Source organism: Staphylococcus sp. HMSC065D05 (assembly GCF_001813195.1).
GTDB lineage: Bacteria > Bacillota > Bacilli > Staphylococcales > Staphylococcaceae > Staphylococcus > Staphylococcus epidermidis.
Window position 1 is genome coordinate 1 of the sequence record NZ_KV811773.1, and the last position, 57,671, is coordinate 57,671.

The following is a 57,671-nucleotide window of genomic DNA, read 5'->3' on the forward strand; positions in this document are numbered from 1 at the left end:
CATGCATAACCAAAAGTACGATTTACTTCGTAAATCTACTTTTGGTAAAGAAAAAAGTCTTTACAAAAATTTGTGTAACTGTTATTATTTATTCTTGTAGAAAATAAAATCATAAACACATAAAGGAGAGTAATTTAAATGGCAGTTAAAATTCGTTTAACTCGTTTAGGTTCTAAAAGAAACCCATTCTATCGTATCGTAGTTGCAGATGCACGTTCACCACGTGATGGTCGTATCATTGAGCAATTAGGTACTTACAATCCAGCACACGTTAATGCACCAGAAGTTAAAATCGACGAAGAATTAGCTTTAAAATGGTTACACGACGGTGCTAAACCAACTGATACAGTTCACAATATCTTATCTAGAGAAGGTATTTTGAAAAAATTTGATGAACAAAAGAATGCTAAATAATTAGCTCATATTTTTGTGGGACGCCAATATGGCGTCCTTTTTTAATCATATTTATTTGTTACATACATACGTGTTAATATATATTTGATTCAGTTTAATAAACTTTATTTAGAAGGAGGGTCATATATGGAAGTAGAGGTTGGACAAATAGTCAATACTCATGGTATTAAAGGGGAAGTAAAGGTGAAATCCAACTCTGATTTTACTGAAACACGATTTCAACCTGGTGAACAATTACTTGTAAAACATAATAATACTGAAATTGTTTATACGGTCGATTCTTATCGTATACATAAAGGGTTTCACATGTTAAGGTTTGAAGGAATCAACAACATAAATGATATTGAACATTTGAAAGGTGATTATATTTATCAAGAACGTGATCACCAAGATATAGAATTAGGAGAGCATGAATATTATTATTCGGATATTATTGGTTGTACAGTATTTAAAGATGATGATACGCCAATTGGCCGGGTGATTAATATTTTTGAAACAGGTGCTAATGACGTTTGGGTTGTGAAAGGTGAAAAAGAGTATCTCATTCCTTATATTGAAGATGTTGTGAAAGATATTGATATAGAAAATAAAACGATTAAAATTACACCGATGGAAGGATTGTTAGATTAATGAAGATAGATTATTTAACGCTATTTCCTGAAATGTTTGAAGGTGTTTTAAATCACTCAATACTAAAACGTGCGCAAGATAAGGGAATCATCAATGTTAATACTATCAATTTCCGAGATTATTCTGTTAATAAGCATAATCAAGTTGATGATTACCCATTTGGTGGTGGCCAAGGTATGGTATTAAAGCCTGAACCTGTTTTTAATGCTATGGAAGACATAAATCGTAATGAACATACTCGAGTGATACTTATGTGTCCACAAGGCCGTCCCTTTACTCAAGAGATTGCACAAGAATTAAGTGAAGCAAAACATATTGTCTTTATTTGCGGACACTATGAAGGATATGATGAGCGCATACGTAAGCATCTTGTAACTGACGAAATATCAATGGGTGATTATGTCCTAACTGGTGGAGAGTTACCAGCAATGACGATGACGGATGCAATAGTGAGGCTTATTCCAGGCGTCTTAGGTAATCAAGCATCACATCAAGATGATTCATTTTCAGATGGATTGTTAGAATTTCCTCAATACACACGTCCACGTGAATATAAAAATATGAGCGTACCTGAAGTATTATTATCTGGCAATCATGCGCACATTGATCAGTGGAGACATGAGCAAAAGCTCATTCGTACTTATGAAAAGCGACCAGATTTATTAGAACAATATCCATTAACTGAAAAAGATAGAGAAATTTTAGAAACCTATAAAAAGAAATTGAAAAATGATTAACGTTATGCTATTATAATTCAAGTGTGAAAAAACACTAATAATCACTATGATCCGCTGCTATACTTTTGTCTAGGCAAGAACATAGGTTGAAGGAGAGAATTTATAATGAGTAATCATAAGTTAATCGAAGCAGTAACTAAATCACAATTACGTACTGATTTACCCACTTTCCGTTCAGGAGACACTTTACGTGTACACGTAAGAATCGTTGAAGGTTCTCGCGAACGTATCCAAGTTTTCGAAGGTGTTGTAATTAAACGCCGTGGTGGAGGAATTTCAGAAACTTTCACAGTTCGTAAAATTTCTTCTGGTGTAGGTGTGGAAAGAACTTTCCCATTACACACGCCTAAAATCGAAAAAATTGAAGTTAAACGTCGTGGTAAAGTACGTCGTGCTAAATTATATTACCTACGTAGTTTACGTGGTAAAGCTGCTAGAATTCAAGAAATTCGCTAATCAGTATATTCGACAATTTATAAAAGGCCAGTCTATAAGCACTATAGTTGCCAATTTCAACATATTGCTTAAGATGTGCCACAATGAAAATAAAGCTTTCAAACTTCTGTTTTATCAGAGTTTGAAAGCTTTTTTATTTTATTAAAACTATTTAGTTATGAAAATCATTAATAATTAATTTATTTTCTTTTTACGTAATGAGTGAAAAGAATGCTCAAAATGATTCCAATACAACTGACAGTGATTAATAAATAAAAATAAGGAGGGGTATAACTTAATTTTATCTTTGTTTGTCCCTCTTTTACAGGAATAGTAGTCATAATACCGTTTCCTTGTTGAACCTTTAGAGGCTTTCCATTTGCCATTGCATGCATTCCTTTAGCATATACCATTGGCAAGACGAGATAACCGTGTTCCTTTTTCTTTTTAATAATTGTGAAACCATTTCTTTCTTTTTTTACTTTAACTGGCTGGAGCTGTTGAGAAGCTTTTTTTAATGTTTGATAGTTTTCACCATAAATTCCTTTTACTTTAAAACGATAAACTCCTTTTGACATCTTGATGTTAAGTTGATTTGAAGCTTTAGCACGCATCGTCACTGGCGAAACAAAACGACGATATTTGTATGATAAACGGTTTCTTTCTTGTGAATATTCATTAACTCCTACTTTATGTTCTTTGTCAGGAGATAGTAATTCAACATCCATTTCAATATACATATCTTTATAATTTTTAACTATATTGCGTGGTAAATTGAGAGTGACGCCACCATTATTCTGTTTAACTTTTAAATGTTTACTATCAATCCAATTCGCATGATTTAAGTTTTGTTTTGCATTAGAAAGTAAATTAGTATTAGGTTTAAAATCAGTATTGGCTTGGGATTTATGATTCAATACGACACCTTTAAGCATAGCTTGCTCTCTATCAAGGGGAGATTTTAGTGTTTTTGGATCATAAATTTTATTAGTAACGTGTGCACTAGGATAATTTATTGTATTAACAGAATGAATCCATTGATCTTTTTTATCAGTTATAAGTTCTTTCTTTTTAAAACCATAAGGCATATTTAAATCATCAGGATGTCGTAATCGATCTTGAACATCCCAAAGAGACATTAAGTTTGCACGATTATTTAAATATCGATAAGTACTATTTTTATCTACAGGCATATTAATTTGTAACGTCTTGTCATAGTATTTCAATATATCTCCATCGAAAATACTAGAATACAATGATGTTCCGTTGTAGTGATATATCATAGGTGAGTTTAATGCATAGTATGAAAAATAATCTAATCTTTTCAATGGATTTGTAGAGCTTTGATGCATATACTTAATTTTTTTATTTAGGACAGGACTTCTATAGCTTGAATCATTAATTGTTTTGATAGTCGTTTGATAAGGTTCGATAGTAATTTTTCTAGAATCATTAGTCATTAAGACTTGTTGAGCTAAAAATAAGACAACGAGTAATACCATCATTGAAGTACGGGTTAACAACGATTTATATTTAATAAATATAAACAACACTATGATTAAAATCAATGCAACAAACATCCACTTTACTGATCTTTCAGACAGTGTGATAAATACGAAACCGTATATGAATACTGGTATAGCAACAAAGGTATATTCTTTAATTGATATTTCACTTAAATGTTGTATAAACAATGCAATTAATACACTTGTTGATAATGCTAAGAAGTAAACCCAACGTCTTTGGGGCAATGAAAAGCCGTTAAATGCACTATCAAACCATTGAAAAAAAGAACCGATGAGTAAGATCCAAGTTGCAATTGCGAACAATTTATAATAATAGTGTTGATATAATTTAAAACAAAATAATGCAATGATAGCAATAAAAGAAATTGTAATGTAAAAGCCATTAGCAAAAATATTATAATTGGTTTCAAATAAATTTGTGAAAAAAGTAATTTTGAAATTAGGATTTTGCGCTCGGTCATTATCTAAAAAAGAAGATACACCAGTATATAGTCCGTAAATACTTACTAATACACTTAACAAAGTGGCACATACGAGTATGTAAAATTTCTGCCAACGATTCACGATATCTGTCTCATGAGGAATAACGACTCGATAAATAAAATAGAAACCAATGACAATTGCTTCATAGTAACTAAAATAAAAGTTTGAGAATAACGTATAAGCAATCGCGAAAATAAACCATCCTATTTTACGTTCTTTAAAGAATCTTTCTATAGCCCAAATTGACATAGGTAACATAATTAAAAGATTGCCGTAAAATGACCAAGTAAAATTATAATATGTAACAACAGTAGACATACCATATAATATAGTTGCTATAAACAATGGTGCAGGTTTAAGTCGCAAATAATTAAATAAATAAAATGAAAAAATAAATGTGATTACAGTGCGCACATATGCCATGATTAATTGGTTTATTGGCCAAAAGCTGATGTCATGAGGATTCACATTGATAGTTTGTTCCAATATCCATATCATGGAGAAGTTAATCCACATCAATGGAGAGAGTGAATAATAATATGCCAGTGATTTTACATAGTCGCCTCCCAACCCAAATGAAGCATCATAAAACCCTTTTAATGATGTAAAGTGTTCATAAAGATACATTTGAAAAGGCATCATTTGTCTGAAGCCATCTCCACTACCACTAAATACAATACCTTTAGTTATAAATTGATAGAGAAAAGGGCCATATAGAATAAATGACAATATGCAACTAAGTAAAACGATTAGTGTAAAACGTTTCATAGGTTTATTCCATATATTTTTAATCATGGCGAGTCCTCATCTTTCTTTTCCTTATATTCTTTAATCTAATGAATACAATACTCAACACTATACTAAATATTGAGATAGAAAACATCGTTTTTAGAAAAGGTGGTCGATATTGAATCACAATTGTTTTATCATTTTTATTAACTGGGACACCTGTCATCATATAATTTACCTTTTTGATATTGACTTGTCGGTCATCCACGTATGCACGCATACCTTTACGATACGGAATATTAATAACTGCAAGTCCCTTAGAATGATGATCTAAGTTAACTTTTACCCCGTTTTTTATATCTTTATAACACATATTAAAGTTAGCATGATGGTGTGCTTGTTTTAGCGTATCATAATTTTCACCGTTTAATTCTAACAGTTCCAAATTGAACTTACCATTTGGTGATAATTGAATCGTAATGTCACCATTTTTGTCTGGTAAACATCGATAAAGCACCTTGCTTATTCCCGTGCGATATATAGAATCGTTGTATAGACGATGATTATGATATTGATTGATGCTCACTGTGTAATTACTGTCAGGTTCACCTCGTTCAATATTCATAGTGAGATAAAAATCTTTGTATTTGTCTCTTATATTTTTAGGTAAATGTAATTTGATTATTCCGCTCTCTTTATTAACGGTTAGTTCATTGTTTGAATATCGTGTTATATTTTGTGTTGACACACGTGTTTGGTCTAATAAATTTTTAACTTTTGAGTGGTATGATTCACCTTTGGATGTCACAATAGCACCATTAATCATTGCATGCTCCCTATCTATAGGCTTTTTTAAACTTTTATGATTATAAATGTTTTGTGTTACTTTTACACTTGGTAGTAGAAGTTGATTTTTATAAATAATATATTGTCCGCGTGACTTAACTTTTTTAAAATAAGATGGAATAAAATTTTGATAGTCTTTCATCATTAAATATTTTACTGAAAACAGACTCTCGATATTTTGGCGAGCATTCGTAGACTGGTATCGACTGACAGATTCTTCAGCTAAATTAATTTTTAACGCATCGTAATAGAAATCGAGAATATTGTGATGAAATATACTAGAGTAAATACTAAGTCCTTTAAAATTTTGATACATAGGGGTATTATCTTGTTCATCGACACGCCAATTTATTCGTTGATCGTCATTCTTAGTTTGATTCATTTCTTTTACTAAAGATCTTTGCATAGCCGAGCTATATAAACTTGAATTAATGTATCGCTTGTTCGCACGATTAATATGATCTTGAAAGAAAATTTGATTTTTTATGAATACGAAAGTAATCATAAGGCTGAGAGCAGCGATCGAAATACTATAAATGTAAGTAAGATAATAACGTACTTTTTTCTCTTTTATTAATAAAATTAATAGCCCAATCACTGACACAACTGGAACTAAAGAGATCCAAGGTAAAAAAGTATGGTAGCTAATTGAACTTATGTAGATGACACTTTGAGCTATCAGATTAGTATAAATATAGGTCTTTGGACGAATTGTTTTAAAATACTTTACAAATAACCCAATTAAAATTGAACTATTAAAGGCTAAGATAAAATGCCATCGTTTTTGAGGTGCTGAAAACCCATTAAATAGTTGGTCAACAAATGGGAGAAATGCAAAAATAATTGTTGCCAATAATAACAATGCAAATAATTTATAATAAAAATGTTTATATAATTTGATTGTCAAAAGAGCTTGAATAGATAAAAATAACACAACAATCAAGTAATTATCGAAAAATATATTAGTGTCTTTACTTAAATGTTCAATCCAATTTACTTGTCCTGTAAATGATTGTCGACGATTATTAAGAAAACTTTGAACACCATGAAAGAACACAAACATACTATTTCCTAAAGCGAGTAGCGCACTACATATAATTGTAAGAGAAGCTTGCCAACGAGTTAAACTATCTTTAGGATGTCTGTAAATAATTCTAATCAAGGTATAACCTATACCAATAATGAGGAAATAATATGCAAAATAAAAGTTATTAATTAGAATTAGACTTACAGTTAGTATAAATAAACCTACTTTAAAATCCCTTAATAAACGTTCAATCCCTAATAATAAGAGTGGTAACCAAATGAAAGTATCACTAAAGAATGGCCAGTAAATTGTAAATCTAAAGTACAAAGGTGACATAACAAAAATAAATGAAATCAATAAACTGATTATTTTATTTTTAGAAATATAATAACTAAATAAATAAGTGCAAAACAGAGCAATAGTTGCCTTAATAATTGAAACAATTAGCGCATTGTACATCCAAAGAAGAATTTGATTAGTGTTCAATGAAAAGAATATTTCACATAATTTGATGATAGGGACATTTAAAATAAATATTAAATTTGTTGAAAAATAATAACTTAAGTCAGTGAAAAAATCTCCACCAAGACCCAAATGTGTTGAATAAAATAAGTTTCCTTGAGTCCATTGATGATAAAGATACATTTGAATAGGAATCATCTGTTCCATACCATCATTTGGGCCAGTTGAAAGAATACCATCATGATGAAAACGAAAAATAATATAACTATGACCAATTAATGATAATGTAATTAATAATATAATGAAACATGCTTTTCTTCTCATTTATTTCTCCTAAAACGCATCATATTGAGCTGAAAATTTTTTAGTTTAGTCAAATTGTAGGTTATTGTGGCAATGAATGAAAGTATTAGTGGCATTATTTAAATCTATTTACATTAAATTTAATGTAATTTAATAAAGTTAATTGATTTTAATAGTTTTGAATAAGTTTACAAATGGTCATCGTAGATTTGTTATGAATTGAAGAATGGTTTTTATCCTAAATGATGCACATGTTAAACTTAAAGTGGTTGGGTTAGCTATTATAAAGTATAATTATGAAGTTATAGATAAAAGTTTAAGAAAATAATAAGAATAGGATGATGACGCATGGCGATACAATGGTATCCAGGTCATATGGCTAAAGCCAAAAGACAAGTTAGTGAACAACTGAAAAAGGTAGATGTAGTTTTTGAACTCGTCGATGCACGTATTCCATACAGTTCGAGAAACCCTATGATTGATGATGTCATTAAACAAAAACCTCGAGTAGTAATTTTAAATAAAAAAGATATGACGAATTTAAAAGAATTAGAAAAGTGGGAAACTTATTTTAAAGATGAAGGTTTTTATCCGATAGCTGTAGATGCAAAACATGGCAAGAATCTTAAAAATGTTGAAGTTGAAGCTATAAAAGCAACTCAAGAAAAATTTGATCGTGAAAAAGCTAAAGGTTTAAAACCTAGAGCGATAAGAGCTATGATTGTAGGCATTCCTAATGTTGGAAAATCAACACTAATAAATAAGTTAGCAAAACGTAGTATCGCCGAAACTGGAAATAAACCAGGAGTAACAAAACAGCAACAATGGATTAAAGTTGGGAAGTCTCTTCAATTACTTGATACACCAGGTATTTTATGGCCTAAATTCGAAGATGAAGAGGTCGGTAAAAAATTAAGTTTAACTGGTGCAATTAAGGATAGTATTGTGCATTTAGATGAGGTAGCTATTTATGGTTTGAATTTTATGATTAAGCATGATATTTCCGCTTTAAAGAAACATTATAATATTGATACACATGAAGACGCTGAGATACTCGATTGGTTTGATGCGATTGGAAGAAGAAGGGGATTGTTACAAAAAGGAAATGAAGTAGATTATGAATCTGTCATTGAGTTGATTATCAATGATATGAGAAATGCCAAAATTGGAACTTATTGTTTTGATATTTTAAAAGAAATGAAGAGTGAATGATAGTATGTCTCTAACAATTAAAGAAATTAAAGAAAAACTATCTCAAATTGAAACGTTGGAAGAGTTACATAAACATGAAGCAAATAATGATTCACGTAAAGGTGTTATAAATGCGATTAAGTCTAGGGAAAAAAATATTCTTAAGCAACAAGCATTAGAAGAGCACTATTTATCCATGAATCAATACGAAAACAATATTATGTCATCTAATAGGGATGCATTAATTTGTGGAATTGATGAGGTAGGGCGTGGGCCCTTGGCTGGACCAGTTGTGGCTTGTGCAGTCATCTTAGAGAAGAATCATCATTATATTGGTTTAGATGACTCTAAAAAAGTATCTCCCAAAAATAGAGCACGACTTAATCAAAATTTAAAAGAAAATGTCTATCAATATGCATATGGCATAGCGTCCTCAGTTGAAATAGATGAATTGAACATTTATCGGGCAACTCAATTAGCAATGCTACGTGCTATAAATCACTTAGATGTTACACCTACGCATTTATTAATAGACGCAATGACACTAGATATTGATATCCCACAAACTTCAATTATTAAAGGTGATGCTAAAAGTGTATCTATCGCAGCAGCAAGTATCATGGCTAAAGAATATCGTGATCAATATATGAGACAACTATCTAAACAGTTTCCAGACTATGGTTTTGATAAAAATGCTGGCTATGGAACTAAGCAACATTTAGAGGCTATTGATCGAGTGGGCTTTATCAATGAACATCGTCAATCATTTGAACCGATTAAATCAATGATGAAATAATTTGAATTTTGCTTAAATTGCAATAAATACTGTCAATCAGTTTACAATAGCGCTTACATTTTTTATAATTAAAGGGCAACTTAACCTAAGAAACAGGAGGATGGAAGATGAATATCCACGAGTATCAAGGGAAAGAAATATTTCGTTCAATGGGCGTTGCAGTTCCAGAGGGACGAGTAGCATTTACTGCTGAAGAAGCAGTGGAAAAAGCGAAAGAATTAAATTCAGACGTATATGTGGTTAAAGCGCAAATTCACGCTGGGGGTAGAGGTAAAGCAGGCGGCGTGAAAATTGCTAAATCATTATCTGAAGTCGAAACATACGCAAATGAACTGCTAGGTAAACAATTGGTCACACATCAAACTGGGCCAGAGGGCAAAGAGGTTAAACGTTTATATATTGAAGAAGGATGCGATATCCAAAAAGAATATTATGTTGGTTTTGTTATTGATCGTGCTACTGATAAAGTGACTTTGATGGCATCAGAAGAAGGTGGAACTGAAATTGAAGAGGTTGCAGCTCAAACACCTGAAAAGATTTTCAAAGAAACAATTGATCCAGTAGTAGGATTATCACCTTACCAAGCGCGACGTATCGCTTTTAATATTAACATTCCAAAAGAATCAGTTGGAAAAGCAACTAAATTTTTACTCGCACTATATAATGTCTTTATCGAAAAAGATTGTTCTATTGTTGAAATCAACCCACTTGTTACAACTGGAGACGGTCAAGTATTGGCTTTAGATGCTAAATTAAATTTTGATGATAATGCATTATTTAGACATAAAGATATTTTAGAATTACGAGATTTAGAAGAAGAAGATCCTAAGGAAATAGAAGCTTCTAAATATGATTTATCATACATCGCTTTAGATGGAGATATTGGTTGTATGGTTAATGGCGCAGGTTTAGCCATGGCAACAATGGATACAATTAATCATTTTGGTGGAAATCCAGCCAACTTCTTAGATGTAGGTGGCGGTGCTACAAAAGAAAAGGTAACTGAAGCATTTAAAATTATTTTAGGTGATGACAATGTTAAAGGTATCTTTGTAAATATTTTTGGTGGAATTATGAAATGTGATGTTATTGCCGAAGGTATTGTAGCAGCGGTTAAAGAAGTTGAACTAACATTACCATTAGTTGTTCGTTTAGAAGGAACTAATGTAGAACGTGGTAAAGCAATATTAAACGAATCAGGTTTAGCTATTGAGCCAGCGGCAACTATGGCTGAAGGTGCTCAAAAAATTGTTAAACTTGTTAAAGAAGCATAAGGAAAGGATGGGAGCACTAAGATGAGTGTATTTATTGATAAAAATACGAAAGTAATGGTACAAGGTATCACAGGGTCTACTGCCCTTTTCCATACAAAACAAATGCTTGATTATGGGACACAAATTGTCGCAGGGGTAACGCCTGGTAAAGGTGGACAAGTTGTAGAAGGTGTTCCAGTATATAACACTGTTGAAGAAGCTAAAAATGAAACAGGAGCTAATGTATCTGTTGTATACGTACCAGCACCATTCGCTGCTGATTCAATTATTGAAGCAGCTGATGCCGATTTAGACATGGTTATTTGTATTACTGAACATATACCTGTTGTTGATATGGTTAAAGTAAAAAGATATTTACAAGGTCGTAAAACACGTTTAGTCGGACCAAACTGTCCTGGTGTGATAACTGCCGATGAGTGTAAAATTGGTATTATGCCGGGATATATCCATAAAAAAGGTCATGTTGGTGTCGTGTCTCGTTCTGGTACATTAACGTATGAGGCAGTGCATCAATTAACTGAAGAAGGTATCGGTCAAACAACTGCTGTAGGTATCGGCGGTGATCCAGTAAATGGGACTAACTTTATTGATGTTTTAAAGGCATTCAATGAAGATTCTGAAACTAAAGCCGTAGTAATGATTGGAGAAATTGGTGGTACTGCAGAAGAAGAAGCGGCACAATGGATTAAAGAAAATATGAACAAACCTGTAGTAGGTTTTATCGGCGGTCAGACAGCGCCTCCAGGTAAACGTATGGGTCATGCTGGAGCTATTATTTCAGGAGGTAAGGGTACAGCATCTGAAAAGATTAAAACATTAAACGATTGTGGTGTTGAAACTGCAGATACACCTTCTGAAATAGGAACAACCCTTATTGATGCAGCTAAAAAAGCAGGCATTTATGAAGAGTTATTAACTATTAAAAAATAATATATATTAGTATTGATTTCAACGAACCTTGAACATTAAACCTTGTTCAGGTTCGTTGTTTTTTTGTATAAAGAACACCATACGTTATGCGTATGATTCACAAAAGTTTTACCTTTATCTAAAAAAGCATCTCTACATGCTAGAATATACATCGGTCAGCCAACCAAAATATTCAACACGAAGAGATGCTTTTTAATGTCATCCGACACAAACAGTTTAGCACATACATAATGAAATTGTAAGTAGCACATTGTTTTTGAGCCCAGATATAGTAGGCTAGTGATATATGGAAAAGAAATAAGGGATAGGAAACCCCTTGTGTCAATGATGTGAGTGGAAAATTGTAAAATAATTGAAGCAAAGATATATACATATGTTGGTAAGTATTCCATCCCATATAGGTGTATCATCATTTGTTGAATACTTAAATAGAAGAATAGTTTAATTTTTGATAGATATTTCAATTGAAAATATAAATATGGGAACAGAAAATTCTAGTGCAGAGAATTTGGTGAGGAACCAGGTAGGTTGATTTAAATAAAAATCAAAATAACGGATTAAGTATCAGTATGGTTTTATTTTAAAAATTAGTTATCTTTTTTGATACATTGATATATATAATAGTAGAAACATGAAATTCGACAATTTTACATTATACTATGACACGTTAAACCCTTATCATTAAATTACTCCTTACAAATACATGATATTTAAAAATTAAATGTCTTTAAACAGTAAACTAAAAAATTTGGATTTGAAGGTATAATATAAACAAAGGAGTAATGATAATTGATACAACATACGATGTTAAAACTATATTGGGCAAATTTCACTACAGCACAACTTCATCATCTTACACGTAAATATCCCGGCTTTCTATCAGAAAACGTATTTCATCAACATGACATGATAAAAAGGTGGCTTACAGAGCGTAATTCTGAAAGACTATGGAACAAATATGAACGTTTCAAAAAATTAAAGCTGATGGACATTATTAAAGAAATGAAAAAAGCAAATGTTAGTTTTACGACATACTTCGATGATAACTACCCTTCTCTTTGCAAAGAAATGTATGATTATCCTTATGTGATATTCTACAAAGGAAATCCACAGTTCTTTAATCATTCTCACTCTCTAGCTGTAATTGGCTCACGTAATGCCACACAATATACAAGTCAATCTTTAAACTATCTTTTTCCTTCATTTAGACAATTAAATATGGCGATTGTTTCTGGATTAGCGCGTGGCGCAGATAGTGTAGCACATCAAACCGCACTTAAATACTTTTTACCAACTATTGGCGTACTTGGATTTGGACATTGTTATCATTATCCTAAAGCAACCTTAAATTTAAGAACTAAAGTTGAAAGAAATGGCTTAGTGATAAGTGAATATCCACCATTTTCTCCCATAAATAAGTATAAATTTCCTGAAAGAAACAGACTTATAAGTGGTCTGTCTAGAGGGGTTCTTATAACTGAGGCTGAAGAAAGAAGTGGTAGTCAAATTACTATTGATTGTGCTTTAGAGCAAAATAGAAATGTTTATGTTCTACCTGGTTCAATGTTCAACAAAATGACTAAAGGCAATTTACGAAGGATAAATGAAGGTGCTCAAGTTGTTATAGATGAAAGTAGTATCTTAATTGATTATCTATTTATGTAAATGATAGATTTACTTTCTGAATTAATTATTTATATCCTTTAATTTAGTTAAAGTTTAATGAATCAAAAATAATAACAATTCTTACAAAATTGGAAATTAAAAATTAAAACGTTGACAAATACAAAAATAACCGTTTATCATTTATCTTTAGTAATTCAATTTGCAAGGGGGAATAAACTTTGGCAGATAATTTAGTCATTGTTGAATCGCCTGCAAAAGCTAAAACCATTGAAAAATATTTAGGCAAAAGATATAAAGTTATTGCTTCAATGGGACATGTTCGTGACTTACCAAGAAGTCAAATGGGTGTCGACACTGAAGATAACTATGAACCAAAATATATTACAATTCGTGGCAAAGGTCCTGTAGTTAAAGATTTAAAAAAACATGCGAAAAAAGCCAAAAAGATATTTTTAGCTAGTGACCCTGACCGTGAAGGTGAAGCGATTGCTTGGCATTTATCAAAAATTTTAGAATTAGAAGATAGCAAAGAAAATAGAGTAGTATTTAATGAAATTACAAAAGATGCTGTTAAAGATAGTTTTAAGCATCCTCGTGGTATTGAAATGGATTTAGTTGACGCGCAACAAGCACGTCGTATTTTAGATAGACTCGTTGGTTATAATATTTCTCCAGTATTATGGAAGAAAGTTAAAAAAGGGCTGTCTGCTGGGAGAGTTCAGTCAGTTGCTTTACGTTTAGTCATTGACCGTGAAAATGAAATTCGTAATTTTAAACCTGAAGAGTATTGGTCTATTGAAGGTGAATTTAGATACAAGAAATCTAAGTTTACAGCTAAATTTCTACACTATAAAAATAAACCTTATAAGCTAAATAACAAAGACGATGTTCAAAAGATTACTGAAGCATTAAATGGTGATCAATTTGAAATCACCAATGTGAATCGTAAAGAAAAAACGCGTTATCCTGCTCATCCATTTACTACATCAACCTTACAACAAGAAGCTGCACGTAAATTAAATTTTAAAGCACGTAAGACAATGATGCTAGCGCAACAATTATATGAAGGTATTGACTTAAAGCGTCAAGGTACAGTAGGTTTAATCACGTATATGCGTACTGATTCTACTCGTATCTCAACTTCTGCAAAATCAGAAGCGCAGCAATATATTACTGATAAATATGGTGAACAGTACGTGTCTCAGCGTAAATCATCGGGTAAACAAGGTGATCAAGATGCTCACGAAGCTATTAGACCTACTAGTACAATGCGAACGCCTGATGATATGAAAGCTTTTCTTACTAGAGATCAACACCGTCTATACAAATTAATTTGGGAGAGATTTGTAGCAAGTCAGATGGCTCCAGCTATTTTGGATACGGTAGCTTTAGATGTAACTCAAAACGACATTAAATTTAGAGCTAATGGTCAAACTATTAAATTTAAAGGTTTTATGACACTATATGTAGAGGCAAAAGATGATAAAGAGAATGATAAAGAAAATAAGCTTCCTCAACTTGATAAAGGAGATAAGGTGACTGCGACAAAGATTGAACCGGCACAACACTTTACACAACCTCCTCCTCGTTATACCGAGGCACGTTTAGTTAAAACACTCGAGGAACTTAAAATTGGAAGACCTTCAACATATGCTCCTACTATTGATACGATTCAAAAGCGGAACTACGTCAAGTTAGAAAGTAAACGCTTCATTCCAACTGAATTAGGAGAAATTGTTTATGAGCAAGTTAAAGAATACTTCCCAGAAATTATTGATGTAGAATTCACTGTAAACATGGAAACATTACTTGATAAAATTGCTGAAGGTGACATGAATTGGCGTAAAGTAATAGGAGATTTCTACAACAGTTTTAAACAAGATGTTGAGCGCGCCGAATCTGAAATGGAAAAGATTGAGATTAAAGACGAGCCAGCAGGTGAAGATTGTGAAGTCTGTGGTTCTCCAATGGTAATTAAAATGGGAAGATATGGTAAGTTTATGGCATGTTCAAACTTTCCAGACTGTCGTAACACAAAAGCAATTGTCAAAACGATTGGTGTCACGTGTCCAAAATGTAATGAAGGAGATGTCGTAGAACGTAAATCAAAGAAAAATAGAATTTTCTATGGTTGTTCTAGATATCCGGAATGTGATTTTATTTCTTGGGATAAGCCTGTTGGAAGAGATTGTCCTAAGTGTCATCATTACCTTGTGAATAAGAAAAAAGGTAAAAGTAGTCAAGTTGTGTGCTCCAACTGTGATTATGAAGAAGAAGTTCAAAAATAGATGAGTAATTTTAGGAGGGGCAAAATGACTCAAAAAGTAAATGTTGTAGGAGCTGGTTTAGCTGGCTCTGAAGCTGCATATCAATTAGCTCAACGTGGAATTAAAGTGAATTTAATTGAGATGCGTCCAGTTAAACAGACTCCAGCGCACCATACAGATAAATTTGCTGAATTGGTTTGTTCAAATTCATTGAGAGGTAATGCACTTACAAATGCTGTCGGTGTACTTAAAGAGGAAATGAGACATTTAGACTCGTTAATTATCACATCAGCAGATAAAGCACGTGTGCCAGCTGGTGGTGCTTTAGCAGTGGACAGACATGATTTTGCTGGCTATATTACAGATACCTTAAGAAACCACCCAAACATCACTGTGTTAAATGAAGAAGTTAATCATATACCAGAAGGTTATACGATTATTGCAACTGGTCCTCTAACTACTGAGCATTTAGCTCAAGAAATTGTTGATATTACTGGTAAAGATCAATTGTATTTTTACGATGCTGCCGCACCAATAATAGAAAAAGATTCAATTAATATGGATAAAGTATATTTAAAATCACGTTATGACAAAGGTGAAGCAGCGTATCTTAATTGCCCTATGACTGAAGAAGAATTTAATCGTTTTTATGATGCAGTATTAGAAGCTGAAGTTGCACCAGTCAATGAATTTGAAAAAGAAAAATATTTTGAAGGTTGTATGCCTTTTGAAGTCATGGCTGAAAGAGGACGAAAAACTTTGTTATTTGGTCCGATGAAACCTGTTGGACTTGAAGATCCTAAGACTGGGAAACACCCTTATGCAGTTGTTCAATTAAGACAAGATGATGCAGCTGGAACATTATATAATATTGTTGGCTTTCAAACACATTTAAAATGGGGTGCGCAAAAAGAAGTCATTCGTTTAATACCAGGATTAGAAAATGTTGATATTGTAAGATATGGTGTGATGCACCGAAATACCTTTATTAATTCACCTGATGTTTTAAACGAAAAATATGAATTAAAAGGACATGATAATTTATATTTTGCTGGACAAATGACTGGCGTTGAAGGTTATGTTGAAAGTGCTGCTAGTGGATTAGTTGCAGGTATTAATCTTGCGCATAAAATTTTAGGTAAAGGGGAAGTTATTTTCCCTAGGGAGACAATGATAGGTAGTATGGCTTACTACATATCGCATGCAAAAAATGAGAAGAACTTTCAACCTATGAATGCCAATTTTGGTCTTTTACCATCTCTTGAAAAACGTATTAAAGATAAAAAAGAAAGATATGAAACACAAGCCAAAAGAGCGTTAGAGTATTTAGATAATTACAAACAAACGCTGTAATTTACAAATAGGTTAACTAGGTAGTTGATAACTACCTGGTTTTTTTGTGATGAATATTGTTTAAAACTAACGTAAATTAAGTAAAACAAGTGAGTTAGAGAAAATTATGACTAATTTATATAAAGTATGGAATTAATTCTCTAAAGATTTTGAATTGATTATCAAATTACTGTATGCGTTTTTACACATATGCTACAATGCAATATGATGGAGGGGATTGATTTTGGATAAAATCCAAGAAACATTTTTATACATGTTAAAGGTTGAAAGAAACTTTTCAGCGTATACGTTAAAATCTTATCATGATGACTTAGTTCAATTTAACAACTTTTTAGAAAGAGAACATTTACAACTTGAGACTTTTGAATATAAAGATGCTAGAAACTATTTGGCTTTTTTATATTCTAATCAACTAAAAAGAACTACGGTATCAAGAAAGATATCAACGTTACGTACCTTCTATGAATTTTGGATGACTCAAAATAATTCAATTATTAATCCCTTTGTTCAACTAGTGCATCCTAAAAAAGAGAAGTATTTACCTCAATTCTTTTATGAAGAAGAAATGGAAGCACTTTTTCAAACTGTAGAGCATGATAATAAAAAGGGCATACGGGACAAAGTTATTATTGAATTGTTATATGCAACAGGAATACGTGTGTCTGAATTAATAAATATTAAATTAAAAGATATAGATATGAACTTACCTGGTGTAAAAGTCTTAGGTAAAGGAAATAAGGAAAGGTTTATACCTTTTGGAGAGTTCTGTAGACAGAGTATAGAAAGATACTTAGAAGAATTTCAACCTAAACAATTAGCTAATCATGATTATTTAATTGTAAATATGAAAGGTGATCCTATCACCGAAAGAGGAGTAAGGTATGTACTTAATGATGTCGTTAAAAGAACCGCTGGGGTCAATGACATACATCCTCATAAATTAAGACATACTTTTGCTACACATTTATTAAATCAAGGTGCTGATTTAAGGACTGTACAGTCTTTACTTGGTCACGTCAATTTATCGACCACTGGACGTTATACACATGTTTCGAATCAACAATTGAGAAAGGTGTATTTAAACGCACATCCTCGAGCAAAAAAAGGAGAGTAATTTATGGATAATTCTTTACACGCTACAACAATTTACGCTGTACGCCATAATGGTGAAGCAGCTATGGCTGGTGATGGTCAAGTCACATTAGGCCAACAAGTTATTATGAAACAAACTGCGAGAAAAGTGAGACGTTTATACGAAGGAAAAGTATTGGCTGGTTTTGCTGGTAGTGTTGCTGATGCCTTCACACTTTTCGAAAAATTTGAAACAAAACTTCAGCAATTTAGTGGTAATTTAGAGCGCGCAGCTGTTGAACTAGCACAAGAATGGCGTGGAGATAAACAATTACGACAACTAGAGGCGATGCTTATCGTAATGGATAAAGATGCCATACTTATTGTTAGTGGTACAGGTGAAGTTATTGCACCTGATGATGATTTAATTGCCATTGGGTCAGGTGGTAACTACGCACTTAGCGCAGGTCGAGCTTTAAAAAGACATGCAACACAACTTTCTGCTAGTGAAATGGCATACGAAAGTTTAAAAGTTGCAGCTGATATTTGTGTGTTTACAAATGACAATATAATTGTAGAAACGCTTTAAAAACAGCATTGCTCAAATTAAGGAAATGAATCTCATAAAACAAAGTAGCAATATGGAGGAATGTTAAATATGGATACAAATGGAATTAAATTAACCCCAAAAGACATCGTATCTAAATTGAATGAGTATATTGTAGGACAAAATGATGCAAAACGTAAGGTGGCTATTGCATTAAGAAATCGTTATCGTAGAAGTCTTTTAAAAGAAGAAGAGAAACAAGAGATTGCGCCTAAAAATATTTTAATGATTGGTCCAACGGGAGTTGGTAAAACTGAAATAGCTCGACGCATGGCAAAAATTGTTGGAGCACCGTTTATTAAAGTCGAGGCAACTAAATTTACAGAAGTCGGTTACGTTGGTAGAGATGTTGAAAGCATGGTTAGAGATTTAGTTGATGTTGCTGTACGTTTAGTAAAAGACGAGAAAAAGTCATTAGTTAAAGATGAGGCAACTAAGAAAGCAAACGACAAATTAGTTAAATTACTTGTTCCGAGTTTAAAAAAGAAGGCAGCACAAGGTAACAATCCTTTGGAAAATTTATTCGGTGGAGCAATTCCAAACTTCGGTCAAAATCAAGATGAAGAGGAAGAACCGCCAACTGAGGAAATTAAAACGAAACGTTCTGAAATAAAAAAACAACTTGAACAGGGCAAACTTGAAAATGAAAAAGTAAGAATAAAAGTAGAACAAGATCCTGCATCAATGGGAATGTTAGGGACTAATCAAAATCAACAGATTCAAGATATGATGAATCAATTGATGCCCAAGAAAAAAGTCGAAAGAGAAGTTTCGGTTGAGACAGCTAGAAAAATCTTAGCTGATGATTTTGCTGACGAATTAATCGACCAAGAAACTGCGAATCAACAAGCCTTAGAGCTTGCAGAACAAATGGGTATCATATTTATTGATGAAATAGACAAGGTTGCTACTAACAATCAAAATAGCGGTCAAGATGTGTCAAGACAAGGCGTACAACGAGATATTCTTCCTATACTTGAAGGTAGCATGATTCAGACAAAATATGGTACTGTAAATACTGAACATATGCTATTTATAGGTGCTGGTGCATTCCACGTATCAAAACCTAGTGATTTAATTCCTGAATTACAAGGTCGATTTCCAATTAGAGTGGAATTAGAAAGCCTTTCAGTAGAAGATTTCGTGAGAATTCTGACAGAACCAAAATTATCGCTTGTCAAACAATATGAAGCATTGCTTCAAACTGAAGAAGTTACAGTTAACTTCTCAGAAGATGCCATTCAAAGATTAGCTGAAATTGCATATCAAGTTAATCAAGATACTGATAATATTGGTGCTCGTAGATTACACACTATTCTAGAAAAAATGCTTGAAGATTTATCATTTGAAGCACCAAGCATGCCGAATGCTGTTGTGGATATTACCCCACAATATGTAGATGACAAATTAAAATCAATCTCAACAAATAAAGATTTAAGTGCATTTATTTTATAAATATATATAGAAGGAGAAAAAATATGAGCTTATTATCTAAAACAAGAGAATTAAACACTTTATTACAAAAACATAAAGGCATTGCAGTAGATTTTAAAGATGTTGCTCAAACAATTAGTAATGTTACAGTTACTAATGTATTTATTGTGTCGAGAAGAGGTAAAATCTTAGGATCTTGTTTGAATGAATTATTAAAAAGTGAACGTATTAAAGATATGTTAGAAGATCGACATATACCGCGCGAATATACTGAAGAGTTGATGAATGTTAAACAAACAGAATCAAATATCGATATTGATAATGAATTAACTGTATTTCCACCAGAGAATAGAGAGGTATTTTTAAATAGTAGAACAACTATTTTTCCAATTTTAGGTGGTGGCGAAAGACTTGGTACGCTAGTCTTAGGTCGAGTTCAAGACGACTTCAATGAAAATGACTTAGTATTAGGAGAATATGCAGCCACTGTAATAGGAATGGAAATATTACGAGAAAAACATAATGAAGTCGAAAAAGAAGCTAGAGATAAAGCTGCTATAACAATGGCAATCAACTCACTTTCATACTCAGAAAAAGAAGCAATCGAACATATATTTGAAGAACTTGGTGGTACAGAAGGTTTACTTATAGCTTCAAAAGTAGCTGACAGAGTGGGCATTACACGATCAGTCATAGTGAATGCTTTACGCAAACTTGAAAGTGCTGGTGTCATAGAATCACGTTCTCTTGGAATGAAAGGGACATTTATTAAAGTGAAAAAAGATAAATTCCTTGATGAGCTTGAAAAAAATAAGTAAAAGTTGAATATGAAATGTTTTTTTTGAAATATTAGTAAATTAAGATTAATCTGTGAATAATGAATGGACTGATTTTTACTTTTTCAGAAACCTATTATTTTATATGTTAATTATCGACTATAAAATGTTTAGAGAAATTAAGAATGTTATTAAATAATCTCCATCTTTATTGTTATTAAAACAGAAATTCAATAATACAAATCATGTTATTGCTTTTATGTATTAAATATGATATATTAATTGACGGCTATAAAGCCAATACGCACATAATCAATTTAAATATAAAGGGTGCAAATTAAATATTTGTCTTTATATCAGTTGATTATGGAGGTAAATAACCACTAGGAGGAATTTAAAATGGCAGTAATTTCTATGAAACAATTACTTGAAGCCGGTGTTCACTTCGGTCACCAAACACGCCGTTGGAACCCAAAAATGAAAAAATATATCTTCACTGAAAGAAATGGTATTTATATCATTGATTTACAAAAAACAGTGAAAAAAGTTGAAGAAGCATACAACTTTGTTAAACAAATCTCTGAAGAAGGCGGAAAAGTCTTATTCGTAGGTACAAAAAAACAAGCGCAAGAATCAGTTAAAGCTGAGGCAGAGCGTGCTGGTCAATTCTACGTTAACCAAAGATGGTTAGGTGGGATTTTAACTAACTACAAAACAATCTCAAAACGAATTAAACGTATTTCTGAAATTGAAAAAATGGAAGAAGACGGATTATTTGAAGTATTACCTAAAAAAGAAGTTGTTGAACTTAAAAAAGAATACGACCGTTTAATTAAGTTCTTAGGCGGTATTCGCGATATGAAATCAATGCCTCAAGCATTATTCGTTGTTGATCCTCGTAAAGAGCGCAACGCTATTGCTGAAGCTCGCAAACTAAATATTCCTATCGTAGGTATTGTTGACACTAACTGTGATCCTGATGAAATTGATTACGTTATCCCAGCAAACGATGATGCTATTCGTGCCGTTAAATTATTAACTGGTAAAATGGCAGACGCTATCTTAGAAGGTCAACAAGGTGTATCTAATGAAGAAGTAGCTGCAGAACAAAACATCAATTTAGATGAAAAAGAAGAATCTGAACAAGCAGAAACAACTGAAGAAAACACTTCTGTTGAATCAAACTAAGAGATAGTTTAAATGGGTGATAAGATACTAATGCTTATCACCTTTTTTTAAAAATAAAATTAAATCATAATACTGTAATGGAAATATAACCTAAAATAATGCTAAAATTTAGGTATATCAATAATTACTATTTATATTGGAGGAATAATGAATGGCAATTTCAGCAAAACTTGTTAAAGAATTACGTGAAAAAACTGGCGCAGGAATGATGGATTGTAAAAAAGCGCTAACTGAAACTGATGGTGACATCGATAAAGCGATTGACTACTTACGTGAAAAAGGTATTGCAAAAGCAGCTAAAAAAGCTGACCGTATCGCAGCAGAAGGTCTTGTACACGTTGAATTAAAAGGTAATGAAGCTGCAATCGTTGAAATTAATTCAGAAACAGACTTCGTAGCACGTAACGAAGGTTTCCAAGAATTAGTTAAAGAAATTGCTAACCATATTTTAGATAGCAAGGTAGAAACAGTAGACGCTTTGATGGAATCTAAATTATCTAGCGGTAAAACTGTTGATGAAAGAATGAAAGAAGCTATCTCAACAATTGGTGAAAAATTAAGCATCCGTCGTTTCTCTATCAGAACAAAAACTGATAATGATGCATTTGGTGCATATTTACACATGGGTGGACGTATTGGTGTGTTAACTGTAGTTGAAGGTACTACTGATGAAGAAGCTGCTAAAGACGTAGCAATGCACATTGCGGCAATCAACCCTAAATATGTTTCTTCTGAACAAGTAAGCGAAGAAGAAATCAATCATGAAAGAGAAGTATTAAAACAACAAGCATTAAACGAAGGTAAACCAGAAAAAATCGTTGAAAAAATGGTTGAAGGTCGTTTACGTAAATATTTACAAGAAATTTGTGCTGTAGATCAAAACTTCGTTAAAAATCCAGACGAAACTGTTGAAGCTTTCTTAAAAGCTAAAGGTGGTAAACTTACTGATTTCGTTCGTTATGAAGTTGGAGAAGGTATGGAAAAACGTGAAGAAAACTTTGCTGAAGAAGTTAAAGGACAAATGAAATAATCTGTCATAAAGTTTAACAAGGAAGAAGACACCTCACACGTTTCCTTTTTATAAGCCTATTGTTAAGATAGCTAAAAGGAGACATTCGTGTCTTCTTTACTTATATATTTACATATTTTTACGATAGAGAGGATAAGAAAATGGCACAAACTTCTAAATATAAACGTGTAGTATTAAAATTGAGTGGTGAAGCTTTAGCAGGTGATAAAGGATTCGGCATAAATCCTATCATTATCAAAAGCGTTGCACAGCAAGTTGCTGAAGTTGCCAAAATGGATTGTGAAATTGCTGTCATTGTCGGCGGTGGAAATATTTGGAGAGGCAAAACTGGTAGCGACCTAGGCATGGATCGTGGTACGGCTGATTACATGGGGATGCTTGCTACTGTAATGAATGCTTTAGCATTACAAGACAGTTTAGAACAATTAGATTGTGATACACGTGTTTTAACTTCTATTGAAATGAAACAAGTTGCTGAACCATATATTCGTCGACGTGCAATTAGACATTTGGAGAAAAAACGTGTTGTTATATTTGCCGCTGGAATTGGTAATCCTTACTTCTCAACTGACACAACTGCTGCTTTACGTGCGGCTGAAGTAGAAGCAGATGTAATTTTAATGGGTAAAAATAATGTAGATGGTGTTTATTCAGCTGATCCAAAAGTTGATGCAAATGCAATTAAATATGAACATTTGACACATATTCAAATGCTTCAAGAAGGTTTACAAGTGATGGATTCAACAGCTTCATCGTTCTGCATGGATAATAACATTCCATTAAATGTTTTCTCTATTATGGAAGAAGGTAATATTAAGCGTGCTGTAATGGGTGAAAAAATCGGAACATTAATTACAAAATAATTTTGAGGTGTAAAAAATGAGTGACATAATCAAAGATACAAAGTCTAGAATGCAAAAATCAATTGATAACTTATCTCGTGAACTTGCTAACATTAGTGCTGGTAGAGCAAACTCCAATTTACTTAATGGTGTTACAGTTGACTACTATGGTGCACCTACACCAGTGCAACAATTAGCAAGTGTCAATGTGCCTGAAGCACGTCTATTAGTTATTTCACCATATGATAAGACATCAGTTGCTGATATTGAAAAAGCAATTATCGCGGCTAATCTTGGGGTTAATCCAACGAGTGATGGTGAGGTTATTCGTATCTCTGTACCAGCTTTAACTGAAGAAAGACGAAAAGAATTAGTTAAAGAAGTTAAAAAAATTGGTGAAGATGCTAAAGTCTCAATTAGAAATATTCGTCGTGATATTAATGATCAGCTTAAAAAAGACGAAAAAAATGGTGACATTACCGAAGACGACTTAAGAAGTCAAACTGATGATGTACAAAAAGCTACAGATAATTCGATTAAAGATATAGATCAATTGGTTGCCGACAAAGAAAAAGATATTATGTCAGTATAGGTATTTTATTATCGCAAACACATTCATATTAGTATATTATCTAAAATGAAACATCTGTCAGACATTGAATATCTTCATAGTCTAAACTGTACCAACTAAGACTTTGGTACAGTTTTTTTATTTGCTTATTCAATGGAATAAATGAGTATGATAAAATGATAGATGATTGTTTAATTAACTAATATTATAAACAGAGACGATCAGGCTCGGAGGAAAGACCATGTTTAAAAAGCTGAAAAATAAAAACAAAACTGAGACAAACCATAATAATGATTTAGACATACATAATATACCTGAACATGTGGCTATTATCATGGATGGAAATGGACGTTGGGCAAAAAAACGTAAAATGCCTAGAATTAAAGGACATTATGAAGGTATGCAAACAATCAAAAAAATTACTCGCGAAGCGAGTGATTTAGGTATTAAGTACTTAACACTATACGCATTTTCAACAGAGAATTGGTCTAGACCTGAAAGTGAAGTTAATTATATTATGAATCTTCCTGTGAATTTCCTTAAAACATTTCTACCAGAATTAATTGAAAAGAATGTTAAAATTGAAACAATAGGGTTTTATGAAGGTTTACCACAATCGACAATTAATGCTATTGATTTTGCTAAAGCTAAAACTCAGAACAATACTGGGTTAACTCTTGTGTTTGCTATAAATTATGGTGGACGAGCTGAGATTATTCAGAGTATGAAAACAATATATAACGAATTACAATTAAACGGACAAGGATCTGATGTGATTGATGAGGCGTTAATAAAACGTCATTTAATGACGCATAGTTATCCAGATCCAGACTTATTAATACGCACTTCAGGAGAACAAAGGATAAGCAATTTCTTAATATGGCAAGCTTCATATAGTGAATTTATTTTTAATGAAAAGCTATGGCCAGATTTTGATGAAAAAGAGTTAAGAGAGTGTTTGAAAATATATCAATCACGCCAAAGACGTTTTGGAGGATTAAGTGAGGAGTAAAAAATGAAAGTAAGAACATTAACCGCGATTATAGCTTTATTAATATTCTTGCCTATCTTGCTCAAGGGTGGCTTAATATTAATGCTTTTCGCATTTTTACTAGCTTTGATAGCCTTAAAAGAATTACTTAATATGAATATGATTAAATTTTTATCTATACCTGGTCTGATTAGTGCTTTAGCCCTAATTATTATCATGTTACCTCAAGATGCAGGTGAATGGGTTCAAGTTATCCAACTTAAAGGTTTAATTGCTATGAGTTTCATAGTTTTAAGTTATACAGTGCTATCTAAAAACAGATTTAGTTTTATGGATGCTGCATTTTGTTTGATGTCTGTAGCTTATGTAGGAATTGGTTTCATGTATTTTTATGAGACACGTTCTGAGGGCTTGAGATATATTTTATTTGCATTTTTAATCGTTTGGCTAACAGATACGGGTGCTTATATTTTTGGTCGCCTTATGGGTAAACATAAGTTATGGCCAGTTATTAGCCCTAATAAAACAATTGAAGGTTTCTTTGGTGGTATTTTATGTAGCATTTTAGTACCATTAGTGATGCAAATGTTTGTAGATTTACATATGAATATTTGGCTTTTATTATTAGTCACAATTGTGTTAAGTATGTTTGGTCAATTAGGTGATTTAGTAGAATCTGGGTTTAAACGTCATTTTGGTGTTAAAGATTCGGGACGTATACTACCAGGGCATGGCGGTATATTAGATAGATTTGATAGCTTCATGTTTGTATTACCGCTATTAAATATTTTACTGATACAAACTTAAATTTATGAATTGTAAAATGGAATAGATGTTATAATGAAGGAGTTATTGAGATGTTGATGAGTGATGAATATCTCTTAACTCCTTTTCAGCACTTATTGATAAATTGTTAAGATACAATAACACAAAATAATATGATATTAAGTATTAACATATTATAATATTTAATATTATCTTCGATTTAATTACTTAGATGATTTTTTAATTAAACATAAATTCATTAGAGGTGTAGAACATGAGCATTTTAATTACGATTATTTCATTTATCATCGTATTTGGTGTCCTCGTAACTGTTCACGAATATGGACACATGTTTTTTGCTAAGCGAGCAGGAATTATGTGTCCTGAATTTGCGATTGGTATGGGCCCTAAAATTTTTAGTTTTCGTAAAGATGAAACATTATATACAATTCGTCTATTACCGGTGGGTGGTTATGTAAGAATGGCTGGTGATGGTCTTGAAGAACCCCCAGTTCAACCAGGTATGAACGTAAAAATAAAGTTAAATAACCAAGATGAAATCACACATATAATTCTAGATGATCAACATAAATTTCAACAAATTGAAGCTATAGAAGTTAAGAAATGTGATTTTAAAGATGACCTATATATTGAAGGTATTACTTCTTATGATGACGAAAGGCATCACTTCACTATAGCGAAAAAGGCATTTTTTGTCGAAAATGGAAGCCTTGTACAAATTGCTCCAAGAGATAGACAGTTTGCACATAAGAAACCATTGCCTAAGTTTTTAACATTGTTTGCAGGTCCATTATTTAATTTTATTTTAGCTTTAGTACTATTTATTGGATTAGCATACTACCAAGGTACGCCAACCAATGTCATAGGAGAAGTTGTGAAGAAGTCTCCGGCTGATGAAGCTGGATTGCACAAAGGTGATAAAATAGTTCAGGTAGGTAATCATAAAATTAAAAATTTTGATGATATCAAACATGTTCTTGACCAAAATAGAACGGCTAAAACAACTGTAAAAATTAAAAGGGATGGCCAAACCAAGTCTGTAGATCTCCAACCTAAAAAAGTAGAAAGAAAGATAACTAAAACTAAAACTCAAACAACTTATCAAATTGGTTTTGCTCCTACTACAGAACACAGCGTTTTTAAACCAATAAGCTACGGTATTTATAACTTTTTCGACAAAGGTAAGCTTATTTTTACAGCTGTTGTTGGTATGTTAGCCAGTATATTTACAGGAGAATTTTCATTTGATATGTTAAATGGCCCTGTTGGTATTTATCACAGTGTTGATTCTGTTGTTAAATCTGGAATTATTAATTTAGTAGGATACACCGCTTTATTAAGTGTTAACTTAGGAATAATGAATTTGTTACCTATTCCAGCGCTTGATGGTGGTCGCATATTATTTGTACTATATGAGGCTATTTTTAGAAAACCAGTGAATAAAAAAGCGGAAACAGGAATTATTGCTGTAGGCGCACTTTTTGTGGTTATTATTATGATTTTAGTCACTTGGAATGATATACAACGGTATTTCTTATAAATAGGGAGGAAAAAGAGAATGAAACAATCTAAAGTATTTATACCAACGATGAGAGAAGTCCCTGCAGAGGCGGAAGCATTAAGCCATCGTTTATTATTAAAAGCAGGGTTAATTAAACAGAGTACAAGTGGTATATATAGTTACTTACCACTAGCTACACGTGTCCTAAATAATATATCTAAAATCATACGTGAAGAAATGGAAAGTATAGATGCTGTAGAAATTCTTATGCCAGCTTTACAACAAGCAGAATTATGGGAAGAATCAGGTCGTTGGAGTGCATATGGTCCAGAACTAATGCGTTTAAAAGACAGAAACGGACGTGAATTTGCATTAGGACCTACTCATGAGGAAGTAGTCACTTCTTTAGTAAGAGATGAATTAAAATCATATAAACAGTTACCCCTTACTTTATTTCAAATTCAATCCAAATATAGAGATGAGAAAAGGCCACGCTTTGGATTATTAAGAGGACGCGAATTTCTTATGAAAGATGCATATTCTTTCCATTCAGATGAAGCTTCATTAGATGCAACTTATCAAGATATGTATCAAGCATATAGTCGCATATTCAAACGTGTAGGCATCAATGCAAGACCGGTTGTGGCAGATTCAGGTGCAATAGGGGGAAGTCATACACACGAGTTTATGGCATTGAGTGAAATTGGGGAAGATACAATAGTTTATAGTAATGAGAGTGACTACGCAGCTAATATTGAAAAGGCCGAAGTTGTTTATCATCCTTCTCATAAACATTCTGAACTTGCAGAATTGACTAAAGTTGAGACGCCAAATGTTAAAACAGCTCAAGAAGTTGCAGACTATTTAGAGAGACCATTAGATGAAATTGTAAAAACGATGATTTTTAAAATAGATGGCGAATTTATTATGTTACTAGTTCGTGGACATCATGAATTAAATGAAGTGAAATTAAAAGCATATTTCGGCACGGAACATGTTGAAATGGCTACACAGGATGAAATTGTTAATCTTGTGGATGCCAATCCGGGGTCTATTGGTCCTATTTTTGAAAAAGATATTAAAATTTATGCCGATAATTACTTACAAGATTTAAATAACTTTGTTGTAGGAGCTAATGAAGATCATTATCACTATATAAATGTCAATATTGGTAGAGACTTTGACGTAACAGAATACGGTGACTTTAGATTCATTACACAAGGTGAGATGTTAAGTGATGGCTCGGGAGTAGCACAATTTGCTGAAGGCATTGAAGTAGGACAAGTTTTCAAATTAGGAACAAAATATTCTGAATCAATGAATGCAACTTTTCTAGATAATCAGGGAAAAGCACAACCACTCATTATGGGATGTTATGGTATTGGAGTATCAAGAACATTAAGTGCAATTGTTGAACAAAACAATGACGAGAATGGGATTATTTGGCCAAAATCAGTAACGCCTTTCGATATCCATCTAATCACTATCAATCCTAAAAAGGAAGATCAACGTACTTTAGGTGATCAACTTTATCAAAAATTAATGGATTCATACGATATTTTATATGATGACCGAAAAGAACGTGCTGGTGTTAAATTTAATGATTCAGACCTAATAGGGTTACCGGTACGAGTTGTTGTTGGTAAAAGAGCTGAAGAAGGTATTGTTGAGGTAAAACAACGCTTTAACGGTTTAAGCGAAGAAGTGCAAATTGATGAATTAGAGACTTACTTACAAGATTTATTTAAGAATATTAAGTAAGTTGTAATATAATTGTTGATAGTTAAATTGATATTAATAAAGAGCAGGAAAGATGATGAAACATAATCTTAAATCTAACCTGCTCTTCTTTATTGTATTATTTACTATTTGTTTTTCATGAAAATACGTCCAATCAGTAGTATAATATGAAACGAATTTATTAAGTAACTATATGAACAGTTGTAATATATCCAATGATGTTTAATAGTTTTAAATTTAGTATTAATTAAGGTGGTTATTATTTTGGCAATGACAAATCGAGAAAAGTTTAAAGTGCTTGCCGATCAAATAAAAATATCAAATCAACTAGAACAAGATATTCTTGAACAAGGTGAACTCACGCGTATAGATGTTTCAAATAAAAACAGAACATGGACTTTCCAAATATCACTCCCACATTTTTTATCTCATGAAGATTATCTTCTTTTTACACATGCAATTGAAGAAGAATTTAAAGAAATAGCTACAGTAGCAATTGATTTTTCAATTAAAGATACCAACAATCAAGATGAGTTTGCTTTAAAATATTTCGGACATTGTATTGATCAAACACGATTGTCGCCAAAAGTGAAAGGTCAATTGAAACAAAAAAAACTCATTATGAGTGGAAATGTTTTAAAAGTCTTAGTTTCAAATGACATTGAGAGAAATCATTTTGATAAGGCATGTAATGGTAGTTTGATTAAAGCATTTAGACAGTGTGGCTTTGAAATTGATAAAGTCGTTTTTGAAACAGATACAACAAATCACGATGATGACCTTGCATCTTTAGAAGCACATATTCAACAAGAAGATGAACAAAGTGCAAGAGAAGCAACTGAAAAATTAGAAAAAATGAAAGCAGAAAAAGCGAAACAACAAGATAATAATGAAAGTACAGTGGAAAAATGTCAGATTGGAAAACCAATTCAGATTGAAAATATAAAACCAATTGAATCAATTATTGAAGAAGAATTCAAAGTAGCTATTGAGGGTGTTATATTTGATATTAACCTAAAAGAACTTAAGAGTGGACGTCATATAGTTGAGCTTAAAGTTACTGATTACACAGATTCACTTGTATTAAAAATGTTTACAAGAAAAAATAAAGATGACTTGGAGCACTTTAAGGCACTTAGTGTTGGTAAATGGGTTAGAGCTCAAGGTCGTATTGAAGAAGATACTTTTGTTAGAGATCTTGTCATGATGATGTCAGATATTGAAGAAATTAAAAAGACACCTAAACAAGATAAAGCAGAAAATAAGCGTGTAGAGTTTCATTTACATACGTCTATGAGTCAAATGGATGGTATTCCTAATATTAGTGCATATGTTGAACAAGCTGCTAAATGGGGACACCGAGCCTTAGCAGTAACAGATCACAACGTAGTACAAGCTTTTCCCGATGCACACAATGCTGCCGAAAAACATGGTATTAAGATGATTTATGGTATGGAAGGTATGCTAGTAGACGATGGTGTTCCTATAGCTTATAAACCAACAGACCGTAATTTAAAAGATGCAACATATGTGGTGTTTGACGTAGAGACAACAGGTCTTTCTAATCAATATGATAAAATTATTGAATTAGCTGCAGTAAAAGTGCATAACGATGAAATTATAGATAAGTTTGAACGTTTTAGTAATCCACACGAAAGATTATCTGAAACCATTATCAATCTTACACATATCACGGATGATATGTTAACTGATGCTCCTGAAATTGAAGAAGTGTTAACTGAATTTAAAGAGTGGGTTGGAGATGCGATATTTGTAGCTCATAATGCTTCATTTGATATGGGATTTATTGACACAGGGTATGAAAGGTTAGGCTTTGGACCTTCTACAAACGGTGTCATTGATACACTTGAGCTTTCACGTACAATTAATACCGAATATGGGAAACATGGTTTGAATTTCCTTGCCAAAAAATATGGTGTCGAATTAACGCAACATCATAGAGCGATTTATGATACAGAAGCAACAGCTTATATTTTTATAAAAATGGTTCAACAAATGAAAGAACTAGGTGTGAACAACCATCTAGAAATTAATAAAAAATTAACTAATGAAGATGCATATAAAAGAGCTCGTCCATCCCACGTTACACTCATTGTTCAAAATCAAGAAGGTCTTAAAAATTTATTTAAAATAGTCAGTGCTTCATTAGTTAAGTATTATTACCGTACGCCAAGAATTCCACGTTCTCTTTTAAATGAGTATCGAGAAGGGCTCTTAATTGGCACAGCGTGTGATGAGGGTGAATTATTCACAGCAGTAATGCAGAAGGATCAGTCGGAAGTAGAAAAAATAGCAAAGTTCTATGATTTTATAGAAGTTCAACCGCCGGCACTTTATCAAGATTTAATGGATAGAGAATTAATACGAGATAATGAAACGTTAACACAAATTTACAAGCGATTAATAGAGGCTGGTAAAAGCGCTAATATCCCAGTGATTGCTACTGGTAACGCACATTATCTATATGAGCATGATGCTATAGCCAGAAAAATTTTAATTGCATCCCAACCAGGGAATCCATTAAATCGTTCAACATTACCAGAAGCTCACTTTAGAACCACTGATGAAATGTTAGATGATTTTCACTTCTTAGGTGAAGAAAAAGCATATGAAATCGTTGTAACAAATACAAATGAGCTCGCTAATAAAATTGAAAAAGTGATACCTATAAAAGATAAACTATTTACGCCAAGAATGGATGGGGCTAATGAAGAAATTCGTGAGTTGAGTTATTCTAATGCGAAAAAACTATATGGTGAAGATCTACCACAAATTGTTATAGACCGCCTTGAAAAAGAATTAGATAGTATTATTGGTAATGGCTTTTCTGTTATTTATCTCATATCTCAACGTTTGGTGAAAAAATCGCTAGATGATGGTTATTTAGTTGGATCGCGTGGTTCGGTAGGTTCTAGTTTCGTAGCAACAATGACCGAAATTACAGAAGTTAATCCGCTTCCACCACATTACATTTGTTCACATTGTAAGACAAGTGAGTTCTTTGATGATGGTTCGGTTGGATCTGGATTCGATTTACCAGATAAAAAATGTCCCACTTGTGGTAATGAATTAATTAAAGAAGGGCAAGATATCCCCTTTGAGACATTCCTTGGATTTAAAGGAGATAAAGTTCCAGATATTGACTTGAACTTTAGTGGTGAATACCAACCTAACGCGCATAATTACACAAAAGTATTGTTTGGTGAAGATAAAGTATTTCGTGCTGGAACAATAGGTACTGTTGCTGAAAAAACAGCTTTTGGTTTCGTTAAAGGTTACTTAAATGATCAAGGTATTCACAAACGTGGTGCTGAAATTGATCGGTTGGTTAAAGGTTGTACAGGGGTTAAACGTACGACTGGTCAACATCCTGGGGGAATTATTGTTGTACCGGATTACATGGATATTTATGATTTTACTCCGATTCAATTTCCAGCAGACGACCAAAGTGCAGCGTGGATGACAACCCATTTCGACTTCCATTCAATACACGATAATGTCTTAAAATTAGATATATTAGGACATGATGATCCAACGATGATTCGTATGTTACAAGACTTATCAGGAATTGACCCGAAAACTATACCAGTAGATGATAAAGAAACAATGCAAATATTTAGTGGCCCTGAGAGTTTAGGTGTTACAGAAGACGAAATATTATGTAAGACAGGTACATTTGGTGTGCCAGAATTTGGTACTGGATTTGTACGTCAAATGCTTGAAGATACTAAGCCAACGACATTCTCAGAATTAGTTCAAATTTCAGGTTTATCTCACGGAACGGACGTTTGGTTAGGTAATGCTCAAGAGTTAATTCGTCAAGGGATATGTGATTTATCTAGTGTGATAGGCTGTCGTGATGATATCATGGTATATCTAATGTATGCTGGACTTGAACCGTCAATGGCTTTTAAAACGATGGAATTTGTACGTAAAGGTCGCGGTTTAACAGATGAAATGGTTGAAGCGATGAAGGAGAATAACGTACCAGATTGGTATTTAGATTCTTGTCGTAAAATTAAATATATGTTCCCTAAAGCTCATGCTGCAGCTTATGTACTAATGGCTGTAAGAATTGCATACTTTAAAGTACATCATCCACTATATTATTATGCAGCATATTTTACTATAAGAGCTTCCGATTTTGATCTTATAACGATGATTAAAGATAAAACGAGTATTCGTAATACAGTTAAAGATATGTATTCACGATATATGGATTTAGGAAAAAAAGAGAAAGATGTATTAACTGTATTAGAAATAATGAATGAAATGGCGCATCGAGGTTTTCGATTGCAACCGATTAGTTTAGAAAAAAGTCAGGCTTTTGACTTCATTATTGAAGGGGATACATTGATTCCTCCATTCATTTCAGTGCCAGGACTTGGAGAAAACGTTGCGCAAAGAATTGTTGAAGCGAGAGAAGAGGGACCATTTTTATCAAAAGAAGATTTAAATAAAAAAGCCGGCTTATCTCAAAAGGTTATTGACTATTTAGACGAATTAGGCTCATTGCCAGATTTACCTGACAAGGCACAATTGTCGATATTTGATATGTAAGCATTTCTTATTAATAAATTGATATCATATACGTACAATCATCTTTATTAGTAAACCTATATCAGTTTGTTTACTTATTAGACTTGTGATATACTAAATGTGCGTAAAAAATGATTAACTCAGGCAGAAGAGTGGGCATAAACCCGCTCTTTTCTATTTGCCAAAAAAGGAGGCCTGTATGAGTAAAATTACTGAACAAGTTGAAGCATTGATTCAACCAGTTTTAAATGATTTGGACTTTGAATTAGTAGACATTGAGTATGTTAAAGAAGGTAAAGACCATTTTTTAAGGATTTCTATTGATAAAGAAGGTGGCGTAGATCTTAATGATTGCACTTTAGCTTCAGAAAAAATTAGTGAAGTTATGGATGAAAATGATCCAATACCTGAAATGTATTATCTTGATGTTGCATCGCCAGGGGCAGAAAGACCAATAAAAAAAGAAAAAGATTTTTATAATGCTATCAATCAGCCCATTTTTGTATCTCTTTATGCACCAATTGAAGGAGATAAAGAATGGTTAGGTATTTTAAAATCTGTAAATGATGAATCAATTAATATGGAAGTTAAAGAAAAGGCAAAAACAAAAGAAATTGAAATTCCAAGGAATAAAATCGCAAAAGCACGTCACGCTGTAATGATTTAACGTGATGAGGAGGAAAAAAACGTGTCAAGTAATGAATTATTATTAGCTACTGAATATTTAGAAAAGGAAAAGAAAATTCCTAGAGAAGTTTTAATTGATGCAATTGAAGCAGCTTTAATTACTGCGTACAAGAAAAACTATGATAGTGCTAGAAATGTAAGAGTTGAATTAAATATGGACGAAGGTTCATTTAGAGTGATTGCACGTAAAGAAGTGGTTGAAGAAGTGTTTGATGATAGAGATGAAGTTGATTTAAGTACTGCTTTAGTCAAAAATCCTGCCTATGAAGTAGGAGATATTTATGAACAAGATGTTACACCGAAAGACTTCGGACGTGTAGGAGCTCAAGCAGCTAAGCAAGCTGTGATGCAACGACTTAGAGACGCAGAAAGAGAAATTCTATATGATGAATTTATCGATAAAGAAGAAGATATTCTAACAGGTGTGATTGACCGTGTAGACCATCGCTATGTATATGTAAATTTAGGAAGAATTGAAGCTGTGCTGTCAGAAGCTGAAAGAAGCCCTAATGAGAAATATATTCCTAATGAACGTATTAAGGTATATGTAAATAAAGTTGAACAGACTACAAAAGGTCCACAAATTTATGTATCAAGAAGTCATCCTGGATTATTAAAACGTTTATTCGAACAAGAAGTTCCAGAAATTTATGATGGTACTGTTATTGTTAAATCAGTAGCGCGTGAAGCTGGAGATCGTTCTAAAATTAGCGTGTATTCTGATAATCCTGATATAGATGCTGTTGGAGCATGTGTAGGTTCTAAAGGAGCACGAGTAGAAGCGGTTGTTGAAGAACTTGGTGGCGAAAAAATAGATATCGTCCAATGGGATGAAGATCCGAAAGTATTTGTTCGTAATGCTTTAAGTCCATCACAAGTTTTAGAAGTAATTGTTGATGAAGAGAATCAATCAACTGTAGTGGTAGTTCCTGATTACCAATTATCCTTAGCTATAGGTAAACGAGGACAAAACGCACGTTTAGCTGCTAAATTAACAAGTTGGAAGATAGATATTAAATCAGAATCTGATGCCCGAGAAGCTGGAATTTATCCTGTTATTGAAACAGAAGAAGTTGCAGATGAAATTGTTAATTCAGGTGACGAAGATGTTGAGTTTGATAATGTTAACTTAGAAGAGACAAACTTAACTAGTACAGAATTAGCTGCTGAAACTGATGAAGAAAAAACAGCTAAAACAGAAGAAGATAATGACACAGAATCATAGGTTGGAGTGATAAATTAATGAGAAAGAAAAAAATTCCAATGAGAAAATGTATTATATCTAATGAAATGCGTCCCAAAAAAGATATGATTCGAGTGGTTATTAACAAAGAAGGCGAAATCTTTGCAGATGCGACAGGAAAAAAACAAGGGCGCGGTGCATATGTGTCTAAAGATGTAGCTTTAGTTGAAAAGGCTCAACAAAGAGAAGTTTTAGAAAAATATTTTAACGCTACTAAAGATACACTTGACCCTGTTTATAAAGAAATAATAAGACTGATTTATAGAGAAGAGATTCCAAAATAATGACTAAAATGAAAATTTTTAATTTACTTGGTTTAGCTATGAGAGCTGGTAAAATCAAAAGCGGTGAATCGGTCATATTAAACGAGCTTAAAAAGAAGCAAATAAAACTTGTCATATTAGCTAGCGATGCATCTAGTAATACTCTAAAACAGATGAATAATAAATGTAATAGTTATCAAGTGCCATTAAAAGTGTTTGGTACTAGAAATGAATTAGGGTTAGCAATAGGTAAAAGCGATAGAGTTAATATTGGTATAACAGATAATGGTTTTGCAAAAAAATTGTTATCAATGATAGATGAATATGGTAAGGAGTGATTATATGAGTAAAAAAAGAATTTACGAATATGCGAAAGAATTAAATCTAAAGAGTAAAGAGATTATAGATGAGTTAAAAAGTATGAATGTTGAAGTGTCAAATCATATGCAAGCTTTAGAAGAAGAACAAATTAAAGCATTAGATAAAAAATTTAAAACCTCTCAAGTGAAAGACACTAATAAACAAAATACTCAAAATAATCACCAAAAATCTAATAATAAACAAAATTCTAACAATAATGAAAAACAGCAAAATAAGAATAATAGTAAACCAACGAAGAAAAAAGAACAAAACAACAAAGGAAAACAGCAAAATAAAAACAATAAAACTAATAAGAATCAAAAAAATAATAAAAATAAAAAGAATAATAAAAATAATAAACCTCAAAATGAGGTAGCAGAAACAAAAGAAATGCCCTCTAAAATCACTTATCAAGAAGGTATAACTGTTGGTGAGTTAGCTGAAAAACTAAATGTAGAATCAGCTGGTATTATTAAAAAATTGTTCTTATTAGGTATTATGGCTAATATCAACCAATCATTGGATGAAGAAACATTAGAATTAATTGCAGATGACTATGGCGTTGAAATAGAGAAAGAAGTAGTCGTTGATGAAGAAGATTTATCAATTTATTTTGATGATGAGACGGATGATTCCGATGCAATTGAACGTCCAGCAGTTGTTACAATCATGGGTCACGTGGACCATGGTAAAACGACTTTATTAGATTCTATTCGTAATACTAAAGTTACCGAAGGAGAAGCTGGCGGAATCACTCAACATATTGGTGCTTATCAAATTGAAAATTCAGGTAAAAAAATTACGTTCTTAGATACTCCTGGACATGCTGCATTTACGACTATGCGTGCACGTGGTGCTCAAGTTACTGATATTACAATTTTAGTCGTGGCTGCTGATGATGGTGTGATGCCTCAAACAATTGAAGCTATAAATCACGCTAAAGAAGCAGAAGTACCAACGATTGTTGCAGTAAACAAAATTGATAAACCAACTGCTAACCCTGATCGTGTTATGCAAGAACTCACTGAGTATGGATTAATTCCAGAAGACTGGGGCGGTGACACAATCTTTGTACCACTATCTGCATTGAGTGGAGACGGTATTGATGATTTATTAGAAATGATTGGCTTAGTAGCAGAAGTACAAGAACTTAAAGCTAATCCTAACAAACAAGCTGTAGGTACTGTGATTGAGGCTGAATTAGATAAATCACGCGGTCCAGCTGCATCTTTACTTGTTCAAAATGGTACTTTAAACGTTGGAGATGCAATTGTTGTAGGTAATACTTATGGACGTATACGTGCAATGGTTAATGATTTAGGAAAAAGAATCAAATCTGCCGGCCCTTCAACGCCTGTAGAAATTACTGGTATTAACGATGTTCCACTTGCAGGTGATCGTTTTGTTGTATTTGGTGATGAAAAACAAGCACGTCGAATTGGTGAAGCACGTCATGAGGCAAGTGTCATACAGCAACGTCAAGAAAGTAAAAATGTTTCATTAGACAATTTATTTGAGCAAATGAAACAAGGTGAAATGAAAGATTTAAATGTCATCATTAAAGGTGATGTACAAGGTTCAGTTGAAGCATTGGCTGCATCACTAATGAAAATAGATGTTGAAGGTGTGAATGTACGAATTATTCATACAGCTGTTGGTGCTATCAATGAATCAGATGTTACTTTAGCTAATGCATCAAATGGTATTATTATTGGTTTTAATGTACGCCCAGATGCTGGTGCGAAACGCGCGGCTGAAGCTGAAAATGTAGATATGCGATTACACAGAGTTATTTATAATGTTATTGAAGAGATAGAATCAGCTATGAAAGGTTTACTTGACCCAGAATTTGAAGAGCAAGTCATCGGACAAGCTGAAGTGCGTCAAACATTTAAAGTTTCTAAAGTTGGTACAATTGCTGGTAGTTATGTGACTGAAGGTAAAATCACTCGTAACGCGGGTGTACGCGTAATTAGAGATGGTATCGTGTTATTTGAAGGTGAACTTGATACATTAAAACGTTTCAAAGATGATGCTAAAGAGGTAGCTCAAGGCTATGAATGTGGTATTACAATTGAAAAATATAATGATCTCAAAGAAGGAGACATTATTGAAGCGTTTGAAATGGTAGAAATTCAAAGATAATTTTGAAACTTATGGAGAGGCTATATGCTAAGTTAACTACTTTAAGATATTTCATAAATCTAATATCTTAAAGTAGAGTATGACATACTTTGCTTAACCAACAATCAAAGTGAAGATATAAATTTTGATTTGGAAAAGCATAATGTTGTGCTATCAATACTTTAGTTATGGTCTCTCATTTAATATTATTTTATTGATTCATTGTTGATAATTTAATAAAATGAACATCAAAAGTTAATCATTAACTCTGATATTTCACAGTTATTTGTGAGTAAAGTAAAAATGAAGAGAGGTGAGATGATGAATAATATAAGAGCAGAACGTGTAGGAGAACAAATGAAACAAGAAATCATGGATATTGTTAATAATAAAGTTAAAGATCCTAGAGTTGGTTTTTTAACAATTACTGATGTTGAATTAACAAATGACCTTTCACAAGCCAAAGTATATTTAACAGTGTTAGGGAATGATAAAGAAGTTGATAATACATTTAAAGCTTTGCATAAAGCAACTGGATTTATAAAATCTGAACTTGGTTCTCGAATGCGCCTAAGAATTATACCTGAGTTAACATTCGAATATGATGAATCTATCGAATACGGTAATAAAATAGAACGCATGATTCAAGATTTACACAAAAATGATAAATAATATATTTTATAGTAGGCACAGTCATTCATAAAGCATATTTTTGATATTGCCTACTATTTTTATGTAAAACGCTAATTAAAGAATTAAAATATCGTGTTATAATAATAAACGTTATTAAAAGTTAAAGGTGTGACAACATGTATAATGGCATACTACCGGTATTTAAGGAACGAGGTTTAACAAGTCATGACGTCGTTTTTAAATTACGTAAAATTTTAAAAATGAAAAAAATTGGTCATACAGGAACATTAGATCCTGAAGTAAATGGTGTGTTACCAATTTGTTTAGGTGATGCGACAAAAGTCAGTGATTATATCATGGAAATGGGAAAAACTTATCACGCTACGGTAACGTTAGGAATGAGTACGACTACTGAAGACCAAACCGGAGATATTTTAGAAACTAGAGCTGTTGATAAGAATGATATCAATGAAGATACGATTGACCAAGTGTTGCAGCAATTTGAGGGGCATATTCAACAAATTCCGCCTATGTATTCTTCTGTTAAAGTAAATGGAAGAAAATTATATGAATATGCGAGAAATAATGAAACTGTCGAACGCCCTAAACGGCAAGTATTTATTAAAGATATACATAGAATATCTGAAGTTACTTTTCAGGAGCAGACATGTCATTTTGAAGTTGAAGTAACATGTGGTAAAGGAACTTATATTAGAACTTTAGCTACAGATATTGGACTTAAACTTGGTTTTCCAGCTCATATGTCACGTCTAACTAGAATAGCTTCAGGCGGTTTTCAATTAGAAAGTAGTTTAACTATTGATCAAATTAAAGAATTACATGAGCATGATTCATTACATAACGAATTGTTTCCTATAGAATATGGCTTGAAAGGTTTGAAATCATTCCAAGTGAAAGATTCAAATTTTAAAAAGAAAATCTGTAATGGTCAAAAATTTCATAAAAAAGTGTTAAGTCAAGATGTTAAAGAACCTTTTATATTTGTCGATAATAGTACTCAAAAAGTTTTAGCAATATATATAGTTCATCCAGACAAACCTTATGAAATAAAACCTAAAAAAGTTTTTAATTAAAGGAGAAATAATATTATGAAAGTGATAGAAGTTACTCATCCCATACAAAGTAATCAATTCATAACTGAAAATGTTGCTATGGCTTTTGGTTTCTTCGATGGTATGCATAGAGGTCACGATAAGGTGTTTCAAGTGCTTGATGAAAAGGCAAAAGAGCATCAACTTAAAAAAGCTGTTATGACGTTTGATCCACACCCCTCAGTCGTATTAAACCCTGAGCGTAAACGTACAACCTACCTTACACCACTTTCAGATAAGTTAGAAATGATAGCAGAACACGGTATAGACTATTGTATCGTTATCAATTTTTCATCAAGGTTTGCTAGTGTGACATCTGACGATTTCATAAAAAAATACATTATTAATAACCATGTTAAAGAAGTGATTGCAGGGTTTGATTTTACTTTTGGTAAATTTGGAAAAGGAAATATGACGGTACTTCAGGAATCTAAAGCTTTTAATACGACTATTGTAGGAAAACAAGAGATGGATTCTGAAAAAATTTCTACAACTGCAATACGCCAAGCGCTTACAGATGGTCATTTACAGAAGGCAAATGACGAATTGGGGTATATATATAGAATTAAAGGAACTGTAGTACAAGGTGAAAAACGTGGAAGAACAATTGGTTTTCCAACAGCTAATGTGCAACCCAGTGATGATTATGTACTACCAAAAAAAGGTGTTTACGCGGTGAGTATGGAAATTGGTCCTGAGAGTAAATTACATCGTGGTGTAGCTAACGTTGGAGTTAAACCTACATTTCACGATCCAGCTAGGGCTGAGTTAGTTATTGAAGTGAATATATTTGATTTTAATGAAAATATTTACGGTGAACGTGTGACTGTGTATTGGCATCACTTTTTAAGACCAGAAGTTAAATTTGATGGTATCGATCCACTAGTTAAACAAATGAATGAAGATAAAGCGAAGGCTAAACATTTATTATCTATTGATTTCGATGATGATATATCATATAATATATAAAGTTGACAGAGATACAAGATTATTCTTATTCTCTAGATATACCTTTTTCTTAGTAGGTCGATTCTCCGACGCCTCACTCAGATTAAGGAGTTAAATATAATTAAGGAGGAAATTGATAATGGCAATTTCACAACAACGTAAAGATGAATTAATTAAAGAATATCGTGTGCACGAAACTGATACTGGTTCACCAGAAGTTCAAATCGCTGTATTAACTGCAGAAATTACTGCATTAAATGAGCATTTACGTGAACACAAGAAAGACCACCATTCACGTCGTGGTTTATTGAAAATGGTAGGTCGTCGTCGTCACTTACTAAACTACTTACGTAGTAAAGATATTCAACGTTACCGTGAATTAATTAAATCATTAGGTATTCGTCGTTAATCTTAATATAGAACTAGGAAAGCACCATGGATGGTACTTTCCTTTTTTTATTATGATACATAATAAAAAATATAAAATCAGTTAAATAAATGATATGATATAAATATTAGAATTAAGAGAGGAGATTCATAATGTCTCAAGAGAAGAAAGTTTTTAAAACTGAATGGGCTGGGCGTTCTTTAACTATTGAGACAGGACAATTAGCAAAGCAAGCTAATGGTGCTGTTTTAGTGCGTTATGGAGATACAGTTGTCCTATCAACTGCAACTGCTTCTAAAGAACCTAGAGATGGCGATTTTTTCCCATTAACTGTAAATTACGAAGAAAAAATGTATGCTGCTGGTAAAATACCAGGAGGATTCAAAAAAAGAGAAGGTCGCCCTGGTGATGAAGCAACGTTAACAGCTCGTCTCATTGATAGACCTATTCGTCCACTGTTTCCAAAGGGATATAGACATGACGTACAAATCATGAATATTGTCTTAAGTGCTGATCCAGATTGCTCACCAGAAATGGCAGCAATGATTGGTTCTTCGATGGCGTTAAGTGTTTCAGATATTCCATTCCAAGGTCCCATCGCAGGTGTAAATGTAGGTTATATCGATGGTAAATATGTCATTAATCCTTCCGTCACTGATAAAGAAATTTCTAGATTAGATTTAGAAGTTGCTGGTCATAAAGATGCGGTAAACATGGTTGAAGCAGGCGCAAGTGAAATTACTGAGAGTGAGATGCTTGAGGCTATTTTCTTCGGACACGAGGAAATCAAACGACTTGTTGCATTCCAACAAGAAATCATCGACCACATTCAACCGATCAAACAAGAATTTGTACCGGTGGAAAGAGACGAAGATTTAGTTGAAAAAGTAAAACGTCTAACTGAAGATAAAGGACTTAAAGAGACGGTTTTAACTTTCGATAAGCAACAACGAGATGAAAACTTAGATGTTCTGAAAGAAGAAGTTGTTGGTCATTTTCTAGATGAAGAAGATCCAGAAAATGAAACGCTTGTTAAAGAAGTTTATGCAATTCTAAATGACTTAATTAAAGAAGAAGTAAGACGTCTAATTGCTGATGAAAAAATACGACCTGATGGACGTAAAGTAGATGAAATAAGACCTCTTGAATCAGAAGTTGGTTTGTTGCCAAGAGCTCATGGGTCAGGTTTATTTACTCGTGGTCAGACACAAGCACTTTCAGTTTTAACTTTAGGCGCACTTGGAGATTATCAATTAATTGATGGTTTAGGACCTGAGGTAGAGAAACGATTTATGCATCATTATAACTTTCCTAATTTCTCTGTAGGAGAAACTGGCCCTGTACGTGCACCTGGTAGACGTGAGATTGGCCATGGTGCGCTTGGTGAAAGAGCATTACGATACATTATACCTGATACTCAAGATTTCCCTTACACAATTCGTATTGTAAGTGAAGTACTAGAGTCTAACGGTTCATCATCTCAAGCATCGATTTGTGGTTCAACATTAGCATTAATGGATGCTGGTGTACCAATTAAAGCGCCAGTCGCAGGGATTGCAATGGGACTAGTAACGCGTGACGATAGCTATACAATTTTAACTGATATTCAAGGTATGGAAGATGCATTAGGTGATATGGACTTCAAAGTAGCAGGTACTAAAGACGGTATTACTGCGATTCAAATGGATATTAAAATTGATGGTTTAACTCGAGAAGTTATCGAAGAAGCACTAGAACAAGCGCGTCAAGGACGATTAGCTATTATGGATCATATGCTTCACACGATTGAACAACCACGCGAAGAATTAAGTGCTTATGCACCAAAAGTGGTAACTATGAGTATTAACCCAGATAAAATTCGAGATGTGATTGGACCAGGTGGTAAGAAAATCAATGAAATCATCGACGAAACTGGAGTTAAATTAGATATTGAGCAAGATGGTACAATCTTTATAGGTGCTGTAGATCAAGCGATGATTAATCGTGCAAAAGAAATTATCGAAGATATTACACGCGAAGCGGAAGTTGGACAAGTATATCATGCTAAAGTAAAACGTATTGAAAAGTATGGTGCTTTCGTTGAATTGTTCCCTGGCAAAGACGCATTATTACACATTTCTCAAATTTCACAAGAAAGAATTAATAAAGTAGAAGATGTTCTTAAAATTGGAGATACAATTGAAGTGAAAATTACTGAAATCGATAAACAAGGTCGCGTTAATGCGTCACATAAAGTATTAGAGCAATCTAAAAATTAAAATGTATCAATATACGAACCTAATGTATGTGTTCTGTAAAAAGCTGCCGACAAAGCTAAATGCTTTGCGAGCAGTTTTTTTATTTTAATATGACTATTCAGTGAGATAAATGTATTTTGTTAGTGATGTTATAGGGTGACTGAAAAACATACATTCAATTAAAATCATTTAATAAGTAAAAGTAATATTTAGTATGTACATGCGACAATTGCTTTATTAAATATGATAAAAATATTAATCTTAAAAAATATAATCTCAATAATCAAATGGTATAACAGTGCAATAATAGTGTACATCAAGGTCGTTTTAACTTATAATAAATAGTGAGTTTGTATATGGACGGGTCACTATTTATAGGAGGTAACATTTTGAGTTTAATAAAGAAAAAAAATAAAGATATTCGTATTATTCCACTCGGTGGAGTAGGCGAAATCGCTAAAAATATGTACATCGTTGAAGTAGACGATGAAATGTTTATGTTGGATGCAGGATTAATGTTCCCAGAAGATGAAATGCTTGGGGTAGATATCGTTATTCCTGACATTCAATATGTCATTGAAAACAAAGAAAGATTAAAAGGAATATTTCTTACACACGGTCATGAACATGCTATAGGCGCAGTAAGTTATGTGTTAGAACAAATCGATGCACCAGTTTATGGTTCTAAATTGACAATTGCACTTGTTAAAGAAGCAATGAAGGCCCGAAATATTAAAAAGAAAGTACGTTACTATACTGTAAACCATGATTCAATTATGAGATTTAAAAATGTTAACGTTAGTTTCTTTAATACAACACATAGCATTCCCGATAGCTTAGGCGTATGTATTCATACTTCTTATGGTTCTATAGTTTATACTGGAGAGTTTAAGTTTGATCAAAGTTTGCATGGACATTATGCTCCAGATTTGAAACGCATGGCAGAAATTGGTGATGAGGGCGTGTTCGCATTAATCAGTGATTCAACAGAAGCTGAAAAGCCAGGATATAACACGCCTGAAAATATTATTGAACATCACATGTATGATGCTTTTGCCAAGGTTAAAGGTAGACTTATTGTATCATGCTATGCTTCAAACTTCGTTCGTATTCAACAAGTGCTTAACATTGCAAGTCAACTTAATCGTAAAGTGTCATTTTTAGGTCGTTCACTTGAAAGTTCGTTTAACATAGCACGTAAAATGGGATACTTTGATATACCAAAAGATTTATTAATACCTATTAATGAAGTAGAAAATTATCCTAAAAATGAAGTGATTATTATTGCTACAGGTATGCAAGGTGAACCAGTAGAAGCATTAAGTCAAATGGCTCGCAAGAAGCATAAAATTATGAACATAGAAGAAGGGGATTCAATATTCCTAGCAATTACTGCTTCAGCTAATATGGAAGTTATTATTGCAGATACATTAAATGAGTTAGTGCGTGCTGGAGCACATATAATTCCAAACAACAAGAAAATTCATGCGTCAAGTCATGGTTGTATGGAAGAATTGAAAATGATGTTAAATATCATGAAACCTGAATATTTTGTACCTGTTCAAGGTGAATTTAAAATGCAGATTGCACATGCCAAATTAGCAGCAGAAACAGGTGTAGCACCTGAGAAAATTTTCTTAGTTGAAAAAGGCGACGTGATTAGTTATAACGGTAAAGATATGATTTTAAATGAAAAAGTTCAATCAGGTAATATACTTATTGATGGGATTGGCGTTGGTGACGTAGGTAATATCGTATTAAGAGATCGACATCTATTAGCCGAAGACGGTATTTTTATTGCGGTTGTGACATTAGACCCTAAAAATCGACGTATTGCTGCAGGACCTGAAATTCAATCAAGAGGCTTCGTCTATGTTAGAGAAAGTGAAGAACTTTTGAAAGAGGCTGAAGAAAAAGTACGTAAAATTGTAGAGGAAGGTCTTCAAGAAAAACGAATAGAATGGTCAGAAATCAAGCAAAATATGAGAGATCAAATCAGTAAGTTACTATTTGAGAGTACAAAACGCCGTCCAATGATTATTCCAGTCATATCGGAAATCTAATCTTAATAGAATAATATTTAAAGAGGTTGGGACAATTTAGCAAAGCAAAATCATGTTTAATGACTTTGTTCAACAATTAGTTTTTCTTTTAAATATTTATCAGTTTCTAATATCTTAGAGTTTGGTAAATATGAGAGTGAATCTAAATAATCTAAGTTGTTCTTGCCTCTTTCATCTTATTAAAAATACATATAAATTATATATTCAAATGGGATGAATACTCTAAATATAGTAATGATGAGAGATTAAAAAAGAAGGTGTAGGTATTGCCACAAGCAAAAAAAAGAACATCGACGAAGAGAAAGGGTAATAAAAAAACGAATAAAAAAAAGCAAAATGAAACGCCTTTAAGATATATATTCTCAATAATTGTAGTAATTCTTATTATACTAGGCGCTTTTCAATTAGGAATCATTGGTAGAATGATTGATAGCTTTTTTAATTATCTTTTTGGAATGAGTCGATACTTAACTTATATTTTAGTACTTATTGCAACAATCTTTATAACATACTCTAAGCAAATACCTAGAACTCGACGTAGTATCGGTGCAATAGTTTTACAATTAGCTTTGTTATTTATAACGCAATTGTATTTTCATTTTTCACATAATATTACTTCACAAAGAGAGCCTGTACTGTCCTTTGTTTATAAAGCTTATGAACAAACACATTTTCCAAATTTTGGGGGCGGCTTAATAGGTTTTTATTTACTTAAACTATTTATACCTCTCATATCTATTGTAGGTGTAATAATAATAACTATCCTGTTACTAGCTTCGAGTTTCATTTTATTACTTAATTTAAGACATAGAGATGTTACAAAAAGTTTATTCGACAACCTCAAGTCATCAAGTAATCATGCATCTGAGTCAATAAAGCAAAAAAGAGAACAAAATAAGATTAAAAAAGAAGAAAAAGCTCAATTAAAAGAGGAAAAAATTGAACGGAAAAAACAAAAAAAATCACGTCAAAATAATAATGTCATTAAAGATGTTAGTGATTTTCCAGAGATTTCCCAGTCAAACGATATTCCAATATATGGTCATAATGAGCAAGAAGATAAAAGACAAAATACTACTAACCAACGTCAAAAACGTGTTTTGGATAATGAACAATTTCAACAATCATTACCAAGTACCAAAAATCAATCAATAAATAATAATCAGCCATCTACAACTGCTGAAAACAATCAACAACAAAGTAAGGCTGAAGGCTCAATATCTGAAGCTGGTGAAGAAGCCAATATTGAGTATACGGTGCCACCTTTATCTTTATTAAAACAGCCTACCAAACAAAAAACTACTTCAAAAGCTGAAGTCCAACGTAAAGGTCAGGTTTTAGAATCCACACTAAAAAACTTTGGTGTTAATGCTAAAGTAACACAAATTAAAATCGGTCCTGCAGTGACACAATATGAAATTCAACCAGCACAAGGTGTTAAAGTAAGTAAAATAGTCAATCTCCATAATGACATTGCATTAGCTTTGGCTGCGAAAGATGTACGAATAGAAGCACCTATTCCAGGTCGCTCTGCGGTAGGAATTGAGGTTCCTAATGATAAAATCTCACTTGTCACTCTAAAAGAAGTTTTAGAAGATAAGTTCCCATCTAAGTATAAATTAGAAGTCGGCATTGGTAGAGATATTTCTGGTGATCCAATATCAATTCAATTAAATGAAATGCCTCACTTACTCGTTGCTGGTTCAACAGGAAGCGGTAAATCAGTTTGTATTAACGGTATTATAACGAGTATATTGCTCAATACAAAACCGCACGAAGTTAAACTTATGTTAATCGATCCTAAAATGGTAGAGTTAAATGTTTACAATGGTATTCCTCATTTACTTATACCGGTTGTAACAAATCCACATAAAGCGTCTCAAGCTTTAGAAAAAATTGTTTCAGAAATGGAACGTCGTTATGATTTGTTTCAACATTCATCGACACGAAATATTGAAGGATATAACCAATATATACGCAAACAGAATGAGGAACTTGATGAAAAACAATCTGAGTTACCATATATCGTCGTAATAGTGGATGAATTGGCTGATTTAATGATGGTTGCAGGTAAAGAAGTAGAAAATGCTATCCAACGTATTACTCAAATGGCTAGAGCTGCGGGTATACACTTAATTGTAGCTACTCAAAGACCTTCAGTTGATGTTATTACTGGTATTATTAAAAATAACATTCCATCAAGAATTGCGTTCGCTGTAAGTTCTCAAACTGACTCTAGAACAATAATTGGTGCTGGTGGAGCTGAAAAGCTACTTGGTAAAGGTGATATGCTATATGTTGGTAACGGAGAATCTACTACTACCCGAATTCAAGGTGCTTTTTTAAGCGATCAAGAAGTGCAAGATGTTGTTAATTACGTTGTAGAGCAACAGAAAGCAAATTATGTTAAAGAAATGGAACCGGATGCACCTGTAGATAAATCAGAAATGAAGAGTGAGGACGCTTTATATGATGAAGCTTATTTATTTGTAATAGAAAAGCAAAAAGCTAGTACTTCTTTATTACAACGACAATTTAGAATCGGTTATAATCGAGCTTCAAGGCTCATGGATGATTTGGAACGTAACCAAGTTATTGGTCCACAAAAAGGAAGTAAACCTAGACAAATTTTAGTTGATTTAGAAAATGACGAGGTGTAAAAATGTCGGAAATGAGTGCAATCTATAGAGTAAAACAATACATTTTAAATTTAATCAAAGATGGTGAACTTACTAATGGAAGTAAATTACCTAGTAATTTGTCAATTGCGAGAGCATTAAATGTTAAAACAGATGATGTTTACGATGGTATAGATGAGTTGATTACTGAACAAGTAGTAACGGATAATTTTGAAGAGGGGACTAGCGTAAAAATCAAGCCCCCTTTCTATTACCCGTTAAATAAAATTATTAGTATAGGGACTATGATTAAAGAAGCAGGTTATGAGGCAGGAACAGAATATCTGAATCTTGACGAGCAACCTGCAACTATTTTAGATGCTGAACATTTAGGTATAGAAACAAAAGAACCTATAACAATTATTGAGAGACTAAGGACTGCTAATCATAAGCCGGTCGTATATTGTTTAGACAAAATAGCAAAAACTTATCTAACTTGCACAGATTATCAACAGAGTAGTGGTTCAATGTTAGAAGCTATTAAAGCATCTACAAATCATGCAATCATGCATGCAGAAATGGATTTAGAAGCAATTAGTTATGAACCTCATATCTCAGAAGTGCTTAATGCTTCACCTCACGAAGGGCTTATGTTACTTAAAGTAGTACATTATGACGAAAAGCATCAACCAATTTTGTATTCTTTAAATTATATTAAGAGTAGTTTAGTTAAATTCACTATTACTAAAAGTGAATAAATTGTCATATTAGACCAGGAGGTTAGATTTTGGAGAGATTCAATCAAGATAACACAAAAGTTCGAGTCAATGTTTTGCCTACCGATAAATTTAAAACAACGACAATTACCTTTAAATTTATGGCACCATTAAACTATAAAACAATTACTTCACGTTCAATTTTAAGTAAAGTATTAGTTCGTGCAACACAACAATGGCCCACCGATAAAACTTTAAATAAACAGTTATCAGAATTGTATGGCGCCTATGTTAATAGTTTTGTTTCAAAGTTTAAAGATAGGCATGTTATTACAATCTCATTAGAAGTAGTTAATGAAAAATTCTTAAAAGATAAAACCCCTTTATTTGAAAAGGGATTAGATACGTTAAAAGAAATAATTTGGAATCCATTAATCAAAGATAGATGCTTTGATCATACATATGTAGCTCAAGAAAAGTCTTTACTTAGCAAAAAACTTGAAGCAATGGAAGATAATAAAGCACAGTATTCATTTCTTCAGTTAATGAATTATATGTTTAAACAGGAGCCTTATCGATTTATAGCTACAGGTCAATTAGAACAAATTCCACAAGTGACTTCTGAAAGTCTATACGATACATATCTATCCATGATACAAAATGATGATTGTGCCATTTATGTTGTAGGAAATATTAACAAAGAGGAAGTAACACAACTTATTCTAGATAAGTTTGCAATTAAGCCTTTCTATTTAGAAAATAGAGAAACTACTGAAATCGCACCTTCTTTTGATCAACCGCAATATATAATTGAAAAAGACGATGTTGACCAAGCTAAATTGAATTTGGGATATCGCTTTCCATCTTATTATGGGAAAAGTAATTACTATGCATTTATAGTATTAAATATGATGTTTGGAGGAGATCCTTCCTCAGTACTATTTAACGAAGTCAGAGAAAAGCAAAGTTTGGCATACTCTATACATTCACAAATTGATGGTAAAAACGGATTTTTATTTGTTTTAAGTGGTGTTTCTGCTGAGAAATATGAGCAAGCAAAAGAAACTGTTATCAAAGAGTTTGATAAGATAAAAAGTGGAGATTTCGATTCTAATAAAATTGAATTAGCTAAAAAAATCATTATTTCTCATAGACACGAAGCATCAGATAGACCCAAAAGTATAATTGAAATACTGCATAATCAATTATTATTAAACCAACAACAAACTGATCAAGATTTTATAAATGCAGTGAATCGAGTGACGAAGACAGATGTTATTAAATTGGCAAATGAAGCTGTTCTAGATACAATTTATGTACTAACGAAAGGAGACCAACACTGATGAAAACACATCAATATGAACTTATAGATGAGAAAGTTTTCGAGCATGAGTTTGATAATGGGCTGAAATTATTTATCATCCCTAAGCCTGGTTTTCAAAAAACGTATGTGACCTACACAACTCAGTTTGGTTCATTGGACAATCAATTTAAGCCCATAGGTAGTCAGCAATTTGTAGAAGTTCCAGACGGTGTGGCACACTTTTTAGAACATAAATTGTTTGAAAAAGAAGATGAAGATTTATTTACTGCATTTGCCGAAGAGAATGCGCAAGCTAATGCGTTTACAAGCTTTGATCGTACGAGTTATTTATTTAGCGCAACAAGTAATATTGAAAGTAACATTAAACGTCTCCTCAATATGGTAGAAACACCTTATTTTACTGAAGAAACAGTTAATAAAGAAAAAGGGATTATAGCTGAGGAAATTAAAATGTACCAGGAACAACCAGGATATAAATTAATGTTTAATACTTTAAGGGCTATGTATTCCAAACACCCGATACGGGTGGATATTGCTGGTAGTGTTGAAAGCATTTATGAAATAACTAAAGATGATCTATACTTATGTTATGAAACATTTTATCATCCCTCTAATATGGTGTTGTTTGTGGTAGGCGATGTTAGTCCTCAATCGATAATTAAACTTGTAGAAAAGCATGAAAATCAAAGAGATAAAACTTATCAACCACGTATTGAACGTGCGCAAATTGATGAGCCTAGAGAGGTAAATCAACGATTTGTTTCCGAGAAAATGAAATTACAGTCACCACGATTGATGTTAGGTTTTAAAAATGAACCATTAGATGAAAGTGCAACGAAATTTGTTCAAAGAGATTTGGAAATGACTTTTTTCTACGAATTAGTTTTTGGTGAGGAAACTGAGTTTTATCAACAACTTTTAAATAAAGATTTAATAGATGAAACATTCGGTTATCAATTTGTATTGGAACCAAGTTACAGTTTTTCAATTATTACTAGTGCAACACAACAGCCTGATCTATTTAAACAACTAATAATGGATGAATTAAGAAAATATAAAGGAAACCTTAAAGATCAAGAAGCATTTGATTTGTTGAAAAAGCAATTTATTGGAGAATTCATATCAAGTTTAAATTCTCCAGAATATATAGCTAATCAATATGCAAAACTCTATTTCGAGGGAGTGAGTGTATTTGATATGCTAGATATCGTAGAAAATATTACGTTAGAGAGTGTAAATGAAACTTCCGAATTATTCTTGAACTTTGACCAACTTGTTGATAGTCGTCTGGAGATGGAAAATAGATGAAAGCGCTAGTCATAGGTGGTTCTGGAACAATAGGGCGTGCCATTGTAAAACGACTGCTATTTGAAGGTTATGAAGTCTTCTTACATTATCATTCAGCTCAATATTCTGATTTAAGTAATCAATTTAAAAATAGCAAAATTACATTTATTCAATGTGATTTAACCAAAGATATAAAACTCGAAGATTACTTTGGACACATTGACGAGCTAGATTGTCTGATTTATACCAGTGGGACAGCATTATATGGCATGTTACAAGATATGAGTGATTGTGACATCGATAATAGTTATGCATTAAATGTAAGACAATTTATACGTTTGACTCGCTACTTTATTGATATTTTAAGGCAGAGTAACAATGGACGTATCATTGTTATTTCATCAATTTGGGGAGAAACTGGAGCTAGTTTAGAGACAATCTATTCAGCAATGAAAAGTGCTCAAATTGGTTTTGTTAAAGCATTAAGTCAAGAATTAGCTTTAACTTCAGTAACTGTAAATGCTATTACACCAGGCATGGTAAAAGGAAAAATGAGCGATGTATGGTCTAAAGATGAGTTATCGAATATAGTAGCAGAGTTACCTCAGCAAAGAATGATTGATCCCTCTGAAGTGGCACATGCTTGTGCATACTTGTGTAGTACTATGTCAAAAAGTATTACGGGAACGGTCCACAAAGTAAATGGCGGATGGTATATTTAAATGCTTTGTCAGTAAAAGATAAGTTTTCTTGTTTCAATTGTTATAGGAGCAACATATAAGTAATAATAAAAGAAGTATCTTTTTATTATTGGTGTTATAATATGATAAACAAAGTTTTCATGTGCTTCGTTGTTAACAAGGGGTGGTCAAGAGATGACTTTTGCAAAAAGGAAAGAGTGGTACTTAGAATATGAGATAACTGTAAATCGTGCTGGCTTACTCGGTGATATTTCAAGTTTGCTTGGAATGCTCGGTATTAGTATTGTTACAATTAATGGTGTTGATCAGGGAAAAAGGGGATTGTTAATCAAAACAGATCAACTAGAAAAGGTCGAAAGGTTCGAACAAATTGTAAAAGAAATTAATGAAATAGAAATTACAAAGTTAAGAGTTCCTGAATTACGAGATAGACTCGCTGTACGACACGGTAGATATATTGAACAGGATGCTGATGATAAAAAGACTTTTAAATTTGAACGAGAAGATTTAGGATTACTTGTTGATTTTTTAGCTGAGTTATTTAAAGAAGAGGGACATAAATTAATCGGAATACGTGGAATGCCTAGAGTTGGTAAAACTGAATCTATTGTAGCTGGAAGTGTTTGTGCACATAAAAGATGGTTATTCATTAGCTCAACTTTAATTAAACAAACAGTAAGGCGTTCACTATTTAAAGGTGAATATGATTCTAATCACGTATATATCATTGATGGTGCGGTAACAGCACGTGAATTGAACCCTGAACACCAAGAATTGGTGAGAGAGGTTATGACGTTACCCTCAATAAAAGTTGTTGAACATCCAGATTTATTTGTAGAGTCGTGCAATTATAATATGGAAGATTTTGACTATATTATTGAATTGAGAGAAAATGAAAATCAAGAGATTCGATATGAAGAAATGAAGAAACATACGGTTCAAAGTAAGAATAATTTAGATTTTGGAGATCCATTTGGTGGAGGGTTTGGTTTCTTTGAATAATGTCTAGGAGGACTTTGAGTGAAAACGATTGGTGAAGTGTTGAAAAGTAGACGTGAAAGATTGGGTATGACACTAAGTGAATTAGAACAAAGAACTCAGTTAAAGCGTCAAACGTTAATACATATAGAAAATAATGATTTTAATGAACTAGCCAAGAGTGATTATACTGAAGGTTTTATTAGAAAATACGCTAAAGTTGTAAATATCGAACCAAATCAACTTATTGAAGCGCATCAAGATGAGATTCCTGAAACACAATATCAAATTGATGATGTGATACAAACATTTTCTAATGGGTATGAACCCCCTTACCGACGTCAATCTAAAGAAGTGTTTCAATTGTTGATGTGGATGGGTTTCATTATTTTAATATCTTTAATCGTTTGGATACTCGCAATATTAATTATATAAATATATGTTTTAGAAATGAGGATTTAATATGAATATACCGAATCAAATAACGGTATTTAGAGTTATTTTAATACCATTTTTTATTTTATTTGCTTTAGTTGATTTTGGTTTTGGGCAAATTTCAATTTTAGGTGGAAATCATATCAGAATTGAAATATTAATTAGTGCTATCATATTTGTGGTAGCATCATTAAGTGATTTTGCTGATGGTTATCTTGCCCGTAAATGGCAATTAGTTACTAATATGGGGAAATTCTTAGATCCACTTGCAGACAAATTATTGGTCGCGAGTGCATTAATTGTTATGGTGCAACTTGGTTTTACTAATTCTGTCGTTGCTATCATTATTATTGCTCGAGAATTTGCCGTTACAGGATTACGATTACTACAAATTGAACAAGGGTTTGTAAGTGCTGCAGGGCAACTTGGAAAAATAAAAACTGCAGTGACAATGGTTGCAATTATATGGATTTTATTCGGCGATCCTTTCGTGCACTATGTACATTTCCCAATTGGAGTGTGGTTATTATACATTGGAGTATTCTTTACTATTCTTTCAGGTATTGAATATTTTTATAAAGGAAGAGATGTATTTAAACATTCTAAATAAATGTGTAATTAAAAAATTGAGCTTGTATATTTATTTCATCTATAAAGTACCATATCAATTTGTTATATAATCATACTCTCTAAAATAAATACATTTTGATTTAGTTATCTTTGTCAAAGGTTTGTTTCCTATTTTATATGGGATGCAAACCTTTTATTTATTTAGTTGCTTTAGTGTGACAAAGAAGATAAAACAATTACTAGAATTGATTTAATATTTCACTTTTCAGATGTAATATTGATATACATCTGGTAAATCTTTTATAAAAATGCAATTTCAGCATGTTATAAAAAAATGTGATGTTATGTTTAAGTTATATTAGATGACAGTTCTGTGATACATAATTAAACTGTTTCTATAAAGATTCTTATTTTAGATTTATATTACAAAAAAATATATAATGGACTTATTGAAAAGACAATATAAATATTAGGGAGTATATCATTGATGAATATTTCAATAGTAGCTGTTGGCTCTGAACTATTACTAGGTCAAATAGCTAATACAAACGGGCAATATCTTTCAAAACTTTTTAATAGTATTGGTAAAAGTGTAGTAGAACACACAGTTATTGGTGATAACCCTCAAAGGTTAGAATATGTAATAAAGCAATGTCTATCTAGATTTGATACCATTGTTTTAACAGGTGGCTTAGGGCCAACAAAAGATGATTTAACTAAACATACTGTAGCTAAAGTATTAGGAAAAAACCTAGTGACGGATGAAACATCGTTAAACTTTATCAAAAACTATTTTAAAGAACAAGGTCAAGATATGACCTCTAATAATAAGCAACAAGCATTAGTGATTGAAGATGCCATAGTTTTACCAAATAAACATGGTATGGCTCCTGGTATGCTTGTAGAATTAGGTAAACAAAAAATAATTCTACTACCAGGTCCACCGAAAGAAATGCAACCTATGGCGAAAAATGAATTATTACCTTATCTTATGGATAAAGATGAAGTTATTTTTTCTGAATTACTTAGATTTGCTGGTATAGGAGAGTCGAAATTAGAAACACTATTAATTGACCTTATAGATGAGCAAACTAATCCGACAATCGCACCTCTTGCAGGTACGCATGAAGTATATGTTAGATTAACAGCCAATGCCGAAAGTAAGGAACGATGTCAACTGCTTATTAAGCCTATTCGAGATGAAATTTTAAATAGGATTGGTACTTATTATTTTGGTTCAGACGAAGTTAGCATTGAAGAATCGGTTATAAATAGTGCAAAACAGAATTTTGCTATTTATGACGGTGTAACTAATGGAGCTTTGTTTACTCGATTAAAAAATGCTGACAGTAAAAATCTAGTTAAAGGTATGCTACCACATTCTAACCAATTTATTGATATAACTTGTGAGTTTAATACCGTTTTATTCAATGCTGCTCAATATGTCAGGGATTTGTACCAAACAGATTTGGGTATTGTACTTTTAAATAAAGATAATATTGTATATTTAGGAATTTATGATGGAAATAATTTCGATATCGAAACATTTAAGATGTCTCAAAGTCGTAATTTATTGAGAAGCAGAAGTCAAAATTATGCGATGATTAGATTATTAAATTGGCTTAATAAATAGTAAATTTTAAATTTTTGCTAAAAATATAAGTACGTTTGTTCGTTTTTGTATTAGCTAAAACACAATAAATGCGAACAAATATTCGCAAAAGACTTGTGTTTTGCTTAAAATACTTGTATAGTAAGTATAAGATATTATACAGATAACTTTTTGTAGTAGGAGGTCTCGTTTTGGATAATGAACGTCAAAAAGCTTTAGATACAGTCATTAAAAATATGGAAAAATCTTTTGGTAAAGGTGCCGTTATGAAGTTAGGCGATAATAAAGGTCGCAGAGTATCAAGTACTTCAAGTGGTTCTGTCACAGTTGATAATGCATTAGGGGTTGGAGGTTATCCTAAAGGAAGAATTATCGAAATATATGGACCTGAAAGTTCAGGTAAGACGACAGTAGCTTTACATGCTATCGCTGAAGTACAAAAAAACGGTGGTGTAGCAGCATTTATCGATGCCGAACACGCTCTCGATCCAGTATATGCACAAGCATTAGGTGTAGATATTGACAATTTATACTTATCTCAACCAGATCATGGTGAGCAAGGTCTTGAAATCGCCGAAGCTTTTGTTCGTAGTGGTGCTGTGGACATTGTTGTTGTCGATTCAGTAGCAGCCTTAACACCTAAAGCTGAAATTGAAGGTGAAATGGGAGATACTCATGTTGGTTTACAAGCAAGATTAATGTCTCAAGCATTAAGAAAGTTATCAGGGGCTATTTCTAAATCTAATACTACAGCTATATTTATTAACCAAATTCGTGAAAAGGTTGGCGTGATGTTCGGGAATCCTGAAACAACGCCCGGTGGTAGAGCCCTAAAATTCTATAGTTCTGTACGTTTAGAGGTAAGAAGAGCAGAGCAGTTAAAACAAGGTCAAGACATTGTAGGTAACAGAACCAAAATAAAAGTTGTGAAAAATAAAGTTGCACCTCCATTTAGAGTTGCAGAAGTAGATATTATGTATGGTCAAGGTATCTCTAAGGAAGGAGAGCTCATTGATTTAGGTGTAGAGAACGATATCGTTGATAAATCAGGTGCCTGGTATTCTTATAATGGAGATAGAATGGGGCAAGGTAAAGAAAACGTCAAAAATTATCTTAAGGAAAATCCACAAATCAAAGAAGAAATTGACCGTAAGTTACGTGAAAAGTTAGGTATTTTCGATGGTGATGTGGATGAAAATGAAAATGAAGACGATTCACCAAAAACTTTATTTGATGAATAGTTTTT

Annotated in this window: 47 protein-coding genes and 2 pseudogenes; 47 read left to right on the plus strand and 2 right to left on the minus strand. The window is 32.5% G+C overall.

Annotated features, from left to right (window positions below; translation table 11 throughout):
• Positions 1-138 precede the first annotated feature (138 nt).
• The 4 genes from rpsP (at position 139) to rplS (ending at position 2,237) form a co-directional block, all read left to right on the plus strand.
• Complete coding sequence (gene rpsP / locus HMPREF2897_RS10565) at positions 139-414, plus strand: 30S ribosomal protein S16 (RefSeq protein WP_002439483.1); 276 nt, start codon at positions 139-141, stop codon at positions 412-414.
• A 126-nt stretch (positions 415-540) separates the two neighbouring features.
• Complete coding sequence (gene rimM, locus HMPREF2897_RS10570; RefSeq protein ID WP_002487161.1) at positions 541-1,044, plus strand: ribosome maturation factor RimM; 504 nt, start codon at positions 541-543, stop codon at positions 1,042-1,044.
• A complete protein-coding gene (gene trmD, locus HMPREF2897_RS10575) occupies positions 1,044-1,781 on the plus strand; it encodes a tRNA (guanosine(37)-N1)-methyltransferase TrmD (RefSeq protein ID WP_002457376.1) in 738 nt (245 codons plus the stop codon). The genes rimM and trmD overlap by 1 nt, the downstream gene beginning before the upstream one ends.
• A gap of 105 nt (positions 1,782-1,886) precedes the next feature.
• Complete coding sequence (gene rplS, locus HMPREF2897_RS10580) at positions 1,887-2,237, plus strand: 50S ribosomal protein L19 (protein WP_002436293.1); 351 nt, start codon at positions 1,887-1,889, stop codon at positions 2,235-2,237.
• A 179-nt stretch (positions 2,238-2,416) separates the two neighbouring features.
• Here rplS and HMPREF2897_RS10585 read toward each other — a convergent pair whose 3' ends face one another.
• A complete protein-coding gene (locus HMPREF2897_RS10585) occupies positions 2,417-5,020 on the minus strand; it encodes a YfhO family protein (protein ID WP_002475979.1) in 2,604 nt (867 codons plus the stop codon).
• Positions 5,013-7,613, minus strand: coding sequence for a YfhO family protein (locus HMPREF2897_RS10590; protein ID WP_046044078.1), 2,601 nt, complete (start codon positions 7,611-7,613; stop codon positions 5,013-5,015). Before HMPREF2897_RS10590 ends, HMPREF2897_RS10585 begins: the two co-directional genes overlap by 8 nt.
• A 327-nt stretch (positions 7,614-7,940) precedes the next feature.
• Here HMPREF2897_RS10590 and ylqF point away from each other — a divergent pair, with 327 nt between their 5' ends.
• From ylqF to recA, 43 genes and pseudogenes are all read left to right on the plus strand, one after another.
• A complete protein-coding gene (gene ylqF / locus HMPREF2897_RS10595; RefSeq protein ID WP_070593183.1) occupies positions 7,941-8,804 on the plus strand; it encodes a ribosome biogenesis GTPase YlqF in 864 nt (287 codons plus the stop codon).
• Between the two features lie 4 nt (positions 8,805-8,808).
• On the plus strand, positions 8,809-9,579 hold the full coding sequence (locus HMPREF2897_RS10600; RefSeq protein ID WP_002489955.1) for a ribonuclease HII: 771 nt from the start codon (positions 8,809-8,811) through the stop codon (positions 9,577-9,579).
• A 107-nt stretch (positions 9,580-9,686) separates the two neighbouring features.
• Complete coding sequence (gene sucC, locus HMPREF2897_RS10605) at positions 9,687-10,853, plus strand: ADP-forming succinate--CoA ligase subunit beta (protein WP_002439496.1); 1,167 nt, start codon at positions 9,687-9,689, stop codon at positions 10,851-10,853.
• Positions 10,854-10,874: 21 nt separating this feature from the next.
• Positions 10,875-11,783, plus strand: a complete 909-nt coding sequence (sucD, locus tag HMPREF2897_RS10610) for a succinate--CoA ligase subunit alpha (RefSeq protein ID WP_002446283.1) — start codon at positions 10,875-10,877, stop codon at positions 11,781-11,783.
• A gap of 195 nt (positions 11,784-11,978) precedes the next feature.
• Positions 11,979-12,090 (plus strand): annotated as a pseudogene (locus HMPREF2897_RS13295) (IS200/IS605 family transposase); the annotation flags it as partial.
• A 57-nt stretch (positions 12,091-12,147) separates the two neighbouring features.
• Positions 12,148-12,248, plus strand: a pseudogene (locus HMPREF2897_RS13300) (IS200/IS605 family transposase); the annotation flags it as partial.
• Between the two features lie 324 nt (positions 12,249-12,572).
• Positions 12,573-13,448, plus strand: a complete 876-nt coding sequence (gene dprA, locus HMPREF2897_RS10615; RefSeq protein WP_002499693.1) for a DNA-processing protein DprA — start codon at positions 12,573-12,575, stop codon at positions 13,446-13,448.
• Between the two features lie 179 nt (positions 13,449-13,627).
• Positions 13,628-15,697, plus strand: coding sequence for a type I DNA topoisomerase (gene topA / locus HMPREF2897_RS10620; protein ID WP_002446285.1), 2,070 nt, complete (start codon positions 13,628-13,630; stop codon positions 15,695-15,697).
• A 24-nt stretch (positions 15,698-15,721) separates the two neighbouring features.
• Positions 15,722-17,029, plus strand: coding sequence for an FADH(2)-oxidizing methylenetetrahydrofolate--tRNA-(uracil(54)-C(5))-methyltransferase TrmFO (trmFO, locus tag HMPREF2897_RS10625; RefSeq protein WP_002475252.1), 1,308 nt, complete (start codon positions 15,722-15,724; stop codon positions 17,027-17,029).
• Positions 17,030-17,282: 253 nt separating this feature from the next.
• Positions 17,283-18,143: a tyrosine recombinase XerC gene (xerC, locus tag HMPREF2897_RS10630; protein WP_371091753.1), complete on the plus strand. Its 861-nt coding sequence runs from the start codon at positions 17,283-17,285 to the stop codon at positions 18,141-18,143.
• A 3-nt stretch (positions 18,144-18,146) separates the two neighbouring features.
• Positions 18,147-18,689, plus strand: coding sequence for an ATP-dependent protease subunit HslV (hslV, locus tag HMPREF2897_RS10635; protein ID WP_002446288.1), 543 nt, complete (start codon positions 18,147-18,149; stop codon positions 18,687-18,689).
• A gap of 69 nt (positions 18,690-18,758) precedes the next feature.
• Positions 18,759-20,162, plus strand: a complete 1,404-nt coding sequence (gene hslU, locus HMPREF2897_RS10640) for an ATP-dependent protease ATPase subunit HslU (RefSeq protein WP_001829474.1) — start codon at positions 18,759-18,761, stop codon at positions 20,160-20,162.
• Positions 20,163-20,185: 23 nt separating this feature from the next.
• A complete protein-coding gene (gene codY / locus HMPREF2897_RS10645; RefSeq protein WP_002446289.1) occupies positions 20,186-20,959 on the plus strand; it encodes a GTP-sensing pleiotropic transcriptional regulator CodY in 774 nt (257 codons plus the stop codon).
• A gap of 357 nt (positions 20,960-21,316) precedes the next feature.
• Positions 21,317-22,105 carry a 30S ribosomal protein S2 gene (gene rpsB, locus HMPREF2897_RS10650; RefSeq protein WP_002457366.1) on the plus strand — a complete coding sequence of 263 codons (789 nt, stop codon included), beginning with the start codon at positions 21,317-21,319 and terminating at the stop codon, positions 22,103-22,105.
• A 151-nt stretch (positions 22,106-22,256) separates the two neighbouring features.
• Entirely contained in the window at positions 22,257-23,135 is an 879-nt protein-coding gene (gene tsf / locus HMPREF2897_RS10655) for a translation elongation factor Ts (protein ID WP_070593185.1), read from the plus strand.
• A gap of 140 nt (positions 23,136-23,275) precedes the next feature.
• Positions 23,276-23,998: a UMP kinase gene (gene pyrH, locus HMPREF2897_RS10660; RefSeq protein WP_002439511.1), complete on the plus strand. Its 723-nt coding sequence runs from the start codon at positions 23,276-23,278 to the stop codon at positions 23,996-23,998.
• Positions 23,999-24,014: 16 nt separating this feature from the next.
• Positions 24,015-24,569, plus strand: coding sequence for a ribosome recycling factor (gene frr, locus HMPREF2897_RS10665; protein ID WP_070593186.1), 555 nt, complete (start codon positions 24,015-24,017; stop codon positions 24,567-24,569).
• A gap of 220 nt (positions 24,570-24,789) precedes the next feature.
• A complete protein-coding gene (locus tag HMPREF2897_RS10670) occupies positions 24,790-25,560 on the plus strand; it encodes an isoprenyl transferase (RefSeq protein WP_002487391.1) in 771 nt (256 codons plus the stop codon).
• A 3-nt stretch (positions 25,561-25,563) separates the two neighbouring features.
• Positions 25,564-26,346: a phosphatidate cytidylyltransferase gene (locus HMPREF2897_RS10675; RefSeq protein WP_001829499.1), complete on the plus strand. Its 783-nt coding sequence runs from the start codon at positions 25,564-25,566 to the stop codon at positions 26,344-26,346.
• 232 nt (positions 26,347-26,578) lie between these two features.
• Positions 26,579-27,865, plus strand: coding sequence for an RIP metalloprotease RseP (rseP, locus tag HMPREF2897_RS10680; RefSeq protein ID WP_002446294.1), 1,287 nt, complete (start codon positions 26,579-26,581; stop codon positions 27,863-27,865).
• 18 nt (positions 27,866-27,883) lie between these two features.
• A complete protein-coding gene (locus tag HMPREF2897_RS10685; protein ID WP_002446295.1) occupies positions 27,884-29,587 on the plus strand; it encodes a proline--tRNA ligase in 1,704 nt (567 codons plus the stop codon).
• Positions 29,588-29,836: 249 nt separating this feature from the next.
• On the plus strand, positions 29,837-34,147 hold the full coding sequence (locus HMPREF2897_RS10690; protein ID WP_141751300.1) for a PolC-type DNA polymerase III: 4,311 nt from the start codon (positions 29,837-29,839) through the stop codon (positions 34,145-34,147).
• Between the two features lie 178 nt (positions 34,148-34,325).
• Entirely contained in the window at positions 34,326-34,793 is a 468-nt protein-coding gene (gene rimP / locus HMPREF2897_RS10695; RefSeq protein WP_002446297.1) for a ribosome maturation factor RimP, read from the plus strand.
• Between the two features lie 21 nt (positions 34,794-34,814).
• Positions 34,815-36,038 carry a transcription termination factor NusA gene (gene nusA / locus HMPREF2897_RS10700; RefSeq protein ID WP_002446298.1) on the plus strand — a complete coding sequence of 408 codons (1,224 nt, stop codon included), beginning with the start codon at positions 34,815-34,817 and terminating at the stop codon, positions 36,036-36,038.
• Positions 36,039-36,055: 17 nt separating this feature from the next.
• The gene (gene rnpM / locus HMPREF2897_RS10705; RefSeq protein WP_001829465.1) at positions 36,056-36,340 is read left to right on the plus strand and encodes an RNase P modulator RnpM; all 285 of its coding nucleotides are present in this window, start codon (positions 36,056-36,058) and stop codon (positions 36,338-36,340) included.
• Positions 36,340-36,657, plus strand: coding sequence for a YlxQ family RNA-binding protein (locus tag HMPREF2897_RS10710; protein ID WP_002476037.1), 318 nt, complete (start codon positions 36,340-36,342; stop codon positions 36,655-36,657). Before rnpM ends, HMPREF2897_RS10710 begins: the two co-directional genes overlap by 1 nt.
• Before the next feature lie 4 nt (positions 36,658-36,661).
• Positions 36,662-38,824: a translation initiation factor IF-2 gene (gene infB, locus HMPREF2897_RS10715; protein ID WP_002499691.1), complete on the plus strand. Its 2,163-nt coding sequence runs from the start codon at positions 36,662-36,664 to the stop codon at positions 38,822-38,824.
• 300 nt (positions 38,825-39,124) lie between these two features.
• Positions 39,125-39,475 carry a 30S ribosome-binding factor RbfA gene (rbfA, locus tag HMPREF2897_RS10720; protein ID WP_002457359.1) on the plus strand — a complete coding sequence of 117 codons (351 nt, stop codon included), beginning with the start codon at positions 39,125-39,127 and terminating at the stop codon, positions 39,473-39,475.
• Between the two features lie 137 nt (positions 39,476-39,612).
• Complete coding sequence (gene truB / locus HMPREF2897_RS10725) at positions 39,613-40,530, plus strand: tRNA pseudouridine(55) synthase TruB (protein WP_002446303.1); 918 nt, start codon at positions 39,613-39,615, stop codon at positions 40,528-40,530.
• A 15-nt stretch (positions 40,531-40,545) separates the two neighbouring features.
• Positions 40,546-41,517 (plus strand): bifunctional riboflavin kinase/FAD synthetase, encoded by a 972-nt coding sequence (locus HMPREF2897_RS10730; protein WP_002446304.1) that lies wholly within the window; start codon positions 40,546-40,548, stop codon positions 41,515-41,517.
• Between the two features lie 118 nt (positions 41,518-41,635).
• Complete coding sequence (gene rpsO / locus HMPREF2897_RS10735; protein ID WP_002439528.1) at positions 41,636-41,905, plus strand: 30S ribosomal protein S15; 270 nt, start codon at positions 41,636-41,638, stop codon at positions 41,903-41,905.
• A 131-nt stretch (positions 41,906-42,036) separates the two neighbouring features.
• On the plus strand, positions 42,037-44,142 hold the full coding sequence (gene pnp / locus HMPREF2897_RS10740) for a polyribonucleotide nucleotidyltransferase (RefSeq protein WP_070593190.1): 2,106 nt from the start codon (positions 42,037-42,039) through the stop codon (positions 44,140-44,142).
• 368 nt (positions 44,143-44,510) lie between these two features.
• A complete protein-coding gene (rnjB, locus tag HMPREF2897_RS10745) occupies positions 44,511-46,184 on the plus strand; it encodes a ribonuclease J2 (RefSeq protein ID WP_002457357.1) in 1,674 nt (557 codons plus the stop codon).
• A 266-nt stretch (positions 46,185-46,450) separates the two neighbouring features.
• Entirely contained in the window at positions 46,451-48,844 is a 2,394-nt protein-coding gene (locus HMPREF2897_RS10750) for a DNA translocase FtsK (protein ID WP_002446306.1), read from the plus strand.
• A 2-nt stretch (positions 48,845-48,846) separates the two neighbouring features.
• Positions 48,847-49,560 (plus strand): GntR family transcriptional regulator, encoded by a 714-nt coding sequence (locus tag HMPREF2897_RS10755; protein WP_070593191.1) that lies wholly within the window; start codon positions 48,847-48,849, stop codon positions 49,558-49,560.
• 29 nt (positions 49,561-49,589) lie between these two features.
• Positions 49,590-50,861: an EF-P 5-aminopentanol modification-associated protein YfmF gene (yfmF, locus tag HMPREF2897_RS10760; protein ID WP_070593193.1), complete on the plus strand. Its 1,272-nt coding sequence runs from the start codon at positions 49,590-49,592 to the stop codon at positions 50,859-50,861.
• A complete protein-coding gene (yfmH, locus tag HMPREF2897_RS10765; protein WP_070593195.1) occupies positions 50,861-52,150 on the plus strand; it encodes an EF-P 5-aminopentanol modification-associated protein YfmH in 1,290 nt (429 codons plus the stop codon). Before yfmF ends, yfmH begins: the two co-directional genes overlap by 1 nt.
• Complete coding sequence (gene ymfI, locus HMPREF2897_RS10770; RefSeq protein WP_002446310.1) at positions 52,147-52,851, plus strand: elongation factor P 5-aminopentanone reductase; 705 nt, start codon at positions 52,147-52,149, stop codon at positions 52,849-52,851. Before yfmH ends, ymfI begins: the two co-directional genes overlap by 4 nt.
• A 153-nt stretch (positions 52,852-53,004) precedes the next feature.
• Positions 53,005-53,832 (plus strand): YmfK family protein, encoded by an 828-nt coding sequence (locus HMPREF2897_RS10775; RefSeq protein WP_002457352.1) that lies wholly within the window; start codon positions 53,005-53,007, stop codon positions 53,830-53,832.
• A gap of 18 nt (positions 53,833-53,850) precedes the next feature.
• Positions 53,851-54,243, plus strand: coding sequence for a helix-turn-helix domain-containing protein (locus tag HMPREF2897_RS10780; protein WP_002476025.1), 393 nt, complete (start codon positions 53,851-53,853; stop codon positions 54,241-54,243).
• A 28-nt stretch (positions 54,244-54,271) separates the two neighbouring features.
• Positions 54,272-54,853: a CDP-diacylglycerol--glycerol-3-phosphate 3-phosphatidyltransferase gene (gene pgsA, locus HMPREF2897_RS10785; protein ID WP_002470245.1), complete on the plus strand. Its 582-nt coding sequence runs from the start codon at positions 54,272-54,274 to the stop codon at positions 54,851-54,853.
• A gap of 447 nt (positions 54,854-55,300) precedes the next feature.
• Positions 55,301-56,446, plus strand: coding sequence for a CinA family nicotinamide mononucleotide deamidase-related protein (locus HMPREF2897_RS10790; protein ID WP_070593197.1), 1,146 nt, complete (start codon positions 55,301-55,303; stop codon positions 56,444-56,446).
• A 170-nt stretch (positions 56,447-56,616) separates the two neighbouring features.
• Positions 56,617-57,666 carry a recombinase RecA gene (gene recA, locus HMPREF2897_RS10795; protein WP_002439552.1) on the plus strand — a complete coding sequence of 350 codons (1,050 nt, stop codon included), beginning with the start codon at positions 56,617-56,619 and terminating at the stop codon, positions 57,664-57,666.
• Positions 57,667-57,671 lie beyond the last annotated feature (5 nt).

Coding starts and splice junctions, on each gene's coding strand:
- rpsP (WP_002439483.1), top strand. CDS start 139: ATGGCAGTTAAAATTCGTTTAACTCGTTTAGGTTCTAAAAGAAACCCA.
- rimM (WP_002487161.1), top strand. CDS start 541: ATGGAAGTAGAGGTTGGACAAATAGTCAATACTCATGGTATTAAAGGG.
- trmD (WP_002457376.1), top strand. CDS start 1,044: ATGAAGATAGATTATTTAACGCTATTTCCTGAAATGTTTGAAGGTGTT.
- rplS (WP_002436293.1), top strand. CDS start 1,887: ATGAGTAATCATAAGTTAATCGAAGCAGTAACTAAATCACAATTACGT.
- HMPREF2897_RS10585 (WP_002475979.1), bottom strand. CDS start 5,020: ATGATTAAAAATATATGGAATAAACCTATGAAACGTTTTACACTAATC.
- HMPREF2897_RS10590 (WP_046044078.1), bottom strand. CDS start 7,613: ATGAGAAGAAAAGCATGTTTCATTATATTATTAATTACATTATCATTA.
- ylqF (WP_070593183.1), top strand. CDS start 7,941: ATGGCGATACAATGGTATCCAGGTCATATGGCTAAAGCCAAAAGACAA.
- HMPREF2897_RS10600 (WP_002489955.1), top strand. CDS start 8,809: ATGTCTCTAACAATTAAAGAAATTAAAGAAAAACTATCTCAAATTGAA.
- sucC (WP_002439496.1), top strand. CDS start 9,687: ATGAATATCCACGAGTATCAAGGGAAAGAAATATTTCGTTCAATGGGC.
- sucD (WP_002446283.1), top strand. CDS start 10,875: ATGAGTGTATTTATTGATAAAAATACGAAAGTAATGGTACAAGGTATC.
- trmFO (WP_002475252.1), top strand. CDS start 15,722: ATGACTCAAAAAGTAAATGTTGTAGGAGCTGGTTTAGCTGGCTCTGAA.
- xerC (WP_371091753.1), top strand. CDS start 17,283: ATGTTAAAGGTTGAAAGAAACTTTTCAGCGTATACGTTAAAATCTTAT.
- hslV (WP_002446288.1), top strand. CDS start 18,147: ATGGATAATTCTTTACACGCTACAACAATTTACGCTGTACGCCATAAT.
- hslU (WP_001829474.1), top strand. CDS start 18,759: ATGGATACAAATGGAATTAAATTAACCCCAAAAGACATCGTATCTAAA.
- codY (WP_002446289.1), top strand. CDS start 20,186: ATGAGCTTATTATCTAAAACAAGAGAATTAAACACTTTATTACAAAAA.
- rpsB (WP_002457366.1), top strand. CDS start 21,317: ATGGCAGTAATTTCTATGAAACAATTACTTGAAGCCGGTGTTCACTTC.
- tsf (WP_070593185.1), top strand. CDS start 22,257: ATGGCAATTTCAGCAAAACTTGTTAAAGAATTACGTGAAAAAACTGGC.
- pyrH (WP_002439511.1), top strand. CDS start 23,276: ATGGCACAAACTTCTAAATATAAACGTGTAGTATTAAAATTGAGTGGT.
- frr (WP_070593186.1), top strand. CDS start 24,015: ATGAGTGACATAATCAAAGATACAAAGTCTAGAATGCAAAAATCAATT.
- HMPREF2897_RS10670 (WP_002487391.1), top strand. CDS start 24,790: ATGTTTAAAAAGCTGAAAAATAAAAACAAAACTGAGACAAACCATAAT.
- HMPREF2897_RS10675 (WP_001829499.1), top strand. CDS start 25,564: ATGAAAGTAAGAACATTAACCGCGATTATAGCTTTATTAATATTCTTG.
- rseP (WP_002446294.1), top strand. CDS start 26,579: ATGAGCATTTTAATTACGATTATTTCATTTATCATCGTATTTGGTGTC.
- HMPREF2897_RS10685 (WP_002446295.1), top strand. CDS start 27,884: ATGAAACAATCTAAAGTATTTATACCAACGATGAGAGAAGTCCCTGCA.
- HMPREF2897_RS10690 (WP_141751300.1), top strand. CDS start 29,837: ATGACAAATCGAGAAAAGTTTAAAGTGCTTGCCGATCAAATAAAAATA.
- rimP (WP_002446297.1), top strand. CDS start 34,326: ATGAGTAAAATTACTGAACAAGTTGAAGCATTGATTCAACCAGTTTTA.
- rnpM (WP_001829465.1), top strand. CDS start 36,056: ATGAGAAAGAAAAAAATTCCAATGAGAAAATGTATTATATCTAATGAA.
- HMPREF2897_RS10710 (WP_002476037.1), top strand. CDS start 36,340: ATGACTAAAATGAAAATTTTTAATTTACTTGGTTTAGCTATGAGAGCT.
- infB (WP_002499691.1), top strand. CDS start 36,662: ATGAGTAAAAAAAGAATTTACGAATATGCGAAAGAATTAAATCTAAAG.
- rbfA (WP_002457359.1), top strand. CDS start 39,125: ATGAATAATATAAGAGCAGAACGTGTAGGAGAACAAATGAAACAAGAA.
- truB (WP_002446303.1), top strand. CDS start 39,613: ATGTATAATGGCATACTACCGGTATTTAAGGAACGAGGTTTAACAAGT.
- HMPREF2897_RS10730 (WP_002446304.1), top strand. CDS start 40,546: ATGAAAGTGATAGAAGTTACTCATCCCATACAAAGTAATCAATTCATA.
- rpsO (WP_002439528.1), top strand. CDS start 41,636: ATGGCAATTTCACAACAACGTAAAGATGAATTAATTAAAGAATATCGT.
- pnp (WP_070593190.1), top strand. CDS start 42,037: ATGTCTCAAGAGAAGAAAGTTTTTAAAACTGAATGGGCTGGGCGTTCT.
- HMPREF2897_RS10755 (WP_070593191.1), top strand. CDS start 48,847: ATGTCGGAAATGAGTGCAATCTATAGAGTAAAACAATACATTTTAAAT.
- yfmH (WP_070593195.1), top strand. CDS start 50,861: ATGAAAACACATCAATATGAACTTATAGATGAGAAAGTTTTCGAGCAT.
- ymfI (WP_002446310.1), top strand. CDS start 52,147: ATGAAAGCGCTAGTCATAGGTGGTTCTGGAACAATAGGGCGTGCCATT.
- HMPREF2897_RS10775 (WP_002457352.1), top strand. CDS start 53,005: ATGACTTTTGCAAAAAGGAAAGAGTGGTACTTAGAATATGAGATAACT.
- pgsA (WP_002470245.1), top strand. CDS start 54,272: ATGAATATACCGAATCAAATAACGGTATTTAGAGTTATTTTAATACCA.
- HMPREF2897_RS10790 (WP_070593197.1), top strand. CDS start 55,301: ATGAATATTTCAATAGTAGCTGTTGGCTCTGAACTATTACTAGGTCAA.